Source organism: Mycolicibacterium wolinskyi (genome assembly GCF_002101965.1).
GTDB lineage: Bacteria > Actinomycetota > Actinomycetes > Mycobacteriales > Mycobacteriaceae > Mycobacterium > Mycobacterium wolinskyi.
On the sequence record NZ_LQQA01000030.1, the window covers coordinates 399,102 to 455,156 of the forward strand.

Here is a 56,055-nt window from a genome sequence, read left to right on the forward strand (position 1 = left end):
GCCGAGCGGCTATCGTCCGACGCATGCCCATCAATCCGAATGCCATCGGTGAAAAGACTGATCCACAACGCTTCGAATGGACCGACCGCGACACCCTGCTGTACGCGCTCGGCGTCGGTGCCGGCACCGACGACCTGGCGTTCACCACGGAGAACAGTCACGAGATCGAGCAGCAGGTACTGCCGACGTATGCGGTGATCGCGTGCTCCCCGTTCGCCGCGGCGCTCAAGATAGGCACCTTCAACTTCGGCATGCTGCTGCACGGTTCGCAGGAGATCCGGCTGTTCAAACCGCTTCCGCCGGCCGGGAAGATGACCGTGGTGTCCGAGGTCGCCGACATCCAGGACAAGGGCGAGGGCAAGAACGCCGTGGTGATGCTCAAAGGCGTCGGCACCGACACCGACAGCGGAGATGTCTTCGCCGAAACCCTCACAACGGTGGTGATCCGCGGCGAGGGCGGGTTCGGTGGACAGCCCGGCCAGCGGCCTGCCGCCCCCGAGATTCCCGACCGGGAGCCCGACGCCCGGGTGGCGCTACCCACTCGCGAGGATCAGGCGCTGATCTACCGGCTGTCCGGCGACCGCAACCCGCTGCACAGCGACCCGTGGTTCGCCAAGAATCTCGCGGGCTTCCCGAAACCGATCCTGCACGGACTGTGCACCTACGGAGTGGCGGGGCGGGCACTCGTGGCCGAGCTCGGCGGCGGGGATGCGACGAAGGTCCACGCGGTGGCGGCGCGGTTCACCTCGCCGGTGTTCCCGGGTGAGACGCTGACGACGTCGATCTGGCGCACCGAACCCGGCCGCGCGGTGTTCCGGACCGAGGCAGCAAATCCGGATGGGTCGGGTGCCCGGCTGGTGCTGGAGGACGGCGCCGCCGAATTTCACTGAAGCGCTGCTAAGCAGGACCGTAGGTTGACAGGATCGTTTTCACTGGGTCGCACGGCTCCGTGCGGGATTGGTGGGTGACACGTGGCAAAGCTGAAGTTGGTCGTCGGGTATCTCGCCACCCCGGGTGGTGCGGACGCGTTGGCCCTGGCCGTCCGGTTCGCGAGAACTCTGGATGCCGAGGTCGAGATCTGCATTGTGCTGCCGCCCGACACCCGGCTGCCGGGTCTGGTGCCGAAGGGCGGCTACGAGGATGTGCTGGCGGATCAGGCCAAAGGCTGGCTGAATGAGGCGCTGGCCAAAGTGCCTGATGATGTTGTGGCACACGGTCATCTGAGCTTCGACGAGTCATTCACCGATGGCCTCATTCGCGAGGCGGTGCGGCTGGAGGCGCTTGCCATCGTGGTCGGTGGATCCGGCGGTGGTCTGGTCGGCAGCTACTCATTGGGGTCGGTCGTCAACGAGCTGTTGCACTCGTCGCCGCTGCCGGTCGCGGTGGCGCCGCGCGGAACCCGGGATTCCAAGGTCGAGCGCGTCAGGGAAGTCACCTGTGCGATCGGCCAGCGCAAGGGTTCGGATCTCTTGCTGGACACGGCCGTCCGAGCGAGCCGGGCAGCGGGCACACCGCTGCGGCTGGTGTCGCTCGTCGCGCTCGATCCCACCTTCGGATCCCTGCGCTCCGATGATGACGCGGTCCGCGAACATGCGCTCGCCCATGCCCGGGAAACTCTGGAGACCGCTAAAAGCGAGCTGCCGGAGGGGTTCCCAGTGACCTCGACTATCGTGAACGGTCCCACCGTCGAGGCTGCGGTGAACAAGCTGGAATGGCACGACGGTGACGTCATCATGGTCGGGTCGAGTCGGCTGAGCGCGCCTCGCCGGATCTTCCTCGGATCCACCGCGGCGAAGATGTTGCGGGTGTTGGATGTGCCGATGGTTGTTGTGCCCAGGGATGAGTTGAAGGATGGCGAGGAGCGGCAATGACGGAATCCGCCTCAGAGTCTGCGTCGCATCGCGAACTGGAGACCGCGGAGCAGTCTGCCGGGCTGGTCTCCAAAGGACTGGCATCGGGTAAGGTCGGCACGTTTTCGGGTGCCATCCTTGGCATCTCGTCGGTCGCGCCGGGCTACACCCTCACCGCCAGCATCGGCCTGATCGTCGCGGCCGTCGGCCTGAAGATGCCCGCGATTCTCATCGCGGGCTTCATCCCGATGTTTTTGACGGCGTACGCCTACCGCGAGCTGAATTCCCGTGCCCCGGACTGCGGTGCGTCATTCACGTGGTCCACCAAGGCATTCGGACCCTACGTCGGGTGGATGTGCGGCTGGGGCATGGTGATGGCAACCATCATCGTCCTGTCCAACCTGGCCGCGATAGCCGTCGAGTTTTTCTATCTGTTCATCGCCCGGGTGGCCAACAACCCGTCGATCGCCGACCTCGCCGGCAACAAGGCCATCAACATCATCACCACTCTCGTGTTCCTGGCGATCGCCACCGCGATCGCGAGCCGGGGCATCACCACCAGCGAGCGCGTGCAGTATGTGCTGGTCGGATTCCAGATGGTGGTGCTGTTGGCGTTCGCGATCATGGCGTTCGTTCATGTCGGCCGCGGCGACGCGCCCGCGGGCCTGTCGTTCGACCTGGACTGGTTCAACCCGTTCACCGGACTTGCCTTGAGTGCCTTCGCGATCGGCGTGACTGGATCGATCTTCGCGTTCTGGGGCTGGGACACGTGCCTGACCCTGGGGGAGGAGTCGAAAGACCCGACGAAGGTTCCCGGCCGCGCCGGCCTCTTGTGCGTGTTGTCCATCCTGGCGACCTATCTGCTCATCGCGGTCGCGGTGATGATGTACGCCGGGGTGGGTGAAGCCGACCTCGGGCTCGGCAATCCCGACAACGCCGACAATGTGTTCGCCGCGCTCGCCGATCCGGTGCTGGGCACCCTGGCCGGGCCACTGTTGTTCCTGGCGATCCTGGCCTCCTCGGTGGCCAGCCTGCAGACCACGTTCCTGCCTGCCGCACGGGCGATGCTGGCGATGGGCGCCTACAAGGCCTTCCCGGCACGCTTCGCCGAAGTCAGCCCGCGCTACCTGGTGCCAAGCTTCGCGACGATCACTGCCGGTGTGGTGACAGGCGTGTTCTACACCGTGGTGAGCGTGCTCTCCGAAAGTGCACTGCTGGATACCATTGCCGCCCTTGGCATCATGATCTGCTGGTATTACGGCATCACCGCATTCGCGTGTGTCTGGTATTTCCGCCGCGAGCTGTTCGCCAGCGCCCACAATGTGGTGTTCAAGCTCGTGTTCCCGTTGCTCGGCGGCATCATGCTGGCCGTGGTGTTCGTGATCGCCATCGGCGAGAGCATGAACCCGGAGAACGGCAGCGGTGCCGCGATCGGCGGTATCGGCCTGGTGTTCTTCATGGGCTTCGGCATCCTGCTGCTCGGCGCCGTGCTCATGTTGATCTGGCGCTCACGCAGCCCGGAGTTCTTCCGCGGCGAGACGCTGCGGCATGACACCCCGTCGCTCGTGGAGTAGGTGCGGCGACGCCGAGTCCGACGAAATGGCTGTTCCCGCAGAGAGTTTCCAGCCATCCCGTCGGTCTCGCGCGAAGTATTTCTCCTATTGGTGGTCTTCTGACGCACTGTGGCGAACGTGCAGGCTTCTGCGACCGAGAGCCGTCATCGCCACGAAACGTTGCACGCTCGTCACAGCGTCCGCCACTCCATCTACGGCGTCAGCGGAGCCTGGTTGTGCGCAAAGGGCGCTCAGCTGCCGGCGGCGTTACCGATGCCGGACTCGCCCTTGACGTGGGCAAGCTCGAATGGATCGAGAATGTCCCACACCGTCGCGACTGCCTGATCCTTGAGAACGGCGGCCGGATCTTCCAGGTTCAGCAGGTCGGCGGCGATGTCGTAGCCGTAGTACGCGAACGATCCGATCGGCGTCGTCTTGATCAGCTCGTTGATGATGAGCTGGCGGGCACGGTCACCTTCCGGTCCACTGCCCAGGCCGGGCGCCAGGGCGGGCAGGATCTTGCTGATCGGAATGACGGCGTTGACCCACGGCACGATCTGGCTGCCGCGGTAGATCTGCTCGGTCGCTTCGCGAATGAACGGATCGAATGCGTCGAGCGCTTCGGGCGTGAGGTTCATCAACGCGTTTCGAAGCTCCATGATCTCGTCCGGGATATCGGTCGGCTCCGGATCATCCGGCCGGAACGGGTTGGGGCTCCACGGCGTATCGGCGGCGGTGTCGGCCTGTGTCTCGACGGCAGCGGCCACCTTCGGCGAGCTGACCACCGTCGAACTCGTCGGTTCGGCAACCGGTTCGGTCTCAACTGAGGTGTCCGGCTTGGGAGCGGCGGCCTGCTTGGGTGTGAACAGGTTCTTGAGCTTCGCGACCTGCTCGGCCTCGAATTCCTCGGCGCTCGGCTTGGCGGCAGGCTTGGTTGCGGGCTTGGTCGCCGGTTTCGCCAGTGAGTCGGAGATCGTCTTCGACACCGTGCTGACGGTCTTGGTGACCTGCTCGTTGAGCTTCTCGCCGGCCTTCTCGAGGTTGTCGTTGAGCTTCGACAGCGGCTTGGGGCGGTCGGGCTTCGAATCGGACTTCGAATCCGATTCCGAATCAGACTTTGAATCAGTCTTGGCACCCGCGTTGGCGGCCGGCTTCTTGGGCCCTGTGTTGGGTTTGGAGCTGCTGCTGGAGGTGGTGTCCTTCGAGCCGCTGTCGGTGGACTCCGCATGCGCGGTGCCCTGCCCCGCCGCGGCGATGGCCGCCCCGACACCCACCGCTACCGCAACACCGCCGACGTAGCCGATGTACTTCGTTGACGTCATCGCCGTCCTTTCACAGCCGATCCCCAGCCCAGAGGCATCGTAGGGGGTAGGCGAGGATCCGGCAGCGCGAGGGCGTCACACCCAGGTGCCGCCGTCGACGCGCAGCGTCACCCCGGTGACGTACGAGGCCCGGTCACTCAGCAGCCATGCCGCGGCCTCGGCGACCTCGTCGGGCCGGGCAGCACGGCCCAGCGGGGTTTCTGCGACGATCCGCTCGATGACGCCGGGGCTCACGTCTTCCCACTGCTGGATCATCTCGGTGAGGGTGGGCCCTGGCGCGATGGCGTTGACCCGGATGCCCTCGGATCCGTATGTCGCGGCGGCGGATTCGGTGAGGCTGTTGACGGCCCTCTTCATCGCTCCGTACGCCGGCAGTTCGGGGTTGCTGTGCAAACTGCCGACGCTTGAAGTGTTGACGATCGCACCGGTCTTGGCGGTGGCGCGGATCGCGGCGATCTCGGCGGCCATGGCCTGCCACACGCCTTTGAGGTTGACTGCGTAGACGTGATCGAAGTCGGCCTCGGCCACCTCGTCGAGCGGTCCCGGTGGCTGGATCGTCGCACCGTTGTTGAAGGCGATGTCGAGCCGGCCCCACAACTCGACGGTGCGCTGGACCGCGCCCCGCACGCTGGCCCCGTCGGCCAGGTCGCACACCACGTAGTCCGCCGTGCCGCCGGCCTCGCGAATCTCGTCGGTGACCGTCTTGAGCTCACGCTCGGTCCGGGCGGCGAGCAGCACGGTCGCACCCTCACGCGCGAACAGGCGGGCCGCCGCCGCGCCGATGCCTCGTCCCGCGCCGGAGACGAACGCGATCTTGCCGGTGAGCATGCCGATATGTGTCGTTTGAGTCATGGAATCGAGCGTGCGGGCGGTCGCGCAGCGGATCCAGGTATTACCGATACCTGGCTACCGCCGCGGCGCCCCGGACAATGGAAGGCGTGGACAAGCGTGAATTCGGGGCGTTTCTGCGCAGCAGGCGCGAGCGGATCAGTCCCACCGATGTCGGGTTGCCGGTCGGTGCTCGGCGTCGCACCCCGGGTCTGCGCCGCGACGAGGTCGCGCACCTCGCGTTCATCTCCACCGAGTACTACACGCGCCTGGAGCAGGCCCGTGCCCCGCATCCATCGCGGGAAGTGCTCGCAGGACTGACGCGCGCGCTCAGATTGTCCGATGCCGAACGTGCTCACCTCTATGTGCTGGCCGGTGTCGAGCCCGAGGCGCCGCTTGGTCCACCGCGCGCCGTCCGGCAGAGCATCCTCGACCTGTTGCAGCGTCTGCCGCAGGCCGCGGCGATCGTGCTGTCCGCCACCTATGAGGTGATCGCCTGGAACGACCTCGCGTGTGCGCTCATGGAGGACTTCTCGGCACTGTCGCGCCGCGATCGCAATCTCGTGCGACGCGCGTTTCTCGGACCGCGGCCGCCGGGCGGGCGGCGGCTGTACGGCGTATCCGACGCCGACGAGTTCGGCCGAACGTGCACCCAGCACCTGCGGGCCACTGCGGCCCGCTATCCGGACGACCCCGAGACTGCTGAGCTCATCGCCGAATTGCGGGCGGGCAGCGAGGAATTCAGGCAGCTGTGGGACGCCCACGACGTGATCGCCCAGCCCGCTCTGTGTAAGACGTTCGCACATCCCGTGGTCGGCCCGGTGGCGGTCAACTGCGATGTGCTCGACATCGCCGATCGGGACCAGAGAGTCGTGATCTATACCCCGGAGCCGGGCTCGCCGTCCGAGGAAGCCATGCGGCTGTTGGCAGTTCTCGGCACCCAACGCATGGACGTGCCCGGCTGAGCCGACTCGAGCCAGTCGGCGAACTGTCGTCCTTCATCGATCGCCCAACGCTGCGGCGACGACACATCGAGGTAGGACTCCAGCAGCTTTTCGGCGTCGGCCATGCCGTGTGTTGTGATGAGCGCCCGCAGCAGGTCCGGGCAGGCCAGCGTGAGCTGTCCGAGCCGGGCCCGGTCGGCCAAACTCCGCAACAGTCGCATACCGGGATCATCGGTGGGCGGGTCGGCCGCGGCGCGGGCCGTGTAGGCCGCCAGGCGCCGCTCCCAATCCCGGGTTGCGGCGAGGCCGTGGGTATCGCGGAATCCATTGTGAGCATACGGCTGTCGGACACGTCGGTACGGCGGTGACTCGACGGTGCCCGCGCAGGCGCGGTGCAGCGCTTCGAGGACAGCTCTCAGGCCGGCGGCGCCGAGCATGACCATCGAGGAGGGGACCGCCTCGAACACCACTGCCCGCAGCTGCGGCAGTTGCCCGACAACGTGGCTGAGTATCGTCAGCAATTCGAGATCGGGGCCGCCGATGTGAGCGTCGAGGTAGTAGCCGTCGAGTTCGACGCCGCCGGCGACGTGGATCTCCAGCACGCGATCGAGCGGCAGGGCGGCGAGCACCTCGTCGACGGTTTGGCGGCCGTTGCGCTGGTTGGTCAGCAGGTTGTGCAGGTCGAGCAGGATGCCGCAGTCGGCGCGTTCCGCGATCTGGGCGATGAACACCCCGTCGGGTATCTCACCGGGCCGCGGGCGTAGATAGTTCACCCCGGTCTCGATGAGAAATGGTCGTTCTGAACAGCTTTGGTAGCCGCGGATGTGCTCGACCGCAGCGTCGATCCCGGCCGAGGTTTGGGCCGGCGGCAGCAGAAAGCCGGCGTCGAGATCGCGGCCGGCGTGCCGGACGCGGTTGAACGACAGGTGCTCGCTCCAGTGCGGGGCGCCGAGACGTTTCGCGCACGCGGCGGTCAGCGCGAGACCCTGCGGATCGGGTGCTTCGCAGCCGCCGACGGGAAAACCCACGCCGTGCACGAGCGTGGGGCGGCCCCGGCTTTCGACCCATTTGAAGGCGGGTTCATTGACGTCCCAGCCGTTTCCGTCACGTGGGTGCCACATGGTCTGCGGCTCGACCTCGACCACGTCGATCAGGTGGGCGATGTCGTCCCACACCAGATCAAGCCCGGTGGTGGCGATGACGCCGACGCCGAGGCCGGGCCGGGACATGGCAGCGTCATCCCATGTTGGGCGCGGCGAAGCCTTCTTCGTCGACGACGAAGTCGGCGAACGTCTGCCACTGCAGGTCCAGCCCGGAGTGACAGCCGGGGCAGCCGGCCTTGCCGAGCACCTCGGCCTGCGCTTTCTGGAACTTCTTGAGATCGAACAGCACCGAGTCGGGGGCGCTGATCCGGATCCGGTCGCGCGGCGGCAGGGGCTGGGGATTCAATTCGGCCATGATGATGTCCTTTCTCGCTGGTCACCGGGCAATCCGGATAGGCTGACGGTAGGAAGTCCGATGCTCAAGATCGCGCGTAGTCGACTACTTGAATTCCGCGTCAATGGCCGTGTCGAACATGTGTTCGATACACTGGTGTGGTGGGTTGGCACAACGGGCCGCCGAGCTGGACCGAGATGGAGCGCGTGCTTACCGGCAAGCCGCGTCGCTCCGGCCTGCCGCTGGAAGACCAAGCCGGTGACGGCGGAGACAGCCCGGCCTGGTCGCGTAAACGGGGTGCCTATGAGCCGCCCGAGCGGTTTCGTCCGCCGGCATCGGCGATCCCTTACGCCGAACTGCACGCGCATTCGGCCTACAGCTTCCTCGACGGGGCCAGCACGCCGGAGGAGCTCGTCGAGGAGGCGGCCCGGCTCAACCTGCGGGCCATTGCACTGACCGATCATGACGGGCTCTACGGCGTGGTGCGGTTCGCCGAGGCGGCCAGGGAACTCGACGTGGCCACGGTGTTCGGCGCCGAGCTGTCGCTGGGCAATGTCGCGCGCACCGAACATCCCGATCCGCCCGGGCCGCACCTGCTGGTGCTGGCCCGCGGTCCGGAAGGGTACCGTCGGCTGTCGCGCGAAATCGCCAAGGCGCATCTGGCCGGGGGTGAAAAAGGCAAGCCCCGCTACGATTTCGACGCGTTGACCGAGGCCGCCGGCGGGCACTGGCACATCCTCACCGGATGCCGCAAAGGGCATGTCCGTCAAGCGCTTTCGCAAGGTGGACCGGAAGCGGCGAGCAAGGCACTGGCCGATCTGGTCGACCGGTTCGGAGCGGACCGGGTCAGCATCGAACTCACCCACCACGGCCAGCCCTGTGACGACGAACGCAACGCCGCGCTGGCCGAACTCGCGCCCCGCTTCGGCCTCGATGTCGTCGCCACCACCGGCGCGCACTTCGCGGCCCCCGATCGGGGCCGGCTGGCCATGGCCATGGCCGCGATCCGGGCCAGGAATTCGATGGATTCCGCGGCGGGCTGGCTGGCGCCGCTCGGTGGCGCACACCTGCGGTCGGGGGAGGAGATGGCCCAGCTGTTCGGCCCCGACATCGTCTCGGCCGCTGCCGATCTCGGCGAGCAGTGCGCGTTCGGGCTCGCCCTCATCGCTCCACAGCTGCCGCCGTTCGACGTGCCCGCCGGACACACCGAGGACAGCTGGCTGCGCCATCTCGTCATGACCGGGGCGGCTGATCGCTATGGGTCGCCCGAGCAGGCCCCCAAGGCGTACGCGCAGATCGAGCACGAGCTGCGGATCATCGAACAACTGGAATTTCCCGGCTACTTCCTGGTGGTGCACGACATCACGCGGTTCTGCCGGGACAACCACATCCTGTGCCAGGGCAGAGGATCGGCCGCCAACTCGGCGGTCTGTTACGCACTCAAGGTCACCAACGTCGATCCGATCGCCAACGAGCTGTTGTTCGAGCGGTTCTTGTCCCCGGCTCGCGACGGGCCGCCCGACATCGACATCGACATCGAATCGGACTTGCGCGAGAACGTCATCCAGTACGTCTACGAGCGTTACGGCCGGGACTACGCGGCCCAGGTGGCCAACGTCATCACCTATCGCGGCCGCAGCGCGGTCCGCGACATGGCCCGCGCGCTGGGATTCTCCCAGGGGCAGCAGGACGCCTGGAGCAAACAGCTCAGCCGGTGGAACGGGCTTCCCGATTCGCCGGACGTGGCCGAGATCCCCGAGCCGGTGATCGACCTCGCCACCCAGATCGCCAACCTGCCCCGCCACATGGGCATCCACTCGGGCGGCATGGTGATCTGTGACCGCCCCATCGCCGACGTGTGCCCGGTGGAGTGGGCGCGGATGGAAAACCGCAGTGTGCTGCAGTGGGACAAAGATGACTGTGCGGCAATCGGTTTGGTGAAGTTCGACCTGCTGGGGCTCGGCATGCTCTCGGCGCTGCACTACGCCATCGACCTGCTCGACGAACACAAGGGCATCAAAGTCGACCTGGCCAAACTGGACCTGTCCGAAGCAGCGGTCTACGAGATGCTGCAGAAGGCCGACTCGGTCGGGGTGTTCCAGGTGGAGTCCCGCGCGCAGATGGCCACCCTGCCGAGGCTCAAACCCCGCGAGTTCTACGACCTGGTGGTCGAGGTGGCGCTCATCCGGCCAGGGCCAATCCAGGGTGGTTCGGTGCACCCCTACATCAAGCGCCGCAATGGTTTGGAGCGCGTCACCTACGAGCATCCGTCGATGGAGCCCGCACTGAAGAAGACGCTCGGCGTGCCGCTGTTCCAGGAGCAGCTCATGCAGCTGGCCGTCGACTGCGCGGGCTTCACCGCGGCCGAAGCCGATCAGCTGCGCCGGGCGATGGGCTCCAAACGCTCGACCCAGAAGATGCGCCGGTTGCGCGGCCGGTTCTACGACGGCATGCGCGACCGGCACGGCATCACCGGTGAGGTGGCCGACCGGATCTATGAGAAGCTGGAAGCCTTCGCCAATTTCGGTTTCCCGGAAAGCCATTCGCTGAGCTTCGCGTCACTGGTGTTCTACTCGTCGTGGTTCAAGCTGCACCACCCCGCGGCATTCTGTGCCGCGCTGCTGCGCGCCCAGCCGATGGGGTTCTACTCGCCGCAGTCACTGGTCGCCGACGCGCGCCGGCACGGCGTGACGGTGCACGGACCCGACGTCAACGCCAGCCTGGCCTATGCCACCCTGGAGAACCGCGGCATGGACGTGCGGCTCGGGCTCGGCAGTGTCCGCCACATCGGCGACGACCTCGCGCAGCGCATGGTCGACGAACGAAATGCCAACGGGCCGTTCGCAACCCTGCTCGATCTGACCGGCCGGGTGCAGCTGTCCGTCCCGCAGACCGAGGCGCTGGCCACCGCGGGTGCGCTGGGGTGTTTCGGGATCACCCGCCGGGAGGCACTGTGGGCGGCGGGTGCGGCCGCCACCCAACGGCCGGACCGGCTGCCGGGAGTTGGGTCGTCATCGCACATCCCGTCGTTGCCCGGCATGAGTGCGCTGGAACTGGCCGCATCCGACGTGTGGGCCACCGGCATCTCCCCGGACAGCTATCCCACCGAGTTCCTGCGCGCCGACCTCGACGCGTTGGGCGTGATACCCGCAGACAAGTTGCTGGAGGTTGCAGACGGCACCCGAATCCTGATCGCCGGGGCGGTAACTCACCGGCAGCGGCCTGCGACCGCGCAGGGCGTGACGTTCGTGAACCTGGAAGACGAGACCGGCATGGTCAACGTCCTGTGTGCGCCGGGCGTGTGGGCCCGGCACCGCAAGCTGGCCCAGACGGCATCAGCCCTGCTGGTCCGCGGCATCGTGCAGAACGCCACCGGTGCGGTCACCGTCGTCGCCGACCGGATGGAACCACTGAAGTTGCGGGTGGGTTCGCGGTCTCGTGACTTCCGGTGACGTCGGGGAGTGAAGTGTTCACAAATCTGGGCGCCATCGTGCTCGGCGCGGTGTAGTGGCGGCGGCTGTCACAACTGGGCAAGGACAATCGCCGCGATGAGGACCGCCGCGCCCATCAACTGAAGTGGCTGCAGCGATTCGCCCAGGAACACGTAACCCAGCACCGTTGCACACAGTGGAGAAATCAAGGACAGCAGCGAGACCACGAAGGCGGGCAAGCGGGATATTCCGCGAAACCACAACGCGTAGGCGACGACAGCGCCAATGACACTCAGGTAGAGGAACGCGACTGTGTTCCCCCAGGTCAGTTCGGGAAGGGTTTCGCTCACCAATGTGATTGGCAGCAGCACGATCCCGCCGAAAACGAGCTGCCAGCCGGTGAACGACAACAACGTGACATCGGACGGCCGGCCCCAACGCTTGGTCAGCACGATGCCGACGGCCATACACATGGCCCCGATAACGCCGGCCAATACACCGATGGTGTCCAGGGCGGCGCTCGGACCGAGCACGAGAAGCGCCACGCCGACGACTCCGAGCACGCACGTGGCGATGTGCACCGGTCGGATCCTGTCCTTGAGTACAACTGCGCCGAGCATCAACACGAACATCGGTTGCGTCGACATCACCAGCGCGGCCATCCCGCCTGGCAGGTGATACGCCGCAAGGAACAGCAAGTAGAAGAATGCGCCAATGTTGAGAACGCCGAGAACCATTGCCCGCCACCACCAAATGCCGCGGGGGAGGGTTCGGCCGATCGCAAGCAGAACAATCCCCGCGGGCAGGGCCCGCACCGTGGCCGCCAGCAACGGCCGATCGGGTGGCAGAAACTCGGTGGTGACAAGATAGGTCGTTCCCCAGATCGCCGGTCCCAAGCCGGTAAGGGCGACCGTGGACACGGAACGTTCGCCGGTCACTTCTGCGCCCTCAACACACTCTTGCCGCATGACGGGGAGCCAGCTGGTCCGGCTTCGGGCTCAATGTCTGCCGGCAGATACGGATCACCAACGCCACCAGAACGCGGCTGACGGGCCTGGACGAAATGTGCTGACATCTCAACGACCTATCGTGAGTGGGCGCCGAGTAAAGGCGATTCGCAATGCCGGGATGCACAGCAAGTAGCTTGCGGCCCCGCCTATCCACACCCATCCGTCCCACCTCTGTGCGGTTGCCGCGTAGAGGGAAGTGAACAACAGCGGGCCCACAATTCCGGTCAAGCTGGTCAAGCTGGCCATGGCCCCCTGGAGCCGTCCCTGATGCCGATCATCGACCTGGTTTGTCAACAGTGTTTGCAACGCCGGCATGCCGACGCCGCCGAGCGCCAGCAGCAGAGAGATTGGCAGGATCATCCAACCCTGCCCTGCAGCCGACAGGGCGAGCAGGCCGATGGCGTCGAGTGAAATACCCACCACGACGGCGTGATTGCTACCGAGGCGAGTCGACAGCGGGCCGGCCAGCGATGCCTGAGCAAGCGCGTGAATGGCGCCGAACGCGGTTAGTGAAAGCCCGACGTGAGTGGGCGTCCAGTCGAATCGATGCTCGGTGAACACCGCCCACATCGTCGCTGGAGCCTGGCCGACGAACTGCATGATGAAATACACGAACAACAGCGAAGGCAAGACCGCTCCGCTGGGTGACCGCGGCATCCGCCATCCAGGTGCCGGTGTGCCGGCCGGGATCGCCAAATGTGCGTCCGTGGTTCGAGTTTCGCGGAGTGCGAAAACGGCGACGGTCAGGCCGAACGAGCTCAGCGCCGCCGCCATGTGAAAGGGTAGATGCGGCGACACCGAGCCGAGGACGCCGCCGATCGCCGGTCCGGCGATCATGCCACCGCCGTAGCATGCACCCATCAGGCCGTAGCGGCCCGCCCGCTGGTCACCTTCTGAGATGTCGGCCACCACCGAACCGACGACAGCAGTTGTTGCCGCGGTCAAACCTGCGATCGCCCGTCCGACGTAGAGCATCCACAGCGTGGGAACTGTGGCCATGGCGAGGTAGTCGATGCAGGCCCCTGCCAGGGAAGCCAGCAGGACCGGTCGACGTCCGAACCGATCGGACAACCAGCCGAGTATGGGTGCGAACACCAGCTGCATCGCGGCGTATATCGCGACCAGGACACCGATTTGGACCGCCACCGCCGACGGCGCGACGTGCAGGCGCAGTAATGCCGGCAGAACTGGCATCACCAGTCCAAGGCCTATCGCGTCCAGCGTCGCAACAACCATCACGACGGCCAGCGTGGCGTCGCGAACAAACCGGGGAGTCACTTTATCGACGATAAATTGATCGGTGATAAGCTGTCAAAGCGATATTGAGACTTGATGGGAGAGCCCGTGCGTCTGGATCGGCAACGGATCATTGATGCGGCGTTCGCGTTGATCAACGAGGTCGGTCTCGACGGCCTGAGCACGCACCGGCTCGCTGCCGTGCTTGACGTCAAACAGCCCGCGCTGTACTGGCATTTCCCAACCAAGAAGGCACTGCTTGAGGCCCTCGCCCAGGAGATGGTCGACCGCTATCACACTCGGCCGCTGCCGAAGGCAGGTGAGGGTTGGCGCGAGTTTCTGTTCAGCAATGCGCGAAGCTTTCGTCGCGCACTGCTGAGCGTGCGGGACGGCGCACGACTGCATGCCGGCACGCGCCCGACGGCCGCGGCAGTGGAGCATCCGGAGCGGCAGATCCAGTTTCTCACCGAGGCGGGGTTCTCGGCCGAGGCCGCGGCGTATTCGCTCATCGCGATAAGCCGCTATACCGTCGGTGCGGTCCTCGAGCAGCAAGCCGAGAGCGAGAAGCCGGGGGACATCGACGAGAGTGCTGAGGGGCTCCCGGGATTGCTCGCGCGGCTGGAAGCCGCCGGCCCGGACGTGGAATTCGAGTTCGGTCTCACCGCGCTGATCGACGGTATCGAAGGGCAACTCGCGACGGCCGTTTCGCAGCGCGACCGACGCCGCACGACCTGAGATCGTCGATCAGCGCGGTGGCGTTTCAGCTCACACCGGGTGGTTGCTGCGAAACACCCCACGAGGATCACGGACTCGTTTGACCTCTCGCAGCCGGGCGAGTGTGGCTTCGTCGAAGGCGTCGGCGGCGCCCTGTTCGGGGGTGAGGAAGTTGAACGGGACTTTGCCCGTGTTCACTCCTGTCAGCGTGTCGAGGTAGGCGCTGGTGCGCGTTGTCAGGGCCGCACCCATCTGTGGGTTTTGCTGGGCGCCAATGAAATTGACTATGTACGGCGCATCGATAGTCCCAGCAGGAACGGCGCGGGGGCGTTGCAAGGCGCCGCCCAGGTGGCGGATCTGAACGGTCATCAGTGGTTCGATCGAACCGGTGAGCAGCGTGTCGAGAAAGCGGTCGGGCAATTCGGTGACGAGGACGCCCTGTTGCCGCGACGGGGCGGGTTCTGTGGGTTCTTCGACGATGGTGCCGATATCGGTGACGGCCAACGCGCGCCGGGTGTCCGACAGGACTCCACCGATGCGATCGAGTGGGTCGAGCAGGGCGGCGCCCGCATCGGCCGGACCGAGGTAGGTCGTGTCGATGCGGACGAGGGCGGGCGCGCCGGGGAAGCGGGTGAGACTGCACCATGCGGTGAGCTCATCGGGCGCCGACGCGGTGATGTCACGAAACGCCGAGATCACCGCGGCGGCCTGGCTCGCGGGCCAGATCATGGTGCCCCCGTAGAGCGATGGTGCTGGTTTGAGGGCGAATTCGACCGATGTCACGAACGCGTAGTCGCCGCCACCGCCACGCAGTGCCCAGAACAGGTCGGGGTCTGCGTGGTCGGTGACGGTCGAACGGTTGCCGTCGGCGGTGATGACCTCGAAGGCGGTGACGCTGTCGGCTGCCCACCCGTATTTGCGGCTGAACCAGCTCAGACCGCCGCCGAGCGTGTAGCCGGTGACGCCGACGACGGGTGAGCTGCCTGCGATCCCGGTCAGACCGGCCGGGCCGGCAAGCGCCTGAACCTTGCCCCACGAGACACCGGGCCCCACACGGGCGATTCTGTTCGCGGTATCCACGTGGATCTCGTCGAGGGCTGCGGTCCGGACAAGGATCGTGCCGTCCAGAAAGTTGGAAGCACCGTGGCCGCTGGGTTGAACGGCGATGGGCACGCTCGCATCCCGCGCGAAGCGCACCAACGCGGCGGCATCGTCGGCGTCGACCACGTCGACCACGGCCCGCACCGACTGATCGACCGTCAGATTCCACGGTGTCCGGGCGGCGTCGAAGCCGGCGTCGCCGTCCAGCAGGACACGGCCACGCACAGCTGAACGGAGACCGGCCACGCTGTCCGCCCGCGCGTACGGCCGCCCGACCGTCAACGCCGCCGCCGCGAGCCCGCCGCCGATGAGGAAGTTCCGGCGGGAAAACGTCGTACCCATCATTTATCCGCGGGCTCCAAGGTCTGCGAAGACGCATGTGTGCGGGAAATACGCTGTCGCAGTGTCATTTCGTCAGTCTCAGCTCGTACTTCTCGTTGGGAGTCGCGACACCGGATACGGTGAGTTCACCTCGCGCATCGGCGTACTCGCCGGTCCCGCCGGTGATGGACATGGTGAACGGCGCGAGCGTATGAGGAGTCAGGCTCCGAGCGAAGATCTGTCCGTCATCGAGGTTGATGGTCAGTTCGCAGTAGGTCATCGGCTTGTCGGGTGTGACATTGGTGAAGAAGCAGGCCCCGCCGTCGTATCCGACCTGTTTGCCGTCCACCGAGAGAATGTCGGAAAAGATGTCCATGTCACCGACATCCATACCGGGCTTGCCGAAATCATGTTTCGCCACGTGATCGTTCTTCACGTCCAGCACCAGCGTGACCGGGTCGGAGGACGCCTGGGAATCTGGTGCGTCGATCGCAAGCCACACGCCCACGCCCACCACCGCCAGACCGATGGCCGTAAGACCCCCGATGGTTGCCGTTTTCGATAGTCCTGTCACAAGTACCTCCTAGATAAATGCGACGGATCATGTGTGGTCCCGCGCACGTGAACAACAATGCGGGAGAACACTTGTCGGCGTCCAACATCGAAACCTGCTGACTGTTATCACTCTCGGTGATGGAATGCGGCAGCCGAAGTGGTGAAGATGCCGAATGGGTGCGTGGCCGAACAACCGCGGCACTCGGGTCAATCGGTCGCGCGGGGATCCTCAGCGCGAAACTTGCTGTCCTCCAGCCCGGTCCGCAGCAACGACCACGCGAGGCGGCGGGCTTCCGTGGCCCGCTCGTGCAGCAGACGCTGAACGGCGGGAATCGGATTCGACTTCGGCTTGCGGCCGTCGACCACACTGGCGTGAACGTCCTCGGCGACCTGGATCGCCATGAGAACGGCTTCGTTGACCCGGTCCAGTGCGAGATGCAGGCGGTCGTCCTGGCTGAGCAGGTGAGCGTTGTCGAGCTCGACCGAGACATCGGTGACGACGTGACTGATCTGCTCGAAGATCACGTTCATCGCCTTCTCCCGCTCATCGCGGTCGTCGAGGTGCAGGCATCGCGCGCCCTCGCTCCACAGCGTGGCCAACATCCGCGTGTGGGCACCGATGCTGCGCGACACCTCGATCATCGCCTGCTTCTGCAGCTGCTCCAGCAGATGGCCGCGTTCGACGCGGGCCAGTTCCTGCTGCGCGGCCAACTCGGCGCGGTGCAGCTTCTGCTGAGATTCCATCTCGGCCCGGTGCCATTTCTGGGTCAGGGCGAGTTCGAGTGCGGATCGCTCGTCGGCAGCCGCGAGCTCGCGGCGCAGACGTTCGGCCGCGTCGGCGGCGTTCTGCCGGGCCTGGCGGGCGATGTTGAGGGTCTGCCACATCGTCACCATGACGACGACGAAGACGACGGCGCCGAAGAACCATTCCGACTTGCTGCCGAGTTCGCCAGGGCCCAGAAAAATGAACCACGCGATGGCAGCGCTGCCGACGACGCCGCAGACCAACCAACCGATACCGGGCAGGCCGTCGGCCGGACGGCGCGTGCTCGGGTGTTCGCGGTCGGGTGTCACCATCGGTATCGGTTCCGTTCGGTCACTCACGTCGTCGAGCTCCGAAGGTCCGGCGGCCCTTGTCGATTCAGTAACGCCGGTCATGTGACCTCCCATCGACCGAGCCTCCCACCGTGCAGCGTTCAGATTATGGCCACCCGCGTCGATCGGCACCAGGGGTCACCTCGCCCCTACCGATGACGAGACGCGCCCGACCCGCTAATGTCATCCCGTGCTCGGTGTGAGCGGCGCTACTTCGACCGCGTCCTCGCCTGAGACGTCAATGCATTTGACTGCCTGGAGAATTGAGGGCCCATGGGACAGAACGCCTCGCTGGAAGGTGATTCGTCAGTCATCGTCAGTCTCTCCGAGGCGGCGATGCACATGTACTCGGCCGCGATCGACGCACTGCCGTTCCCGGAGGACAAGAAGTTCCACAAGCGCGCCGACGTCGTGCTATCGGGCATGCGCAAGTTGCGTGCGGCGCTGACGGAAGCAGCGAGCAGCAATCGCCCTTCGCCCGCGGTCATCGTGGCGCTCAGCGGAGTTCGGCAACGCTACGACGCACTCATGGCGCACGCCGCCGCGGCGCCTGGCTCGTCTCTCGGGCAGCAGATCTACGTCACGCGCATCCACGCCAAGCTGTCGGCTCAGGAAGTTGCCAACGGCGCCGGCCTGCGGGATGGCCTGCTGGACGAACTCGAGGCCGGTGCCACGCCGACCGACGATGAGGCTGCGAAGATCCGCGACACCATCGCCGCCCTCGGTGGGTTGCCCGGTTCCGACCACGGCCCCGACGAGGTGGCTCCCGTGGTCGAGTTCGGGCAGCACGAGGACAACCACGTCAACGACTGGGATGACGCACTTCTCGCCGAGAACGCGAGCTGAGCGGCAAACCCTGCGCCGCAGCGGGTTTCGGGCCGGGCAGCAAACAGATCCGCGCTCAGGCTTCTGTCGGTGTCGTCCACACCTTGTCGATGCTGATCCGTAGGCGTGTGTTGTAAGCCGCCATCGCCTCGGTCAGGCCGAAGGTCTCGGCGTCGGCGGAGTACTTGGCCCAATAGGCCTCGTCTCCGCGTGGATCGGTGCCGGTGGCGTCGACGGACGCGGTGCCGCCGATCGCGATGATCCCGGCGCCGTTCCCGTCGGAGTCGAGGTTGAGACTCACGCGTGGTTGCGCGGTGATGTGCCTAACCTTGGCGGCTCCCGGCATCGTGTACACGACGATGTCGGTGCCGTCGAAGTAGAACCACACGAGTCGGGGAACCGGCTGTCCGGATTTGGCGACCGTCGTCAGCCAGCCGTAGTGGTCGGATGTCAGGCGTTGGGACACTTCCGGTGTCAGCTCGGTACTCATGTCGCGAAATGTAGTCTCGCGACATGACCCTCGACTTGACCGTTGACGAACTTCTCACCACCACCCGATCGGTGCGCAAACGACTCGACTTCGAAAAGCCGGTGTCGCGCGAGGTGCTCATGGAGTGTCTCGACCTGGCCCTACAGGCGCCGACCGGATCGAATGCGCAAGGCTGGCAATGGGTTTTCGTCGAGGACCCCGCAAAGAAGAAGGCGTTGGCCGACATCTACCGGACCAACGCCAACCCTTATCTCGACCTGCCCAAGCCCGAGCGGGGCGACATCCGCGACGAGCAGATCGATGCGGTCACGAGTTCGGCCAAGTATCTCAACGAGAACTTCGAGAAGGCGCCGGTGCTGTTGGTGCCGTGCCTGGAAGGCCGCCCGGACGGTGCCCCCGCCGGCATGAGTGCTTCGTATTGGGGTTCGCTGCTGCCCGCGGTGTGGAGCTTCATGCTCGCGTTGCGGTCACGCGGCCTCGGCTCGGCGTGGACGACGCTGCATCTGCTCGGCGACGGCGAGAAGCAGGCCGCCGAGGTGCTCGGCATCCCGTTCGACCAGTACGCGCAGGCGGGGTTGTTCCCCATCGCCTACACCAAGGGCACCGACTTCAAGAAGGCCAAGCGGCTGCCCGCCGAGCAGTTCGCGCACTGGGACACCTGGTGAGCTGACTCCTACACGGCGCCGGTGAACCCGTGCTGGCGCCATGCTTCGTACGCGGCGACGGCGGCGGCGTTGGACAGGTTCAACGACCGCCTGCCCGCCAGCATCGGGATCCGCACGCGCGCGGTGATGTGCGGATCGGCCAGCGTCTCGTCGTCGAGCCCGGTGGGTTCGGGTCCGAACATCAACACATCGCCCGGCTCGTAGGCGATGTCGGCGAACGACGCCGCCGCATGTGCGGTGAAGGCATACACCCGCGCCGGCATCAGTGCCCGCCAGGCCGCGGGTAGATCGTCATGGACGGTCACCGACGCGAGATCGTGATAGTCGAGGCCGGCCCGGCGCAGTTTCGGCTCGGACAGGTCGAAGCCGAGCGGCTGCACGAGGTGCAGTTCGCAGCCAGTGGCCGCCACCATGCGGATCGCATTGCCGGTGTTCGGCGCGATCCGGGGTGAGTAGAACATCAGCCTGAACAAGCGCCCTCCTGGTTCATCCGCGTGATCGGCAGATTACGGCCAGCGGCGCATCGGTCGGCATTCGCCATTCGCGGCATCGCCGATCCGGTCAACCACGTCGGGCGGACACGGAGATCAGTGTGCCTGCCGATTGTCGTTGTGAGTGAAGGGAAGCGAACCCGCCCGCGGTGAATGCCTATATACAACAGCGATCACGTCAATGTTTGCTCGATTACCACACAACTGCGCTACAGCTCGGTCACGAACTCTGTCTGTTCAGTAAGAATTGTGGAAACGCTCGCGGCTGGCTGTCATACTCGTGCAATTGCCAGGCGTTTGACGCCCGCCCGAGCGTGGGCGGAAACAGCAGGAAGCCTTATGAATCACGCCCCAGGACTGAAATGCGGCCGCGCCGCCGATAGCACGGTTGGGCGCCGATGACCGCCTTCACCCAGCTGAAACAGGCAGATGGCACGCTCGTCGAATTCACCCCGACACCAGCTGCGCCTGCCAAGCGTCCCGCCCGCTGGTCACCGGCGAATTGGCCGGTTCGACGCAAAGTTATCGCGATCGTTTTGGTGCCGCTCATTCTGGCGGCCACGTTCGGTGGATTGCGGATCTACTCCAGTGCGAGCGAGGCTTCCGACCTTCGGCTCGCCGCTGATCGCGCCGAATTGATCCCCGACATCAGTAACTACATGGCCGCGTTGGAGGACACACTCGTCGCGGCGACCGAGGGCGGCGACGGCCAGGACGCATTGGCCACGTTCAGCGCGCGCAAATCCGATCTTCAGCAACGAGTGGACTCGACCGAGGTCGTTGAGGACGTCAACCAAGCGGTCGACAACCTTCTCGGCAAGGGCCAGGAACTTGTCGACGCCGTGATGTCGAACTCCATCGACCTGCGTCAGCGCATCATCACTTACGCGCCGCTGCTGCTCACCGCGGAGGCCGCGGTGACCGGGTCGGCCCACAGCGACGACCAGCAGGTGCAAGCGCAGGTCGAGGCGTTGGCCCGGGCGATCGGCGCCCGCGGTCAGATGGCGATCCAGCAGATGATGGTCAACCGCGGCGCCGATGAACCCGAGCCGGTCCTGCGCACCTCGATGATCACGATGGCGGGCACGGAGCCGTCGACGGTCGCCGCCTTGACGAAGTTGCTGGGCGGTGCCTCCGAAGAGGCTGCGACGCTGCGCGCCGAGATGGTCAAGCGCATGGCCATGATGTCGAATCCGGGCATTCCGCTCGTCGGGAATCAGGAGCTGCTGGCGTCGCTGCAGACGACCAACGCGATCGCCGAGCAGATCATCGCCGACACGACGACGGCCATCCCGGCGGCCGTCGAAGCCGAGGCGGCCGACGCGCGCAACGACGCGATCCGCGACGCGGTTCTGGTTGCCGCGGCCGTCATCAGCGCATTGGTGATCGTGTTGCTGGTCGCGCGCTCGCTCGTGCGGCCGTTGCGCACCCTGCGCGACAGCGCGCTCAAGGTCGCGCACGAGGACCTGGCCAAGGAGATCGAACGCGTGCGCGCGGGCGGGGAACCCACGCCCATCACGCCGCTGCCGGTGCACACCACCGAGGAGGTCGGCCAGGTCGCCCATGCCGTCGACGAGCTACACGAGCAGGCCGTGTTCCTCGCCGGTGAGCAGGCTCAGCTGCAGCTGCAGGTCTCCGACATGTTCGAGACGCTGTCACGGCGCAGCCGGTCCCTGGTCGATCAGCAGCTGAACCTCATCGACCAACTGGAACGCAACGAGGACGACCCCGACCGCCTGGAGAGTCTGTTCCGGCTGGACCACCTCGCTGCGCGGATGCGACGAAACGGCGCGAACCTGCTGGTGCTGTCGGGTTCCAAAGTGGCGCGCGAACACACCGAGCCGGTGGCGATCGACACGATCATCAATGCCGCGGCGTCCGAGGTCGAGGACTACACGCGCGTCGTGACCGCGACCGTCGTCGACGCCGAGCTCGTCGGGTCGGTGGCCGGCGACCTCATCCACCTGCTCGCCGAGCTGCTCGACAACGCGCTGCGCTATTCGCCGCCGATCTCGCAGGTCCGGGTGTCGGCAGTGTTCGCGGGCAACGGCGCGCTCGTCATCGAGGTCAGCGATGTCGGCCTCGGTATGACCGATTCCGATCTGCGGGTCGCCAACATCCGTCTGCAGTCCGGTGGCGAGGTGAACCCGTACACCGCGCGGCACATGGGCCTGTTCGTGGTCGGCCGCCTGGCGACCCAGCACGGTCTGGTGGTGCGCCTGCGCAGCACGATCGCCGAGGAGCCGAGTTCGGGCACCACCGCAGGCGTGTACGTGCCCGCCGAGCTGCTGGTGCGCGACGGCGTGACAGGCGGGGCTCCGGCGGAGATGCCCTACGGCACCCCGGTCGACGCGCATGCCGGGATCGCGGCGGCCCTCTCACTCGACGCCGAGCCGAGCGGCACGGCCGAGCAGTCCGAACACCACCTCAACGGGCACGCCGCCGACGTCCCGTTCGGCCTCCTGCCGCAACGCAGCCCGGGAGCCAGCGGAATCTCGGAGATGCCTGGCAGCCTCGCGCCCGCCGAACCCGCGGCGGCAGCGGATACGCCCGCGGCCGCAGACGAACCGGCCGGTGAATGGCCGCAGCAATGGCCCGCCGACCCGAACGAAGCCGATCGCCCGGCACCTCCCAACGCGGTGCCCACGAACACGGCGTCGTTCTTCGCCTCACGCACTGCGGCCACCAACGGCGCGCATCCGCCGGCCGAGCCGGTCGAGACGTACGAACCCGAGCAGCCCGCCGAAGAAGCCGCGTCGACTTCCGGCGACGGCGACGCGATCTACCAGTCGATGCTGTCGGAGTTCGCGATCGATCCGGCCACCCATGTGCGCAGCTCGGATCTGGACTGGAAGACGGTGTGGGAGAAGGGCTGGTCGGTCGCCGCAGCGGCCCAGGACGCACCGGTCGAGCAGCACACCGAAGAGGGGCTGCCGATGCGTACGCCGGGTGCGCGTTTGGTACCCGGTGGCGTGGCCGCAGTTACTGGTGTTTCAGATGAGCCGAACGGCCGGCACCGCAACGGTGGTGCTCACCGAAACGACAACGGTGCTGAGGCGGTAGCATCGGCGGACGAACCTGACAGCGGCATTTTTGCGGTGTTTCAGCCGCGCGATCCCGAGGCTGTCCGTGCGAGCATGAGCAACCATTTCAGCGGGGTGCACGCCGGCCGGTTGCATGCCCGAGAGACCAGAGGAACCGATAACGAATGACCCGTCCGACGCAGCGCGATTCCCTGGACTGGCTGGTGTCCAAGTTCGCCCGCGAGGTCTCCGGGGTGTCCCACGCGGTACTGGTTTCGGCCGACGGCCTGCTGATGGCGGCCAGCGAGCACATGCCGATCGAGCGCGCCGATCAGCTCGCCGCGGTGGCATCGGGACTTGCCAGCCTGGCCACCGGTGCCGCCCAACTGTTCGACGGCGGCTACGTGATGCAGTCAGTGGTCGAGATGGAGAACGGCTATCTGCTCTTGATGCGGGTGGGTGACGGCTCGAACCTCGCGACGCTGGCCAGCCGCTCGTGCGACATCGGCCAGATCGGCTACGAGATGGCAATCCTGGTGGAACGTGTGGGCGCCGTGGTGCAGTCGTCACGGCGTACACCCCAACCTTCGTGAGCGGCCAGTGGACGAACTCGAACCCGCCGATCGACCGAGCTTGGTTCGGCCTTACACGCTGACGGCCGGTCGCACCGACACGCGCGTCCATCTGCCGTTGGAAGCGCCGGTGGAAACGCTCGACACGCCAAACGATCCGCGTTGGCCTGGGCGCGATGTGCGCGGTCAGATCGTAGAGTTATGCACCGACAGCCCGTCGGTGGCAGAAATCGCAGCACATTTGTCCCTACCGCTCGGCGTGGCGCGCGTGCTGATCGGGGACTTGGTGACGCAGGGTTATCTACGGGTGCACACCACCCTCGACGATTCGGCGACCTTCGACGAACGCCGCGAACTGATAGGAAGGACCCTGCGTGGCCTACGAGCACTCTGATAGGCGCTCATCCTCCCCAGGGTCTTCGCGCAAGCGCTCATCCTCGACGAAAATCGTCATCTCCGGCGGGTTCGGCGCGGGCAAGACGACATTCGTAGGCGCGGTGTCGGAAATCATGCCGCTGCGCACGGAAGCGTTGGTCACCAACGTGTCCGAAGGTGTCGACGCGCTCGACGGCACTCCCGACAAGCGCACCACCACGGTCGCGATGGACTTCGGCCGCATCACCCTCGACGAGGATCTGGTGCTGTATCTGTTCGGCACGCCCGGGCAGCGCCGGTTCTGGTTCATGTGGGACGACCTCGTGCGCGGGGCGATCGGCGCGATCATCCTCGTCGACGTGCGCCGCCTGCAGGACAGCTTCGCCGCGGTCGACTTCTTCGAAGCCCGCAAGCTGCCGTTCATCGTCGCGGTCAACGAGTTCGACGGCGCGCCAAGGCATCCCACGCAAGCGGTGCGTAAGGCGCTGGCGGTGCCCGACCACATTCCGGTGATCACCGTCGACGCGCGCGACCGCAATTCGGCAAAAGCCGCGCTGATCGCGGTCACGGAGTACTCGCTCAACACGCTCACCGCGCTTCCCGGCTGAGGCGTGGCCACAGCCGAACAGGTCTGGGTGGACCGTGAGTTCATCGGCCAGGATTTCCGCGATGACGATCTCAGCCGGTTGCGCACCGAGCGTGTCGTGTTCACCGACTGCGACTTCCGAGGCGTCGACATGTCCGAGTCCGAGCACTCCGGATCGGCGTTCCGCAACTGCACATTCCGCCGGGCCACCCTGTGGCACAGCACGTTCACGAACTGCAGCCTGCTCGGGTCGGTGTTCACCGAATGCCGGCTGCGGCCGATCACACTCGTCGAGTCCGACCTGACCCTCGCCGTGCTCGGCGGCTGCGATCTGCGCAATGTCGACCTGTCGGATTGCCGACTGCGGGAGGCCAGCCTCGTCGGCGCGGATCTGCGCAAGGCGGTCCTGCGTCAGGCGGATCTGACCGGAGCGCGGGTGCAGGACGCCAAGTTGGACGAGGCTGATCTCCGTGGCGCCCGCGTCGACCCGACGTTCTGGACCACCGCAAAACTCCGTGGCGCCAAAATCGATATCAGCCAGGCGCTGGCGTATTCCGCCGCGCACGGTCTGGACGTGCACGGCGGGTGATCGGGGTGGCCGCACCGCATCGGAGGTCGTGATGGACCCCGCGCTGTCCGGTCTCGACCTTCCGCAGCTGTATGCGCTACACGCGTTGCTCACCGAGCGCAGCGTGAGCGGTGCGGCGACGCGGCTGGGCCGTAGCCAACCCACGCTGTCGAGTTCACTTGCCCGCCTGCGCAGGCATTTTGGCGATGCGCTCTTGACGAGGTCGGGCAATCGCTACGTCTTGACGCACTTCGCCGAGCAGCTGGTGCCGTTGACGAGCGTGGCGATCGCCGCCGTCGAGCGGGTGTTCGGTGCCGAGGCCGAGTTCGATCCGGCGCAGACGCGGCGCGAGTTCACGATCGTGTCGTCCGACCACGGGATGAGCGTGGCCGGCGGGCCGCTGGTGGCCCGGCTGTCGCGGGAAGCGCCAGGTGCACGAATCCGATTCACTCCGGTGACAGCATCGGCGATCAGTCGGGACGACGAGTTCTACCGCACCGTCGACGGGGTGTTCATGCCGCACGGGTATCTCGACCTTCCGCGCCGCCTCGACCTGTACACCGACGAATGGGTGTGCGTGTTGTCGGCCGACAACACCCGCGTCGGTGAGCAGTTGACGATGCAGGATCTGCAGGAGCTGCCGTGGGTGACCACGTTCGTCGATCCGCTCGGCCGGGCAGCGGCGTGGCGCCAGATGGAACTGCTCGGGGTAGTCCCACGGGTCTGCGCGGTCGCCGAGTCGTTCCTGGCGCTTCCGCAGTTGCTGCGCGGATCGGACGCGATCGCGCTGGTGCAGGCGAGGGTCGCCGCGCTCAGCGTAGCCGGGTCCGAATTCCGTGTGCTGCCATGCCCGTTCGATGCGCTCCCACTCGTCGAGGCGTTCTGGTGGCATCCGATGCACGATGCCGATCCGGCGCATGCCTGGCTGCGCCAGTGCCTTTCCGAACTCACACTCTGATATAGACCGCATCTATAACGGGCATAGCCAAAATTGGCTTCCTTTCTCATGCTGTCGCTTTGAGAATCGATGACAGCACGGTTTTCGTTCGTCAAACCCCAACTGGCCGGGAGGTCAATCGATGGCAGCGCCGACGCTGGATGTCCACGCCCACGTGTGGCTTGACGACGTCGAGGAGATTGCCCGCGCGCACCGTGGATACCAGGAGTCGGCTGAGCTCGAAAAGCGTCGCCTGGGCCCCCGATCAGCGGCGGTCAACGTCGAACAGTCGGCCCACCTGCGTGAGCTGCTGACCGATGTGACCGCACGGCTGACGGCCATGGACGCGGCCGGCGTCGATGCGCAGCTGGTGTCGGTGGTGCCGACGCAGTACCACGGATGGGCGGACAGAAACCTAGCCCCACAGCTCGCCGAGGCGACCAACGCCGGGGTAGCCGCGCACTGCGCGCTGGCACCGGACCGGCTCACGGGTCTTGGCGTGGTGCCGTTGCAGCATCCCGACCTCGCGGTTGCCGCACTGGAGAACGCGGTGCTCGACCACGGTCTCAAAGGGATCGAGATGAGCTCCCATGCAGTCGATCCCGGCGGTGGCACGGTTGAGCTCTCGGATCCGCGGCTGGAGCCGCTCTGGCGCAGCGCTTGTGACCTTGGCGCGGTGGTGTTGCTGCACCCCTGGGGTTGCACGCTCGATGAGCGGCTCGACCGCTGGTACCTCGCCAACTCCGTCGGCCAGCCCGTCGAACACGCAGTCGCCCTGTCGCACTTGATCTTCGGTGGTGTGCTCGACCGGTACCCGGGCTTGCGGTTCATCGCCGCGCACGGCGGGGGATACCTTCCCGCGTTCGCGGCACGCGCCGATCACGCCTGGCACAACCGGCGTGACGCCCGGGAGTGCCTCGCGCCACCGAGCGCCTATCTGCGCCGGATGTGGTTCGACTCGCTCGTGCACACCCCCGAAGCCCTGCGCCGTCTCGTGCAGGTCGCCGGAGCCGATCGCATCCTGCTCGGTTCGGATTACCCGTTCGACATGGGGGAGCGAGACCCGCTGGGAGCTGTGCGGGCCGGGGACCTGGACCCGGCCGACGTGGCCGCCATCGCGGGTGGTAACGCGGCCGATCTGCACCTGATGCCCGTCGACCGGATGCACCTCGTCCGTAAGGAAGGATCATGACAACAGCCGAATTGAGCCGCGTCCGTTGGTCATCGGACGACCCCGCCCATCGGTTCGCCGTCGAAAACCCGGCGACCGGAACAACAGTGGCGACGATCCAGGGATGCGGAGCCGGCGAGGTCGACGCCGCCGTCCGCGCCGCGTTCGATGCCCACCACAGCTGGAAGGCCCGCAGCCCCCGCGAACGCGGCGCGTGGTTGCGCCGGATCGCCGACGCGGTACGCGAGCACGCCGACGAGATCGCCCGGCTCGAATCCACCGACAACGGAAAGCCGTTCACGCAGGCCAGGCAATTCGACCTCGAGGCGGCCATCGCGATCTTCGAGTTGTTCGGTGCGTTGTGCGAGAGCCTGCCCGGTGCCGTACGCGATGCCGGGCCCACGATCGACATCACCATGCTCGAGCCGTTCGGTGTCGTCGCGGCGATCGTGCCGTTCAACTGGCCGCCGCTGCACACCGCGGGCAAATTGGCACCCGCACTGGCCGTCGGCAACGCGGTCGTCCTCAAACCGCCGGAGCAGGCGCCGCTTTCGGTGCTTCGAATGATCGAGATCGCCCAGTCGATCCTGCCCGACGACGTCGTGCACGTCGTGCCGGGCGGAGGCGAGACCGGTGCGGCGCTGGCCGGGCATCCGCTGGTTGGCAAGATCTCGTTCACCGGTGCGCCCTCGACCGGGTCCGCGGTACTCAAGACCGCCGCGGACAATCTCACCCCGACACTGATGGAGTTGGGTGGCAAAAATCCGTTCGTGGTGTTCGGCGACGCCGACCTCGGCTCGGCCATCCCGTGGGCGGTCGAAGCGGCGTACTTCAACCAGGGCGAGGCATGCACCGCGGCATCACGCATCCTGGTACACAACGGTATTTACGACGAGGTCGCCGATCGCCTGGCCGCGGCGGTGACCCGGCTGCGGGTCGGAGACGGTGCCGACCCGGACACCCACGTGGGCCCGCTCGTCACCGCACAGCAGCGGCGCCGCGTCGAGGAGTACATCGCCATCGGACGCGCCGAGGGCGCCACACTGCGCGCCCAGGCCGCCCTGCCCAGCGACCCGCGACTGGCCGAAGGCCATTTCGTGGCGCCCACGCTGTTCACCGGGGTGCGCCACGACATGCGGATCGCGACCGAGGAGATCTTCGGCCCGGTGACGTGCCTGATCCCGTTCGAGACCGAGGACGAGGCCGTCGAGATCGCCAACGGAACCGAATTCGGCTTGGTCGCCGGGGTGTTCACCGCCGACGCCGAGCGCGCGATGCGGGTGTCGCGCGCCATCCGGGCCGGCATGGTGTTCGTCAACCACTACCATCGCGCTTTCACCGGAACACCCTTCGGGGGTGTCGGCCACAGTGGCTACGGGCGCGAACACGCCCTGGAGACATTGCACGAATTCGGTTACAGCAAAAGCCTTCGCATGCCGTCCGGAGCTACCCCGATCCCGCGCTGGGCGCCTTCGGTCGCCGTGTGCGAATCCTGATATCACCCCACCCATCCTTCAACGAGGAAGGACGCTCCATGCCAACATCCGTCGCGGTATCGCCGACACTGCGCCGCGCCGCCGTCGCTAGCTCTGTCGGCAGCGCCGTCGAGTTCTATGAGTTCACGATCTACGGATTCCTCGCCGTGGTCTTCGCGCCGCAGTTCTTTCCGGCCGACGATCCCGCGGCGTCGACATTGGCCGCATTGGCGGTGTTCGGCGGTGGGTACCTCGCCCGGCCTGCCGGGGGAATCCTCTTCGGCGCCTTGGGCGATCGGCTCGGCCGGCGCAGTGTGCTGATGGCGACCATCTTTCTGATGGGCGTGGCCTCGACGTTGATCGGCGTCCTGCCGACCTACACGAGCGTCGGGCTCGCGGCGCCGGTGCTGCTGTTGGTCTTGCGGCTGCTGCAGGGCGTATCGGCGGGCGGCGAATTCACCGGCGCCCAGACCTACATCGTCGAGATGGCGCCACCGCACCGGCGCGGCCTGTTCGGCTCCCTTCCCGCGCTCGGCATCGGGCTCGGGTTCGCCTCCGCGGCATTGGTCGTGGCCGCAACCACTGCGACACTCGACCAGCAACAGATGGTTGACTGGGGTTGGCGGTTGCCGTTCCTGTTGTGCCTGCCGATGACGATCGGCTGCCTGTTTCTGCGGCTGCGCTTGGAGGACAGCCCGGAGTTCGTCGCGATCGTCGAGAACGCCGAAGTCAGCCGCACACCGGTGCGGGATGTATTGAGCCGCCATCTCGGTGACGTGCTGCGGGTGGCCGCGCTGACCATCGCCGTGCTGGGCCCCGGTTTCCTGGTCAAGCTCTACCTCGGCATCCATCTGGTGCAAGCGCAGGGTTTCGACCCGGTGGCGGTGTACTCGATGCTCGGCATCGTGCTCGTGATCAGTGCCGGGCTGTTTCCGCTCATGGGTCATGTGAGCGATCGTCGGGGCCGCAAGCCCATCGCGGCCATCGGATTCGCGGCGTCGGCGGCGTTGTCGCTGCCGCTGTTCTTGGTGGTCGACCACGCGAGCGGCCTGTGGGTGCTCGTGCCAATCGTGTTGCTGTTCAGCGCGATCGAACCGTTCGTCTCCGCCGCGGTCTACACGACGTTCGCCGAGTTGTTCCCAGGGCGCAATCGCTACACCGGGACGTCCATCGGTTTCAACCTCGGCACCATCGTCGCGGCCGGCTTCGGCCCCTACCTGTGTGGCCAGCTGATCGCCGCGACCGGGTGGCACGCCGCCCCCGGCCTCTGGGGAACGGCGTGCGCCGTGCTGGGCCTGCTCGTGCTGGTGCGCACCAGCGAAACCAGCGGCGGCCGGCTCGCCCGGTGAGAAGAGACGTCATGCGCACACTCATCGACATCTCGGTACCCCTGCAAGCCGGCATCGCATCCGATCCGCCGGGGCTGCTGCCCGAGATCGACTACTACACCCACAGCGACACCGCGGGTGACATCCTGTCGTTTTTCCCGGGCGCCACCCTCGATGACCTTCCCGACGGTGAAGGGTGGGCCATCGAACATGTTCGGATAACCACCCACAACGGGACACATCTCGATGCGCCATACCACTATTCGTCGGTGATGGACGGCGGTGCCCGCGCCATCACCATCGACGAGGTGCCGTTGGAGTGGTGCCTGCAACCGGCCGTGAAACTGGACTTCCGCCATCTCCCGGACGGTTACGTCGCGACCGCCGACGACGTGGCCCGCGAGCTCGACAGGATCGGCCACGAGCTGCAGCCGCTGGAGATCGTCGTCGTCAACACCGCTGCCGGAACACGGTACGGCGCCGAAGATTACGTGTCATCGGGGTGCGGGATGGGTGCCGAGGCCACGCTGTATCTGCTTGAGCGAGGGGTGCGGCTGACCGGAACCGACGCCTGGAGCTGGGACGCGCCCTTCGTGTACACAGCCGAGCGATATGTCCGCGACCACGACGCCTCCGTCATCTGGGAAGGGCACCGGGCGGGGCGGCGGATCGGCTACTGCCACATCGAGAAGTTGCACAACCTGGAGAGCCTGCCGGCCACCGGCTTCGAGATCGCCTGCTTCCCAGTGAAAATCCATGCCGCGTCGGCGGGCTGGACCCGTGCCGTCGCCATCGTTCCCGAAGGATCGGAGTCATCATGAGCGTCGTCATCACCGTTGCCCCAACGGGTCCGATCGCGACCAAGGCCGACAACCCACATTTGCCGACCCAGCCCGAGGAGATCGCCGACGCGGTCGCGCAGGCCTACGGCGCGGGCGCCGCCGTCGCACACATCCACGTGCGCGATGCACACGACCGGCCCACCGCGGAGCTGACAATCGCCCGCCACACCATGGATCTCATCGCCGAGCGGTGCCCGATCCTCATCCAACTGTCCACCGGCGTCGGACTCGGCGTGCCGTTCGAGCAACGTGCCGCACTCGTCGAGCTCCGGCCGCGGATGGCGACCCTCAACCCGTGCAGCATGAGCTTCGGCTCCGGGGAGTTCCGCAATCCGCCGGACGAAGTGCGCCGGCTGGCCGCGCGTATGCAGGAACTCGACGTCAAACCCGAACTGGAGATCTATGACACCGGACATCTCGACGCGTGTCTGCGGCTGCGCGATATCGGCGTGCTCGGTGATGCGCCGCTGCAGTTTTCGATCGTGCTCGGCGTCGCAGGCGGGATGGCCGCGACCGCTGCCAATTTGGTGACGATGGTCAGCCGGTTGCCCGACGACGCGATCTGGCAGGTGATCGCCATCGGCAGAACCAACCTGCAACTGACGGCCATGGGACTCGCACTCGGTGGCAATGCCCGCGCCGGCCTGGAGGACACCTTGCATCTTCGCAAGGGCGAGTTGAGCCCGGGCAATCTGCCATTGGTCGAGCGCGCTGTGCAACTCGCCCGCGATCTCGACCGGCCCGTCGCATCGGTCGAGGAAACCGAGGCGCTGCTCAACCTGCCGAAGCTGTCGAGGGCCTGAGCCCGGCTCAATCCTCGCCACACCCCCGAATGTCACGCTGGCGTGGCTCTCGAGTCCGAGAGCCACGCCAGCGTGACAAAGGAAAGGCTCAGCCGCCCTTGAGGCGGATCTTCCAGCGCACGAAGCCCACGTAGAACACCGACAACGCGGCCAGCATGGCCATGTCGAACAGCCAGGTGCTCGAGGTGTGTTCCCAGTGTGAGTCTTTCGGCGTGAGCGGCCCCGGGACGAGCCGGATCAGGTCCACCGTCGATGCCGACGCCGCGAAGCCCCAGCGGGCCGGCGTGATCCACGACAGCTGATCGAGCCCGACGCGGCCGGTCACCGGGATCATGCCGCCGGAGAACACGAGCTGGCTCATGATCGCGACCACGAGCAAGGGCATGATCTGCTCGCTGGTCTTGGCCAGGGCCGAGAGCGCGAGGCCGACCATCGCCGCGGTCACGGTGGTGGCGGCCATGCTGAGGAACAGTTCCAGCGACCGGTTTCCGATGAAGACGCCGCGCTCGACGGCGCCTTCGCCCCAGCCCTTGCCTGCGATGGTGATGGTCGTGACGATCGCCGACTGGATGATCGCGAATATCGAGTACACGCAGACCTTGGCCAGCAGGTACGCCGATGTCGACAACCCGACCGCCTGCTCGCGCAGGAAGATCGCGCGCTCGCCGATGAGATCGCGGATCGTCAGGGCAGTGCCCATGAAGATCGCGCCGACGTTGAGCAGCACCAGGATCTGGCCCGGTTCGTTGGGTGCGTCGCCCATCGGGTTGGGTACGCCGAAGCCGACGGTGCCCGGCACCGACAGCGACAGCGTGCCCATGATGAACGGCAACAGCGCCAGGAAGATGAAGTACCCGCGATCGGACACGATGAGCCGCATCTGTCTTCGCGCGATCGTCGAGAACTGGCGTTTGAGACTGGTTTTCGCGGGTTTGCCGAGATCGGCCGGTTTCGACGACGCCGGGGCGGGCGGTGCCGGAGGCGTACGCGCGAGGTAGCGGCGGTTGGCCTCGGCCGGGTCACCCGCGACCGTGCTGAAGATGTCGGCCCAGTTGGTGGTGCCGAGTTCCGGGCCGATCTGACTCGGCGGCCCGCAGAACGCGGTCTTGCCGCCCGGAGCCAGCAGCAGCACCTGATCGCACACGTCGAGATAGGTCAACGAGTGCGTGACGACGAGCACCACACGGCCCGCGTCGGCGAGCTGGCGCAGCATCGTCATGACCTGGCGGTCGAGCGCCGGGTCCAGACCTGACGTCGGCTCGTCGAGGATGAGCAGCGACGGACCGGTCAGCAGTTCCAGCGCGACCGATGCGCGCTTGCGCTGTCCGCCCGACAGCTTGTCCACGCGGGTATCGAGATGCTTGGTCATCTCGAGTTCCTCAAGCACCTGCATGACGACCTGTTCGCGGTCGTCCTTCGTGGTGTCGGGCGGCAGCCGCAGCTCGGCGGCGTACATCAGGGCCTGCCGGACCGTCAGCTGTCCGTGCACGACGTCGTCCTGCGGGACCATGCCGATACGGGACCGCAGCGAGGCGTACTCGGCGTGCACGTCGTGGCCTTCGAACGTGATCGTGCCGCTCGTCGGATGCGTGTAGCCCGCGACCTGGCGCGCGAACGTCGACTTGCCCGCACCCGACGGGCCGATCACCGCGGTGAGGGTGCCCGGACGCGCGTCCAGCGAGATGTTGTCGAGCAGGGTCTTGTTGCCCTCGATCGTCCACGTCAGGCCGCGCACCTCAAGGCCGCCGGTGCGGGTGTCGGCCTCGGTTTCGGTGCCGCGGGCCAGCGTGCCACCGCTGAAGACGAGGTCGACGTTGCCGATCGTGACGACGTCGCCTTCGTGCAGCACGGCCGACTCCACCCGGGTGCCGTTGACGAAGGTTCCGTTGATGCTGCGTTCGTCGCGGATCTCGGTGCCGCCGGGCATCGGGATCAACGTCGCGTGGTGGCGCGAGGCCAGCACGTCGGGGATGACGATGTCGTTGTCGGTCGCGCGGCCGATCTTGATCGCACCCGCGGGCGCCGGCGCGGTCTTACCCGGCCGCAGGATCTTGAGCATGCTGGTCGCGAGGTTTCCGACCTGCTCATTGCCGCGCCCCGCGGACGGACTCATCGTGGTCGGCGCCTGCGATGAGCTGGGGGCCGGCGTACGCACCGGCTGCGACTGGTAGGACTGCGGCCCGCTGGGATAACCGGTCTGCGGCCCGCTCGGGTAGCCGGTCTGGGGACCGCTGGGATAGCCGGTCTGCGGCCCGCTCGGGTAGCCGGCCGGGGGACCGGCGGGATACCGCTGCGGGCCTGTTTGGTAGCCGGGCCGCGGCGGGCTCGGCGGCTGGGTGTAGGGCTGCTGCCAGCCGCCGCCGGTCGGCGCCTGGGTGGGCCACGACGTGCTGGGGCGGCTCGCGACGGGCACGGCGGCCGTCGGGGTGCGGCCGGCCGAACCCTGGTGGCGGCCCACCTCGAACGTCAACTGCGGACCGTCCGGATTACCGATGTTGACGACTTGCCCGTCCTGGATATCCACCGACGGCACCCGACGGCCGTTGACGTACATGCCATTGAGGCTGCCGTTGTCGATCGCGACCCATCGGCCCTGGTCGAACCGCAGCACGAGGTGTGCGCGCGAGATCAGCGGGTGGGCGATGCGGACATCGGCACGCAGGTCCCGGCCGATGACAACATCGTTGCCCGGGGCGAAGGTACGGGTCGACCCCTCGTACCGAACGGTCAGCGCAGGTGGGGATGGTCGGCTCATCGCGATCAACTCTATCGGTACTTGTCACGGGGACCGCTGCGCCGCGAAGGTGTCGCGTCGTGTGACGATGGCCGGCGTGGGTCGCGAAGAGATAGCCGAACGCGTCCGTACCGTGCTGCGTCCGGCGGCGATGGTGCTGGCGGGGCTGGCGGTGGTGTTGCTGGTGTGGGCTGCGGTACTCGCGACGTGGGCGCGACTGGCCGCGCCGCGCAGCGTGGCGGAGGGCGCCTGGTATCTGGTCAACGTGCACCGTTGGGGCGATGCGCTGCCGAACCGGATGGCCCTCTCGGTGACCGTGATCGCGTTGCTGTTGATCGCCGCGATGGCCTACAGCGTTTGGCGAGGGCGCACCGGCCGGGATCTGTCGGCCACCCCGGTCGGGGCGGCGGCGGTTGCGGCGCTGCTGTTCATCGCCTACGTCACGCAGGACATCCCGGAGTACTACCGGGCGGCGATGTCCGGCGCGCCGGTCACCGCGGCATTGCCCGCGGGGATGGCCTCATGGTGGTTGTGCCTGGGGGGCGCGGCGGCCGCCATGTTGGCGGCCAGGGCCTTTCCACGGTTGGAACGCGATGCCCTGCGATGGCTGGCGCTCGGTGCAGTGATCGCTGTGGTGGTTGCCTCGGTGGTCACGGTGGCGGCGCTGCGGACCGGCGATGACGGGCGCTACGTGGACGCCAGCACCGCGGCCTCGATCGATGCCCCCGCGGCGCCCACCGCGCTGGGGCAGCGTGCGTTCACCGTTCCGGTTGCCGACGCGTTCACCGACATGGATCTGCCGAGGTATGAAATCGATTCGGCCGGTGCAGGTTTCGTGGTGTATCACGATCACCGCATCACGGCCTATGGTGCCGACGGGAAGGAACGGTGGCACTATGCCCGCACCGGCCCGGGGGACATCTCAGTCGACCGGATGCGGGTGGTCGACAACGGGGCCACGGTGCTGGCGTTCATCGGCGGCGGACTGGTCGGCCTTGACACCATGACCGGGGAGCGGCTGTGGACCAGCGCGGACGAGGACCTCGTCGAGGCAGCGCGCGGTCGTTTCGAGCGGGCGTCCGGGCCGTACGTGGTGGGTTGGAACGATGAACAGGTCTGGACGCGATATGACAGCCGCACGGGCCGGTTGATGTGGCGGGTGACCGCACCGCATCCAGATTGCGGCATCGTCGAACCGGTGGTGAGTTCCTCGGGGGTGTTGTCGCTGGTGCAATGTGAGGACGGCAAAGTCTGGTTGACCGTGCTCGATCCCGAAACCGGCGAAACCGGCTGGGACACCATGGTTCTGGATGCTGCCGTGGACCCGGCAATGCCGCCGCAGGATCGCATTCTCAATCGCGTGGTGCTGCCCGCCAACGGTGTCGGCGTATTCCTCAACTTTTTCGGGCCTGCTGCGCCAGAGGGCCCGATGTATGCCAATGTCGCCGACCGGTCCATCACCCGGTTTTCGGCGCTCGATCGTCCCGCCGAATCACCCGGTCCCAGCGATGATTTCATCGTTTCGGAAAATCCGGCCAACCGGTTGGCCCTGTTCGGTGCGGATGGACACCGGCGGTGTCAGGTCGGTGCCGACGTCGACCCGGTCCGGACGAAGGTGCCCGGGCGAGCCCTGGACCGGCCGGCTTTCGTCACGCTGTCCGACAACTTCGTCGTCGCAGACCGCTCGGGCTCCCTTCGGACCTTCGACGGCACGACGTGTGCCCAGACCGCATCGGTGCCCGCCGAAGCCGTGGAGGGCTTGGTGCCGGTCCCCGGAGCGGTGCTGGTGCTGCGGCGCGACAGCCACACGCTGCAGATCGACGGCTACCGGGCGGATTAGTCGGCGTAGGCCAGGTTGGGCACCGCCTCGTCGGGATAGCGGTCTTGCGGTTCCCAGACATCCCAGGTCTGCACGGCCCAGAACACCGCGAACACCAGGATGAGGACGATCTCGACCACGAACACGCCGAAGTGGACGTCGCGGATGAGGAGCACGACGGCCACCACGACGGTGGCCAGCATGAGCGCTGCGATCGTCGCGTAGAACCGGGCAAGGCGCTGGCGCACAGCCGCTCTGGCGTAGCACGCGTGATAGACCGCTACGAGAGTGATGGCCAGGAACATCGCGACGGCGGCGATGACGTGTGCGTGGTCGGCGAACCAGTCCCACAACATCAGCACCGCGCCGGCGACGGTGATCACCACAAGTGCTGCGGGTAGCCACTTTTCGATCCGCAACAGCGCGGTTGCCACGTGCTTCCACAGCGTGGCGGCCTCGGCGCAGGCAGGTTGCGACGCGGTGGGCGGCGATTGCGACGGGCGCCAGCGGTCCAGCGCGAGGTACAGCGCCGCGCTGGCCGCGGTTGCCACGAACAGCGCCGCGACGTTGTTGGCGACGCCGCCGAACGGATCGGTCTCGGTCGGCAGCCACGGCTCACACACGTCGACTGCGCCGGTCGGGATCAACGCCACGAGAAAGGCCATGAACCCCGAGAAGTTCAACAGGGCCTCCTCGCCGGTGCGGCTGCCCTTGTAGGCGACGAGGCAGATACCGATCGCGCACACCGCGGCGAGGAACACCGCGTGAGTACGGGTGTAGTAGAACGCGCTGATGGACCCCTGCAGGCAGCTCTGCCCCCAGGTGAGCCCCACCGAGACCAGAAGGAAGACCACCAGCGCGACCAGGCTCACCCGGACGTAGCGATAGGTGACCATGATGTCGCTGGCGGCCATGCATTGGTTATCTCACGAGCGCGTCCGGGGCTCCAGTCACCACGCAGTGGGTATGGCTGTAGATCGTCGGCATGCACCGGTTGCAGTGTGTGCACAGCGATTTGATCGAGTGCGCCTCGCCGTCGGCCTTGATGCGGTTGATCAGATCGGGTTCGGCCAGCAGGGCGCGGCCCATCGCGACGAAGTCGAAACCCTCGGCCATCGCGAGGTCCATGGTGTCGCGGTTGGTGATGCCGCCCAGCAGGATCAGCGGCATCTTGAGCTCGGCGCGGAACAACTTGGCATCCCGCAGCAGGTAGGCCTCACGGTAGGGGTACTGGCGCAGGAAGTTCTTGCCCATCATCCGCACGCCCCACCGGATCGGCGGTTTGAACGCACCGGCGAATTCCTTCACCGGCGCGTCGCCGCGGAACAGATACATCGGGTTGACCAGCGAGCTGCCCGCGGTGAGTTCGATCGCATCGAGCGCGCCGTCCTCCTCGAGCCACTTGGCGGTCTGCAGCGATTCCTCGGTGGAGATCCCGCCGCGCACGCCGTCGCTCATGTTGAGTTTCGCAGTGACGGCGATCTGACCCGGCGCATATGCGTCGACGGCCTGACGGACCGCGCGCACCACGCCGCGGGCCACCTTGGCCCGGTTCTCCAGTGATCCGCCGAACTCGTCGGTGCGGCGATTGATCAGCGGGCTGAGAAACGAGCTGGCCAGATAGTTGTGACCCAGGTGAACCTCCACGGCGTCGAATCCGGCGTCGATGGCCAGCCGGGCGGCGTTGGCGTGCGCCTCCATCACGTCGCGGATGTCGTCGCGCGTGGCCTTCTTCGCGAACCGCATCGACAACGGGTTGAAGAACCGCACCGGGGCCAGGGCCTGCGCCTTGTTGGTCCGTGCGTTGGCGACCGGCCCGGCATGTCCGATCTGGGCGCTGATCGCCGCACCTTCGGCGTGGACGGCGTCGGTCAGCTTGAGCAGCCCGGGTATGGCCTCCGGGCGCATCCAGATCTGCCAGCCGTCGGTCCGGCCGCCCGGCGACACCGCGCAATAGGCGACCGTGGTCATGCCGACGCCACCCGCGGCGGGGAGGCGGTGATAGTTGATCAAATCGTCGGTGACCAGGGCATTGGGTGTGGACGCCTCGAACGTGGCGGCCTTGATGATGCGGTTGCGCAGGGTCACCGGGCCGAGCTTGGCCTCACTGAATACGTCAGTGAACACATTGGGCTGAGTGTTCATGGCAGCTGAGCCTGCCACAATGTCAGGCGTGGGTGCGATGACTCTGGACGGTAAGGCCACACGCGACGAGATCTTCGTCGATCTCAAGCAGCGCGTTGCGAAGTTGACCGAATCGGGCCGCACGCCCGGGCTCGGCACGGTGCTGGTCGGCGACGACCCGGGATCGCAGGCCTATGTGCGCGGTAAACACGCCGACTGCGCGAAGGTCGGCATCAACTCCATCCGCCGCGACCTGCCCGCCGACATCACCCAGGCCCAGCTCGACGACACCATCGACGAGCTCAACGCCAACCCGGACTGCACGGGCTACATCGTGCAGCTTCCGCTGCCCAAGCATCTCAACGAGAACGCCGCGCTCGAGCGCATCGACCCGGCCAAGGACGCCGACGGGCTGCACCCGACCAACCTCGGCCGGCTCGTGCTCGGCAAGGAGGCTCCACTGCCGTGCACACCGCGAGGCATCGTGCATCTGCTGCGCCGGTTCGACGTGCCGATCGCGGGCGCGCACGTGGTGGTGATCGGGCGCGGCGTGACGGTCGGTAGGCCCATGGGCCTGCTGCTGACCCGGCGCTCCGAGAACGCCACCGTGACCCTGTGCCACACCGGCACGCGCGATCTGCCCGCCCTCACCCGCCAAGCCGACATCATCATCGCCGCGGTCGGCGTGCCGCACATGGTGACCGCCGACATGGTCAAGCCGGGCGCGGCGGTCGTCGATGTCGGTGTCAGCCGCGTCGACGGCAAGCTGACCGGTGACGTCGCGCCCGACGTGTGGGACGTGGCCGGTCATGTGTCGCCCAACCCCGGCGGCGTCGGACCGCTGACCCGCGCGTTCCTGCTGACCAACGTCGTAGAGCTCGAAGAGTCGAAACTGGCGTGACCTTAAAGGAATTCGCCCGCAAGGTGTTCGCCGGCCAGTGGCCGATCCTCGTGGTCGGCCTGATCTTCATCGCGGCGTTCGCTCTTGTGGTGGCGGGTTACTGGCGCCGTGGCGCCCTCGTGATCGGTATCGGCGTCGGTGTCGCTGCCGCATTGCGGCTGGCACTGACCGACGACCGCGCTGGTCTGCTCGTGGTGCGCAGCAGGGGTATCGACTTCGTCACCACCGCGACCGTGAGCGCGGCCGTCCTCTACATCGCGTGGACCATCGATCCGCTGGGCACGAGCTAGCCGACCGCCGCGAACAACGCCGCCCACTGCGTCGCGGTCAAGTCCTTGGGCAGCGCAGCCGGGTTGATCCCGTTGTCGCGTAACCAGTGCCGGGGCACGCGGCGGCCGATGATCTGCGCGATACCCCGGCCGCGCCCGGTGAACACCTGGTGCACCAGCGCCTGATATCGCCGGCGATCGACAGCGTCGATCATCGGTTCCGCGCGACGGGTGATGGTCAGTAACCCGGCGTCCACGGTCGGGCGTGGCCGGAAGGCGTTCGCGGAAATCTTTCGCGCCAAACCGAATTCGAACCACGGCCACCACTGCGCCGTCATCATGGTGGCGCCGCCGACCCCGGCGCGGCGGCGCGCCACCTCCCATTGGACGAGCAGCACGGCATCGGTCCAGCCGGGCCCGTGCAGCAGGCGCCGCAGCATCGCGGTGGTGAGGTGGAAGGGCAGGTTGCCGACAATCACGTGCGGTGTGCGGGGCAGTCGAAAGCGCAGGAAATCGGTGGCCACCACCTTCGCCGAGGTATGGCCGGCGAGCCGCTCGGCGCGCCGGCTGTCGATCTCGATCGCGGTCAACGGCCGCCCGAGCCGCTGCAAAGGCACGGTCAGCGCGCCGTCGCCGGCCCCGACTTCGACGATGGGACCGGTTGTGCGCGAAATAATTTCGACGATGTCGGCGACCACGCGACGATCGCACAGAAAATTCTGGCCGAACTCATGCCGGCCGTGAGATGGGGAAGACACGGTTTCTCCGCAGACGCAGGGACAAAGCTGCTGCGGCGGATGTGTCGAGACAGAGCAGATCCGCCGCTAGGCGATGCGAATGCGGATGAAGAAGGTAGCTGCTGACATGGCAGCCACCGTAGAGGCGTGTGCGTGGGGGAGCAACCGATTTTCCGAGAGAGTTGCCCAATGTGCAATATTGCCCAGTGTGCAAGATATGGCTAGGGTGGTGGCCGTGGGACTACGCGAGCGCAAGAAACTCGACACCCGGCGGGCGCTGAGCGACGCCGCGATGACGCTCACCTTCGATCGCGGCCTGGAGAACGTGACACGCGAGGACATCGCCAAGCTGGCCGGCGTCTCGCTGCGGACGTTCAACAACTACTTCACCGGCAAGTACGAGGCGCTCGCGTACCGCCAGATCGAACGCCTCAGGCGCAGCATCGATCTGCTGCGGGAGCGTCCGGTCGGCGAACCGTTGTGGACGTCCATCGCCGAGTCGGTGATCGCGCCGCTGGACGACGAACTCGGTGACGTGGGCGGCGCCGACAGTGCGGTACCGACGCGCCAGCAGCTCGTCGAGATTCGAAAGTTGCTGATGATCCCGGAGATTCGCGATGCGACGTTTCGGGGCATGTTCGACGAATGGGTCGCCGCGATCGCCGAACGCGCCGGCACCGAACCGTCGGACATGTACCCACGCCTCGTCGCAGCCGTCGTGCGTGCGGTCGGCGATGTCGCGATGGACGAGTATGCGGCCGCTGATCCGCCGGTGCCGTTCGCATCGTTACTACGTGAGGGTTTCGCGGCCGTCGCCGCGGGACTGCCCGAACCCGGAAGGAAACCATGACCGAGAAAACCGACGTCGTCATCTCCGGAGCCGGGCCCAACGGCCTGCTGCTCGCCGGTGAACTGGCGCTGGCCGGCGTCCGGCCGGTCGTGCTGGAGCTGCTGCCCGAGCCCAGCCCCGAACTCAAGGCCAACGGTATTGTCGGGCAGGCGAACCGGGCTCTCGATCTGCGTGGCCTCTATCAGAAACTGAGCGGTTCGCCGCAGCCGCCGCAGCCCATGAACGGCTACATCTTCGCCGGCATGCAGGTGCCGTTCGCCGATCTGGCCGAAAACCCGATGTACGGCATGCTGATTCAGCAACCGCGTGTGGTGCGTGAGCTCGTGGACTGGGTGAGCGATCTGGGTGCCGAGATTCGGTGGGGCCACGAACTGACCGGCATCGTGCCTCGCGCCGACGGTGTGGCGGTGACCGTGGCGACGCCGCACGGACACTACGAGATCGACACCACCTACCTCGTCGGCGCCGACGGCGGGCGCAGCCCCGTGCGAAAGGCGGCCGGAATCGGCTTTCCCGGCCTCACGACCGACGTCGTCGCGCGTGTCGGCCATGTCGCCGTGCCCGATGAGTTCCGGGCTCGCGGCGGCGGCCTGCGCATCCCCGGAATCGGACGTCTACCGTTCGGCCACAACAGGTTCGATCGCGGCGTGCTGATCTACGCCGAGTTCGAGCCGGGACGTTCCATGGTCGGCACGGTCGAATACGGCACCCTGCTGCCCGACGATGCGCCGCCGCTGACCATCGCCGAACTGCGCGACAGTGCGGCCCGCGTGCTCGGTACTGACCTGCCGATGGAACCGCCGGCCGGGCCCGGGCCACACGCCTTGCGGCGCATCAACGGTCAGAACACCCGACAGGCCGACCGGTACCGCGCCGGCAACGTGTTCCTGGTCGGCGATGCCGCGCATGTGCATTCGGCGATGGGCGGGCCCGGTTTGAACCTGGGCATGCAGGACGCGATGAACCTGGGCTGGAAACTGGCCGCCACGGTGCAGGGGTGGGCGCCGCCCGGCCTGCTCGACAGCTATCACACCGAGCGGTATCCGGCCGGCGAGCGCGTGATGATGCACTCGATGGCTCAGGCCGCCCTGATGGCCGCCGGGCCCGAGGTGGCGGCACTGCGAACACTTTTCGGTGAGCTGCTGTCAACGCCGGACGGCGCCGCCCACATCGCGAACGTGCTCGCCGGGTCCGATGTGCGCTACGACGTGGGTGACGATCATCGGCTGTCCGGGCGGTTCATGCCGGATCTGGTGCTCGACGACGATCGGCGGGTGGCTGAACTCATGCGTTCGGGCCGGCCGCTGCTGCTCGACCTGAGCGGCGGCACGGTCGCCGATGCGACCGAGGGTTGGCGTGACCGCGTGGACGTCGTGGTGGCGACCAAACACCAGGCGCCTGCGGCCGCTCTGCTAATCCGCCCCGATGGCTACATCGCTTGGGCTGCCGACGTTTTCGGCGAGGCCGACCGGGATCGGCTGCACGCTGCGCTGCACCGCTGGTGCGGCAGGCCGGATCCGGTGGCCGACGAACTCAGCGCCTGAGCGCCCGGCGAACCGCGGCGGGGTGGCGGGCGATCTTCGGTCCGAGCAGGAGTGCGAAGACCGCGATCGCGAGCAACGGCCGTAGGTGGGGGCGTAGGCGCATGATCCGACCGGTGTCATCGAGTTCGAACACCAGCGCATCGGTGATGGTGATGCCGGCGATCCGGGCCTCGCTGACCGCCACCCGCGTTCGGCCGTCGCCGATCACCTCCTGCCACCTCAGATCGCGCAGGCCGCCGTACACCTCGGCGAGCAGCAGTCGCAGGTCTTCGCGGCCGCGGAACACCATGCGGCCCGACAGCGGCGACACCAGCTCCGCGTCTGGCGCGAGGGTGTCGACGAGCCGGTCGATGTCCTTGGCACGGGTGGCTTCGCAGAACGCGGCCACCGAATCAGTAGTTGTCTCGCTCACCGTTACCCCTTACTTGCTTTTTGCAAGTTACCTAATCAGAGTCAATGGTGAAAAGCAATGAACTACTGTTGGCCCATGCCTAAACAGTCCTTCAGCGACATCTCGTGTTCGATCGCGCGGGCCGTCGACGTCGTGGGTCAGCGGTGGACGCCGTTGATCCTGCGCGACCTGTTCGCTGGGCTTACGCGCTTCGAGGACATCCGGCGCGACCTCGGCATCGCATCGAATGTCCTGACGGCACGCCTCGACGAGCTCGAAAGCCATGGGATCGTCGAACGCCGCCAGTACCAGACCGCGCCGGTGCGCTACGAATACCTGCTCACCGAAAAGGGACGGGATCTGTACCCGGTCATCGCGACGCTGGTGGCTTGGGGGGACAAATGGCTGGCGGGAGCCGACGGGCCACCGGCGCTGTTGCGGCACAACGCCTGCGGCCGCGTCACCACGGCGAAAACGGTCTGTGCCGAGTGTGGCGAGGTGCTCGACGCGGATACGACCACGGCCACGCCCGGCCCCGGCGCGATGATCGGCCCGGGCACTGCCGTCATCGGCGAATTCATTGCGCGCTAAGCCAGCGTCGCGCGAATGCACACCGTGACGTACGGCAGTGCCAAGCCGGTCGTGTTGGCCAGCGCCGGGTGGGTGGCCAGCAGTTCGCGAACCTGGCCCAGCGTGCGGGTGCGGACCTGCTCGGGCGAGGTGATGCAGTAGCTGCGGGAGGCCACCAGGTCGATGAGGGCTTGCGGCGTCAGGTAACTCGTCCACTCCACCTGGTGCCGCTCGGTGTCGGCGAACGGCTCGGGCAGTGTCACCTGATGATTGAACGGATCGTCCTCGTGGCCGATGATGCGGCCCAGATCCTTGACCCAGCCGAGCCGCTCGTCGCGGGTGTTCCACACCAGGCCCAACCGGCCGCCGGGCCGCAGTACCCTGCTGACTTCCTTGACGGCGCGCTCGGGATCGAACCAGTGCCACGCCTGGGCCACCAGCACGGCGTCAACGCTGTTGTCCGGCAACGGGATTTCCTCTGCCGTTCCCAGCAGCGCCGGGGTGTCCGGCAGGGAGTTCGACAGCAGTTCCAGCATCTCGGCGATCGGGTCGACCGCTATCACGTCGAGTCCGCGTTCGACCAGTCGCGTGGTGAGTTTGCCGGTGCCCGCCCCCAGATCGAGCACATCGTGTGCGTCGGCCGGAAGCAGCCAGTCGATGGCTTCGGGCGGATACGACGGGCGGCCGCGTTCGTAGGCGGCGGCCTCCGAGCCGAATGACAGGGAACGTTGCTGCCGAGAACTGGTCACCTTTGTGCAAGCTCCAATGTTCGGCGGATCAACTTGCCGACCAGTTCGGTCTCGACCAGGAAGCCGTCGTGGCCGTAGGCCGAGTCGACCACGTCCAGGTCACTACACCCGGGCAGTAGGTCGGCGAGTTCCTCTTGCAGGCGGATGGGGTAGAGGCGGTCGGAGGTGATACCGCCGACCACGGTCGGCACGCGGCAGCTTCGCAGCGCGGCCCGCACCCCGCCGCGGCCGCGGCCGACATCGTGACTGGACAACGCGTCGCTCAGGACGACATAGGTGCCGGGATCGAACCGGGCGGCCAGCTTGCCGCCCTGGTACTCCAGATAGCTCTGCACCGCGTAGCGGCCGCCGGCGACCGGATCCTCGCCACCCTGGGCCTCGTTGCGGAACCGGGTGTCGAGCTCCTCTTCGCCGCGGTAGGTCAGGTGCGCGAACCGCCGGGCGATCTCCATCCCCGCCGTCGGTGCCCGGCCCGTTCCGTAGTAGTCACCGCCCTGCCAGTCGGGATCGGCCTTGATCGCGGCGACCTGGGTGGCCTGGGTGCCGATCTGGTCGGCGGTCGCGCGTGCCCCGACGGCCAGGACCAGTGCGGCCCGCACGTCGTCGGGATGTCCGACGATCCATTCCAGGGCACGGGCTCCGCCCATCGACCCACCGATCACCGCGGCGACCTCGGTGATGCCGAGCGCGGCGAGCGCGGCCCGATCGGCCGCCACCTGATCGCGGATGGTGATCTGGGGAAACCTTGAGCCCCAAGGCTTTCCGTCCGGCGCGAGGGAGCCGGGCCCGGTGGAGCCGCGGCAACCGCCGAGCACGTTCGTCGCGATCGCGCACCAGTGGTCGGTGTCGATCGGGGCGTCCGGCCCGGCCACGCCGTCCCACCAGCCCGGTGTCGGGTGGTCGTCGTCGGCGGGTCCGGTGACGTGGGAGTCGCCGGTCAGTGCGTGCAGCACCACCACCACGTTGTCGCGGTTGGGTGACAGCTCGCCCCACCGCTGCACGGCGATCGTGACGTCGGGCAGGACGGTGCCGTTCTCGAGGGTCAGCGCGCCGATGTTCACCAGGCCGATCTCGCCTTCTGCGGGCAAGGGCTGGGTCTGCACGGGAGGTTCTTCGGTGATCGTCACTGGGCTCGTCTCACGCAACTCACACCGTGGACGCCGTCTGCGAGGCACCACTGAACGGACGGGCGGCGGCGAATCCCTGCTCGAGGTCGGCCAGGATGTCGTCGATCCCCTCGAGGCCGACGGCCAGCCGGACCAGGCCGGGCGTGACACCCGTGGACAGCTGCTCCTCGGCGGTCAGCTGCTGGTGGGTCGTCGACGCGGGATGGATGACCAGCGAGCGGACATCGCCGATGTTGGCGACGTGGCTGTGCAGCGTGAGCGCGTTGACGAATGCCTTGCCTGCCTCGATACCGCCGGACAGTTCGAAGGCCAGGACCGCGCCCGTGCCCTTGGGCGCGATCTTGCGACCGAGCTCGTACCACGGCGAGGTGGGCAGACCGGCGTAGTTCACCGACGTCACGTCAGGGTGACCCGCCAGGTACTCCGCCACCCTCTGAGCGTTGGCCACGTGCCGTTCAACACGCAGTGACAGCGTCTCTAATCCCTGTGCGATCAAAAACGCGTTGAACGGTGCGGCCGCCGAACCCAGGTCGCGCAGCAGCTGCACGCGCGCCTTCAGTGCATACGCGGGCGCTCCGAGCTCGGCGAACACCACGCCGTGGTAGCTCGGGTCCGGCTCGGTGAATCCGGGGAACTTGCCGTTCGTCCAGTCGAACGTGCCGCCGTCGACGATCACGCCCGCGATCGCCGAACCGTGCCCGCCCAGATACTTCGTCGCCGAGTGCACGACGATGTCGGCGCCGTGGGCGAGCGGCTGGATCAGATAGGGCGTCGCGATGGTGTTGTCGACGATCAGCGGCACGCCGTTGTCGTGTGCGACGGCGGCGACCGACGGAATGTCGAGCACGTCGATCTGCGGGTTGGAGATCGTCTCGGCGAAGAAGGCCTTGGTGTTCGGCTGCACCGCCGCGCGCCAGGAGTCCAGATCATCGGGGTTTGCCACGAAGCTGACCTCGATGCCGAGCTTGGGCAACGTGTAGTGGAACAAGTTGTACGTGCCGCCGTAGAGCCGCGGACTCGACACGATGTGGTCGCCTGCGCCGGCGATGTTGAGGATGGCAAACGTCTCGGCGGCCTGTCCGGACGCCAGAAACAGCGCGGCGACGCCGCCTTCGAGCGCCGCGATGCGCTGCTCGACCACGTCGGTGGTCGGGTTCATGATGCGCGTGTAGATATTGCCCGGCTGTTCCAGGCCGAACAGCGCGGCGGCGTGCGCGGTGTCGTTGAACGTGTAGGACGTCGTCTGGTAGATCGGCAGCGCGCGGGCGTTGGTGGCGCTGTCGGGGGTCTGGCCGGCGTGGATCTGCTTGGTCTCGAACGACCACTCTGCGGCGTTGTCCGGGGTGCTCATGGGTGTGTTGTCTCCTGCGAGATGAAGGGGAAGTCGATTACCGGGCGTCCTGCCTGCGCATGGCAGCAGGCGGACACCAACAGGTCACGGACAACAGCACATGGATGGCCTCCATCAGGTTTCCCTGTCTCTCTGGGGGCCCGAACCTACGGACCCGCGCTTGCCTTACAGCCGCAACGGCTGCTCAACCTGGTCATCACCCGGGGCACCCCACCGCGGTTGGAGGGTTGCCGGCCAGCAAGCCGGGGCTTGACGCTGGCGCTCATGACCGGCCTGCAGCTTATCTCACGCGCCTCATCGGGTGCCAGTGGGATGGCTTCCGGGGCGTCGTGGCGCGCCCGTTCTGGTTACTGACGAGTAGCCAATGTTGGATGCTCGCGCGCCATTCGGCCCTTGTAGTGTTGCGTTCGCGAGCCAACGCTCGGCACTGCTTGACGTGCGCCCACAAGGCGCGCGAAGCGAAGTTCGGCAAGATCTGACCGAAAGTGACGTCGGGAGAACATCAATGAGCGCCCAGCAACCGACCATCATCTACACGCTGACCGACGAGGCGCCGCTGCTTGCGACGTACGCCTTCCTGCCGGTGGTCAGCACTTTCGCCGAAGCGGCCGGTATCGACGTGAAAACCAGCGACATCTCCGTCGCGGCGCGAATCCTGGCCGAGTTCAGCGACTACCTGACCGACGAGCAGAAGGTCCCGGACAACCTGGCCGAGCTGGGGGCGCTGACCCAGGACCCCGAGGCCAACATCATCAAGCTGCCCAACATCAGCGCCTCGGTGCCGCAGCTGCTCGCCGCGATCAAGGAACTGAAGGGCAAGGGCTACAACCTGCCCGACTACCCCGGCGAGCCGAAGAACGACGAAGAGAAGGCCATCAAGGATCGGTACGCCAAGGTCCTCGGCAGTGCGGTGAACCCGGTACTGCGCGAAGGGAACTCGGACCGGCGCGCCCCCAAGGCCGTCAAGGAGTACGCGCGCAAGCACCCGCACAGCATGGGCAAGTGGTCGCAGGCATCGCGCACGCACGTCGCGACCATGAAGAAGGGCGACTTCTACCACGGCGAGAAGTCGATGACGCTGGACCGTGACCGCAAGGTCCGCATGGAGCTGGTCACCAAGCGCGGCGAGACGATCGTGCTCAAGCCCGAGGTGAAGCTCGACGACGGCGACGTCATCGACAGCATGTTCATGAGCAAGAAGGCCCTGTGCGAGTTCTACGAGGCCGAGATGCAGGACGCCTACGAGACCGGCGTGATGTTCTCGCTGCACGTCAAGGCCACCATGATGAAGGTCAGCCACCCCATCGTGTTCGGCCACGCCGTCAAGGTCTTCTACAAGGACGCGTTCGCCAAGCATCAGAAGCTGTTCGACGAGCTCGGCGTCAACGTCAACAACGGCCTGTCCGATCTCTACAGCAAGATCGAGTCGCTGCCGGCGTCGCAGCACGAAGAGATCATCCGGGACCTGCACGCGTGCCACGAGCACCGGCCCGAGCTCGCGATGGTCGACTCGGCCAAGGGCATCTCGAACTTCCACTCACCCAGCGACGTGATCGTCGACGCGTCGATGCCCGCGATGATCCGGCTGGGCGGCAAGATGTACGGCGCCGACGGCCGCACCAAGGACACCAAGGCCGTCAACCCGGAGTCCACCTTCTCGAGGATCTACCAGGAGATCATCAACTTCTGTAAGACCCACGGCCAGTTCGACCCGACGACGATGGGCACCGTTCCCAACGTCGGTCTGATGGCGCAGAAGGCCGAGGAGTACGGCAGCCACGACAAGACCTTCGAGATCCCGGAGGACGGCGTGGCCAACATCGTCGACAACGACACCGGCGAGGTGCTGTTGACGCAGAACGTCGAAGAAGGCGACATCTGGCGCATGCCGGTCGTCAAGGACGCCCCCATCCGCGACTGGGTGAAGCTGGCCGTCACGCGGGCGCGGCTGTCGGGCATGCCGGTGGTGTTCTGGCTCGACACCGAGCGTCCGCACGAGGCCGAGCTGCGCAAGAAGGTCAAGACCTACCTCAAGGACCACGACACCGAGGGCCTGACCATCCAGATCATGCCGCAGGTGTGGGCCATGCGGTACACCATCGAGCGCGTGATCCGCGGCCAGGACACCATTGCCGCGACGGGCAACATCCTGCGCGACTACCTCACCGACCTGTTCCCGATCCTCGAATTGGGCACGAGCGCCAAGATGCTCTCGATCGTGCCGCTCATGGCCGGTGGCGGGCTGTACGAGACCGGTGCCGGCGGTTCGGCTCCCAAGCACGTCCATCAGCTCGTCGAGGAGAATCACCTGCGCTGGGATTCGCTCGGCGAATTCCTCGCACTGGGCGCGAGCCTCGAAGACCTGGGCAACAAGTCCGACAATCCGAAGGCCAAGCTCTTGGCCAAGACGCTCGACGCGGCGACCGGAAAGTTGTTGGACGAGAACAAGAGCCCGTCACGCAAGACCGGCGAACTCGACAACCGCGGCAGCCAGTTCTACCTCGCGCTCTACTGGGCGCAGGAGCTCGCGAACCAGACCGAGGACAAGGAACTGGCCGAGCACTTCGCACCGCTGGCCAAGTCGCTTGCCGAGAACGAGGAGACCATCGTCTCCGAACTCAACGAGGCACAGGGCAAGCCGGTCGACATCGGCGGCTACTACTACCCGGACCGCGAGAAGACCGCCGCGGTGATGCGGCCGAGCAAGACCTTCAACGAGGCGCTCGCGTCCGCGCAGGGCTGAGGTTTACGGTGCCCCGCCCCGGCAAGACAGGGGCGGGGTTTCCGATCTAACCGGTAGCCCGGGCCGGGTCGGTGTGAAGCTCGATGAAGTCGGTGATCAGGTTCGTGATCCGGTCCGGCGCCTCGAACATCGGGACATGTCCCACGCCGTCGAGCCGGGTTATCACCGATCCCTTCGGCAGGTGCTCGATGAAGTGCCGGGTGAACCGCGGCTCGGGCAGCACGCGGTCTTTCTCGCAGATCACCAGATGCGTGGGCGTGCAGGAGTTCGGCAGTTCCATCAGGCCCGCGGTGGTCAAGGCCTTGATCATCAGCTTGTAATAGGCCGGGCAGTGCGCCAGGTCCTCGATCAGGTCGGCCCGGTCGCTGTCGTTGAGCACGTCCGGCGTTGCGCTGACGGCCAGGTAGGAGATCTGGCGCGTGAGCGGCAACCGCTGGAGCCGCTGGCCAAGGAGGGTTGTCGCGAGCACGATCGGAAGCCCCGCCAGGAATTTTCCGATGATCTCGTACTTCGCCAGGGTGAAGCGGGTCCAGCCACCGGCGGGCGCGATGCCGGTGAGCGTGCGGGCCCGGCCGCGGCGCTCCAGTTCGAACGCGACCCAGCCGCCCAGTGAGTTCCCGACGATGTGGGCTGTTGTCCAGCCCAGTTCGTCGAGTTGCCGCTCGACATCGTCGGCCAGCGCCCTGACGTCGAGCAGGAACGGAGCGGGCGCACCGCCGTTGTGACCTGCCATGGTCGGGGCGAACACCTCGTAGCGGCCGGTGTTCGCGAGCTGCGGGGCGACGTACTTCCACACGCTCTGCGACAGGAGGAAGGGGTGCAGCAGCAGGATCGGTTCGCCCGATCCGAGATGGATGGGTGCGCGACGTTCGGCCATGACGCCCGAGATTAAGGTGATACCGCCGGTACCGCAAGTGGCCTGTCGGGGCGGATCGGTAGGGTCTGCGCCGTGGCTTCTCCGGGTTCGCTGACCGTCAGCACCATCAACGTCAACGGCATCCGCGCTGCGGTCAAGCAGCGCTCGACCGAAAACCTCGGCCTGCTGCCGTGGTTGAAGGAAACCGACGCCGACGTGGTGTGCCTGCAGGAGACCCGGGCCGACGACGAACAACTCGCCGATGCGTTGGCGCCTGCGCTGGCCGACGGCTGGAATCTCGCGTCGGCCGATCCGCATCTGAAGGGCCGCAACGGCGTCGCGGTGCTGTCACGCCATCCGATCGACGCCTCGCGATTGCTGGTATCCGACGAGTTCGAGGCACATGGCCGCTATCTCGAGGTCGACACCGCGGGCACCACGGTGGTGAGCGTGTACTTCCCGACGGGCGAGGCCGAGACCGACCGCCAGCTCGAGAAGGAGCGGTTCATGGGCACGGTCGCTGCGCGGATGGCGCTGCTCCTCGCCAATGATGCTGTGGTGTGCGGGGATTGGAACATCGCGCACACGGAGAACGACATCAAGAACTGGAAAGGCAACGTCAAGAAGGCCGGCTTCCTGCCCGCCGAGCGGGCATGGCTGACCGAGTTGTTGGCCACCGGCTGGGTCGACGTCGTACGCGTGCTGCATCCCGACGTCGCCGGGCCCTACAGCTGGTGGTCATGGCGCGGCAAGGCATTCGACAACGACGCCGGCTGGCGCATCGACTACCGCCTCGCGAGCCCCACCCTCGCGGCCCGGGCGACGGCCGCTCGCGTCGACCGGGCCGAGGCCTATGCGCTGCGCTGGTCGGACCATTCGCCGGTGACCGTCACTTACGGCTGACGACGCGCCCGTAATACATCGTCGTTCGTCTGGACGTAGGTTTGTCGGGCAGAATTTCGTGTGGAGGTGGCAGACCGTGCACGAAGTGGTCGAGTCGAAACGACACGAGATCGAGGAGCTGTGCCGCGAACTGTCGGTGCGGCGACTTGATGTCTTCGGCTCGGCGGCCGGTGATTCGTTCGACGCCGACTCCAGTGACGTAGATGTGCTTGTCGAGTTCGACCTGAGCGCTGACTTCGACTACTTCGATCATTACTTTTCGCTGAAGGAAGGTCTCGAGCGAATCCTCGGTCGATCGGTTGACGTCGTAACAGTGGGAAGCATCAAGAACCCGTACTTCAGGCGGCACGTCATGGCGACACGGCAAGTCGTCTATGCCGCGCGACCCAAAGAAGTACCTCTGGGATGCTCAGCACGCGGTGACACTCGTCCGTCAATTCAGTGCGGGAAAAACGTTCGAGGATTACACGGTTGATGCGTTACTCCGTTCTGCTGTCGAAAGGCAGCTGGAGATCGTTGGAGAGGCGCTCAACCAGTTATCAAGAATGGACGCGTCGCTCGCGGCCACGATCCCCGAGCTCCCGCGGATTGTGGCGTTTCGAAATATTTTGATCCACGGTTACGCCGAGGTTGATGACGCCCTGGTGTGGCAGATCGTCACCGACAAACTGCCCGATTTGATGACGGTGCTCAACGAGCTTCTCGGCGGCTGAGCAACATTGAGGTCTGCCTGACCGTCACCTACGGCTGACGCCAGTCCGGGCGCCGGCCGAGGTGGGCGAGGATCCGCTCGAAATCGGTTGTCGCGTGGGCGTTCACAGCGCGCCCGAAGGGTGCGCCCGCGGTTTCGCGGAAGTCGCCGTCCGGGATCGCCTCCACAAGCGGCAGGACCGCGGCGATGACGTCGTCGGGCAGGTCGTAGGGGACGCCCAACGCCGCCGCGACATCCCAGCCATGCACGACGTAGTCGACGAAATGGAATCCGAACGCGAGCGCGCCGGGAAACGTCGCATTGGGTCCGAATTCGGGTAGGGCGAACGTCGCCTCGGTGACGCCATCGGTGGCGAACGCGTCGAGGACGTCGTGCGCGGCCGCGGCGTATGCGCCTTTCGGGTCTGCGCGCACCGCGCCTGCGACGGTCTCAGGTCGCCAGACCGCTTCGTCCGAACCGTTGCCGCGCGCGGCCGCCGCGAACCCGCGGTGCTGGACGGTCATGTGGGCGAGCAGGTCGGCGAGATTCCAGTCCGCGCACGGAGTGGGTCGATCGAGGTCGGATGCGGCGACGGTGTCGACCAGGTCGATGGTGCGCAGGACGGCAATGCGGTGGTGGGGGCGGATGTCCGCGTCAATTGTGTGCATGCGCTTACGATAAGCTCAAGCACATAATTGTGCAATGCCTACCATGACGTGGTGCCACGACGTCCTGACCTGGCAGCCATGCTGGCCCCGCTGCTGCGCGAGCTCATCGATGCCGAGATGCCGGTGCTCGAGGCGCACGACGTGACGATGTGGGGCTACGTCGTGCTGTGCGCGCTGGACCGGTCGTCGATGCGCACGCAGGCCGCGCTCGCCGAGGCGATCGGCGCCGACAAGACGCGCATCATCCGCACGCTCGACGAACTGCAGCAACGCGGGCTCATCGACCGTCAACCCGACCCCGATGACCGCCGGGTCCGGCTGTTGGCGATCACCGCCGCCGGCCGTGACCTCAAGGATGCGGTGCAGGCCGAGATCCAGCGCGGCGAGGAGCGATGGCTCGGTGAACTGACCACCGACGACCGGAAGGCGTTCCTACGGGTGCTGGCACAGCTGACCCGCGAAGAAACCGGATGACACCAGTGCGAAAATCGAATACATCATGACTAGCGGAAGCAAACAGGTCGTCTTCTCGGGCGCCCAACCCACCTCGGACTCACTTCATCTCGGCAACGCATTGGGCGCGGTGACGCATTGGGCGCAGTTGCAGGACGGCTACGACGCGTTCTTCTGCGTCGTCGACCTGCACGCGATCACCATTCCGCAGGATCCCGAAACGTTGCGCCGGCGCACCCTGGTCACCGCCGCGCAGTATCTCGCGCTGGGCATCGATCCGGCCCGCAGCACCGTGTTCGTCCAGAGCCATGTGCCCGAACACACCCAACTCGCTTGGGTGCTGGGCTGTTTCACCGGCTTCGGCCAGGCGTCGCGCATGACGCAGTTCAAGGACAAGTCGCAGAAGCAGGGTGCGGACGCGACGACCGTCGGCCTGTTCACCTACCCGGTGCTCATGGCTGCCGACGTGTTGCTCTACGACACGGACGTCGTTCCGGTCGGCGAGGATCAGCGGCAACACCTCGAACTCGCCCGTGACGTTGCCCAGCGGATCAACGCCCGGTTCCCGGACACCTTCGTGGTGCCCGAGGCGATGATCCCCAAGGCAACCGCCAAGATCTACGACCTGCAGGACCCGACGGCGAAGATGAGCAAGTCCGCGGCAACGGACGCCGGCTTGATCAGCCTGCTCGACGATCCCAAGGCAACGGCGAAGAAGATCCGCTCCGCGGTGACCGACAGCGAACGGGAGATCAGGTTTGACCCGCAGGCCAAACCGGGTATTTCCAACTTGCTGACCATCCAGTCCGCAATCACCGGAACCGATATCGAGAAGCTCGTCGAGGGGTACGCCGGCCGCGGGTACGGCGATCTCAAGAAAGACACCGCTGAGGTGGTCGTCGAGTTCGTCACACCCATCAAGACACGGGTCGACGAACTGCTGGCTGACCGGGCCGAACTGGAATCGATTCTGGCTGCGGGAGCGGATCGCGCAAAACAGGTGTCGGGCAAGACTCTCGCACGCGTCTACGACAAGATAGGGTTTCTTCAGCAAACGTCGTAAGCGCCAGGGGAGGGTCGGCGGTGGACGAGCAGGAGAAACCGGGGATTCTCGATCGGCTGCGCGCCCGTTATCCGTGGTTCGACCACGTGATGCGTGCCCAGCAGCGATACACCGACTGCAACGGCAACTTCTACGCCGCCGGGATCACCTACTTCACGATCTTCGCGTTGTTCCCGTTGCTGATGGTCGGGTTCGCCGTCGCCGGTTTCCTGTTGTCCCGCCGGCCCGAACTGCTTTCTGAGATCGAGGACCGGATCCGCGGCGCGGTGTCCGGCGATCTGGGCCAGCAACTCGTGACGCTCATGAACTCGGCCATCGATTCGCGCGGCACCGTCGGCGTGATCGGCCTCGCGACGGCGGCCTGGGCCGGTCTGGGCTGGATGGCAAACCTACGTGAGGCACTCAGCCAGATGTGGGAGCAACACCATCAAGAGGGCGGGTTCGTCGGCAACAAGCTCTCGGACCTGCTGGCGCTCGTGAGTGCGTTCCTCGCCATGGTCGTCACGATCGCCCTCACCGCACTCGGCGATCCGGCTTTGATGCGCCGGGTGCTGGAGTGGGTCGGCCTCGGCAATCTCGCGGGCATCACCGGCGGGCTGCGGATCGTGTCACTCCTCGTGTCGATCGGGATCTCCTGGCTGCTCTTCACCTGGATCATCGCCCGGTTGCCACGCGAGTCCGTCCCGTTCCGCAGTTCGATCCGCGCGGGTCTGCTCGCGGCGGTGGGCTTCGAGATCTTCAAACAGGTGGCGTCGATCTACCTGCAGTCCGTCCTGAGCGGGCCCGCGGGCGCGACGTTCGGCCCGGTGCTCGGTCTCATGGTGTTCGCCTATATCACCGCACGGTTGATCCTGTTCGCCACCGCATGGGCCGCGACGTCCAGGGAAAGCCTGGAGGCCGCGCCGGTCGAGCCGCCGGACCCCGCCCTGATCACCACCCGCGTGCAGGTGCGCGAGGGCGTCGGTCTGCCCGGTGTCCTGGCCGCGGCCGCTGCGGGAGCGGTTGGAGCACTGGGCTTTTCACGGTTCATTCGGCGCTAGCGATTGCGATTTCCCGCCCATTGTCACGCCAGAGTGACGCCGGCGTTCGGCAGCCACTCCAACGTGACAATGGTGCGATCACGGCGCTAGTGGCTGACGACCTTGAGGCCGACGATGCAGCCGACCACGCCGAGCATGAGCAACACCTTGATCACTGACGCGGATTCACCGCCGGTCAACATCGCATAGGTGACGGTCAACACCGCACCGATACCGACCCAGACCGCGTAGCTCGTGCCCGGAGGCAGGCTTCGCATCGCGATGGCCAGGCCGATCATCGACAGGATCAGGGCAACGCCGAACACCACGGATGGTCCGAGCTTTGTGAAGCCCTCGGTCTTGCTGAGCGCAGTCGCCCAGACCGCTTCCAGAACGCCTGAGACGACGAGAATCAGCCAAGCCATGACGCACCTCCCAAGGCCCGTCTTGTCGCTGGCCGGGTACGGTGCCGCCTCGTCCGGTGCCATGTGCTGGCGACATTCATTGTAACAACGACGTAACATGCCTGGCTGTGACCTTGGCAACCACTTGGTCGACGGCCATGGGCCTCGACGTACCGATCGTCAACGCACCGATGGGCGGGGCCGCAGGAGGCCGGCTGGCCGCCGCGGTGTCGACCGCGGGCGGTCTCGGCATGGTCGGGATGGGCAGCGCCGCCACGCCTGACCAACTGCGACGCGAACTCGCGATCCTGCAAGGCCTCGACCGCCCCTTCGGCATCGGCCTCGTGCACTGGGTGATGGTGGACCGGCCGGAGCTGTTCGAGATCGCACTGGCCGCTCAGCCAACCCTGCTCAGCGTCAGCTTCGGCGATGACTGGGACTGGGTGCGTCGCGCCCACGATGCCGGAGTCAAAGTCGCCACGCAGGTGCCCACGGTCGACGCGGCGCGTCGTGCCGTCGATGCCGGTGTCGACGTCCTCGT

56 protein-coding genes and 2 riboswitches (1 of these 58 cut by a window edge) are annotated in these 56,055 nt (G+C 66.6%); of the genes, 33 read left to right on the forward strand and 23 right to left on the reverse strand.

All coding sequences use genetic code 11. The features are described from left to right. Nucleotides 1-23 precede the first annotated feature (23 nt). From AWC31_RS25610 to AWC31_RS25620, 3 genes are all read left to right on the forward strand, one after another. The gene (locus AWC31_RS25610) at nt 24-890 is read left to right on the forward strand and encodes a MaoC family dehydratase (RefSeq protein ID WP_085146744.1); all 867 of its coding nucleotides are present in this window, start codon (nt 24-26) and stop codon (nt 888-890) included. 90 nt (nt 891-980) lie between these two features. After that, nucleotides 981-1,871, forward strand: a complete 891-nt coding sequence (locus AWC31_RS25615) for a universal stress protein (RefSeq protein WP_085147309.1) — start codon at nt 981-983, stop codon at nt 1,869-1,871. Then, nucleotides 1,868-3,424, forward strand: coding sequence for an APC family permease (locus AWC31_RS25620; protein ID WP_085146746.1), 1,557 nt, complete (start codon nt 1,868-1,870; stop codon nt 3,422-3,424). The genes AWC31_RS25615 and AWC31_RS25620 overlap by 4 nt, the downstream gene beginning before the upstream one ends. Before the next feature lie 230 nt (nt 3,425-3,654). Here the strand turns inward: AWC31_RS25620 and AWC31_RS25625 are convergent, their stop codons facing one another. Together AWC31_RS25625 and AWC31_RS25630 are read right to left on the reverse strand one after the other, a co-directional pair. Next, nucleotides 3,655-4,725 carry a hypothetical protein gene (locus AWC31_RS25625; protein WP_085146748.1) on the reverse strand — a complete coding sequence of 357 codons (1,071 nt, stop codon included), beginning with the start codon at nt 4,723-4,725 and terminating at the stop codon, nt 3,655-3,657. 75 nt (nt 4,726-4,800) lie between these two features. Then, the gene (locus tag AWC31_RS25630; protein ID WP_085146750.1) at nt 4,801-5,577 is read right to left on the reverse strand and encodes an SDR family NAD(P)-dependent oxidoreductase; all 777 of its coding nucleotides are present in this window, start codon (nt 5,575-5,577) and stop codon (nt 4,801-4,803) included. Between the two features lie 77 nt (nt 5,578-5,654). Here AWC31_RS25630 and AWC31_RS25635 point away from each other — a divergent pair, with 77 nt between their 5' ends. Further along, on the forward strand, nt 5,655-6,518 hold the full coding sequence (locus AWC31_RS25635; protein ID WP_234790676.1) for a helix-turn-helix transcriptional regulator: 864 nt from the start codon (nt 5,655-5,657) through the stop codon (nt 6,516-6,518). On the opposite strand, the gene AWC31_RS25640 is transcribed toward AWC31_RS25635, so the two are convergent. Both AWC31_RS25640 and AWC31_RS25645 read right to left on the reverse strand, forming a co-directional pair. Continuing rightward, nucleotides 6,431-7,726: an MbnB/TglH/ChrH family RiPP precursor modification enzyme gene (locus AWC31_RS25640; protein ID WP_085146752.1), complete on the reverse strand. Its 1,296-nt coding sequence runs from the start codon at nt 7,724-7,726 to the stop codon at nt 6,431-6,433. The genes AWC31_RS25635 and AWC31_RS25640 overlap by 88 nt on opposite strands. 7 nt (nt 7,727-7,733) lie before the next feature. Next, the gene (locus AWC31_RS25645; RefSeq protein ID WP_067842796.1) at nt 7,734-7,955 is read right to left on the reverse strand and encodes a hypothetical protein; all 222 of its coding nucleotides are present in this window, start codon (nt 7,953-7,955) and stop codon (nt 7,734-7,736) included. A gap of 140 nt (nt 7,956-8,095) precedes the next feature. On the opposite strand from AWC31_RS25645, the gene AWC31_RS25650 reads away from it, so the two are divergent. Continuing rightward, nucleotides 8,096-11,386, forward strand: a complete 3,291-nt coding sequence (locus AWC31_RS25650) for an error-prone DNA polymerase (protein ID WP_085146753.1) — start codon at nt 8,096-8,098, stop codon at nt 11,384-11,386. A gap of 68 nt (nt 11,387-11,454) precedes the next feature. Here AWC31_RS25650 and AWC31_RS25655 read toward each other — a convergent pair whose 3' ends face one another. Together AWC31_RS25655 and tet are read right to left on the reverse strand one after the other, a co-directional pair. Further along, nucleotides 11,455-12,303, reverse strand: a complete 849-nt coding sequence (locus AWC31_RS25655) for an EamA family transporter (protein ID WP_085146755.1) — start codon at nt 12,301-12,303, stop codon at nt 11,455-11,457. Between the two features lie 138 nt (nt 12,304-12,441). Beyond that, entirely contained in the window at nt 12,442-13,614 is a 1,173-nt protein-coding gene (gene tet, locus AWC31_RS25660; protein WP_264051912.1) for a Tet(A)/Tet(B)/Tet(C) family tetracycline efflux MFS transporter, read from the reverse strand. Between the two features lie 93 nt (nt 13,615-13,707). On the opposite strand from tet, the gene AWC31_RS25665 reads away from it, so the two are divergent. After that, nucleotides 13,708-14,346, forward strand: a complete 639-nt coding sequence (locus AWC31_RS25665; RefSeq protein ID WP_085146757.1) for a TetR/AcrR family transcriptional regulator C-terminal domain-containing protein — start codon at nt 13,708-13,710, stop codon at nt 14,344-14,346. Between the two features lie 30 nt (nt 14,347-14,376). On the opposite strand, the gene AWC31_RS25670 is transcribed toward AWC31_RS25665, so the two are convergent. From AWC31_RS25670 to AWC31_RS25680, 3 genes are all read right to left on the reverse strand, one after another. Continuing rightward, nucleotides 14,377-15,768: an FAD-binding oxidoreductase gene (locus AWC31_RS25670; protein ID WP_085147311.1), complete on the reverse strand. Its 1,392-nt coding sequence runs from the start codon at nt 15,766-15,768 to the stop codon at nt 14,377-14,379. Between the two features lie 64 nt (nt 15,769-15,832). Continuing rightward, the gene (locus AWC31_RS25675; protein ID WP_133060225.1) at nt 15,833-16,321 is read right to left on the reverse strand and encodes an allene oxide cyclase barrel-like domain-containing protein; all 489 of its coding nucleotides are present in this window, start codon (nt 16,319-16,321) and stop codon (nt 15,833-15,835) included. Between the two features lie 188 nt (nt 16,322-16,509). After that, nucleotides 16,510-17,406 carry a hypothetical protein gene (locus AWC31_RS25680; RefSeq protein ID WP_234816993.1) on the reverse strand — a complete coding sequence of 299 codons (897 nt, stop codon included), beginning with the start codon at nt 17,404-17,406 and terminating at the stop codon, nt 16,510-16,512. Between the two features lie 264 nt (nt 17,407-17,670). Here AWC31_RS25680 and AWC31_RS25685 point away from each other — a divergent pair, with 264 nt between their 5' ends. Beyond that, the gene (locus AWC31_RS25685) at nt 17,671-18,243 is read left to right on the forward strand and encodes a forkhead-associated protein (protein WP_067842899.1); all 573 of its coding nucleotides are present in this window, start codon (nt 17,671-17,673) and stop codon (nt 18,241-18,243) included. A 55-nt stretch (nt 18,244-18,298) separates the two neighbouring features. Here AWC31_RS25685 and AWC31_RS25690 read toward each other — a convergent pair whose 3' ends face one another. Next, entirely contained in the window at nt 18,299-18,712 is a 414-nt protein-coding gene (locus AWC31_RS25690; protein WP_085146763.1) for a TIGR03667 family PPOX class F420-dependent oxidoreductase, read from the reverse strand. 23 nt (nt 18,713-18,735) lie between these two features. Between AWC31_RS25690 and AWC31_RS25695 the strand changes: the two genes are divergently transcribed. After that, nucleotides 18,736-19,377, forward strand: a complete 642-nt coding sequence (locus AWC31_RS25695; protein WP_067842902.1) for a nitroreductase family protein — start codon at nt 18,736-18,738, stop codon at nt 19,375-19,377. 8 nt (nt 19,378-19,385) lie between these two features. On the opposite strand, the gene AWC31_RS25700 is transcribed toward AWC31_RS25695, so the two are convergent. Continuing rightward, nucleotides 19,386-19,850, reverse strand: coding sequence for a tRNA (cytidine(34)-2'-O)-methyltransferase (locus AWC31_RS25700; RefSeq protein WP_085146765.1), 465 nt, complete (start codon nt 19,848-19,850; stop codon nt 19,386-19,388). 416 nt (nt 19,851-20,266) lie between these two features. Between AWC31_RS25700 and AWC31_RS25705 the strand changes: the two genes are divergently transcribed. From AWC31_RS25705 to AWC31_RS25755, 11 genes are all read left to right on the forward strand, one after another. Beyond that, complete coding sequence (locus AWC31_RS25705; RefSeq protein WP_085146768.1) at nt 20,267-23,080, forward strand: sensor histidine kinase; 2,814 nt, start codon at nt 20,267-20,269, stop codon at nt 23,078-23,080. Then, on the forward strand, nt 23,077-23,484 hold the full coding sequence (locus tag AWC31_RS25710) for a roadblock/LC7 domain-containing protein (protein WP_085146770.1): 408 nt from the start codon (nt 23,077-23,079) through the stop codon (nt 23,482-23,484). The genes AWC31_RS25705 and AWC31_RS25710 overlap by 4 nt, the downstream gene beginning before the upstream one ends. A gap of 7 nt (nt 23,485-23,491) precedes the next feature. Then, a complete protein-coding gene (locus tag AWC31_RS25715) occupies nt 23,492-23,857 on the forward strand; it encodes a DUF742 domain-containing protein (RefSeq protein ID WP_067842911.1) in 366 nt (121 codons plus the stop codon). Next, nucleotides 23,838-24,446: a GTP-binding protein gene (locus AWC31_RS25720; RefSeq protein ID WP_085146772.1), complete on the forward strand. Its 609-nt coding sequence runs from the start codon at nt 23,838-23,840 to the stop codon at nt 24,444-24,446. Before AWC31_RS25715 ends, AWC31_RS25720 begins: the two co-directional genes overlap by 20 nt. Nucleotides 24,447-24,449: 3 nt before the next feature. Then, entirely contained in the window at nt 24,450-25,013 is a 564-nt protein-coding gene (locus AWC31_RS25725; RefSeq protein WP_085146774.1) for a pentapeptide repeat-containing protein, read from the forward strand. Between the two features lie 31 nt (nt 25,014-25,044). After that, nucleotides 25,045-25,950, forward strand: a complete 906-nt coding sequence (locus tag AWC31_RS25730) for a LysR family transcriptional regulator (RefSeq protein ID WP_085146776.1) — start codon at nt 25,045-25,047, stop codon at nt 25,948-25,950. A 121-nt stretch (nt 25,951-26,071) separates the two neighbouring features. Beyond that, nucleotides 26,072-27,121, forward strand: coding sequence for an amidohydrolase family protein (locus tag AWC31_RS25735; protein ID WP_085146778.1), 1,050 nt, complete (start codon nt 26,072-26,074; stop codon nt 27,119-27,121). Next, nucleotides 27,118-28,596 (forward strand): aldehyde dehydrogenase family protein, encoded by a 1,479-nt coding sequence (locus AWC31_RS25740; RefSeq protein ID WP_085146780.1) that lies wholly within the window; start codon nt 27,118-27,120, stop codon nt 28,594-28,596. The genes AWC31_RS25735 and AWC31_RS25740 overlap by 4 nt, the downstream gene beginning before the upstream one ends. A gap of 38 nt (nt 28,597-28,634) precedes the next feature. After that, complete coding sequence (locus AWC31_RS25745; RefSeq protein WP_085146782.1) at nt 28,635-29,924, forward strand: MFS transporter; 1,290 nt, start codon at nt 28,635-28,637, stop codon at nt 29,922-29,924. Nucleotides 29,925-29,935: 11 nt separating this feature from the next. Beyond that, entirely contained in the window at nt 29,936-30,724 is a 789-nt protein-coding gene (locus AWC31_RS25750; protein ID WP_085146784.1) for a cyclase family protein, read from the forward strand. Continuing rightward, complete coding sequence (locus AWC31_RS25755) at nt 30,721-31,548, forward strand: beta-keto acid cleavage family enzyme (protein ID WP_085146786.1); 828 nt, start codon at nt 30,721-30,723, stop codon at nt 31,546-31,548. Before AWC31_RS25750 ends, AWC31_RS25755 begins: the two co-directional genes overlap by 4 nt. Before the next feature lie 88 nt (nt 31,549-31,636). Here the strand turns inward: AWC31_RS25755 and AWC31_RS25760 are convergent, their stop codons facing one another. After that, entirely contained in the window at nt 31,637-34,303 is a 2,667-nt protein-coding gene (locus AWC31_RS25760) for an FHA domain-containing protein (protein ID WP_085146788.1), read from the reverse strand. Nucleotides 34,304-34,370: 67 nt separating this feature from the next. On the opposite strand from AWC31_RS25760, the gene AWC31_RS25765 reads away from it, so the two are divergent. Then, nucleotides 34,371-36,122, forward strand: coding sequence for a BamB-related PQQ repeat family beta-propellar protein (locus tag AWC31_RS25765; protein ID WP_234817013.1), 1,752 nt, complete (start codon nt 34,371-34,373; stop codon nt 36,120-36,122). Here AWC31_RS25765 and AWC31_RS25770 read toward each other — a convergent pair. Together AWC31_RS25770 and AWC31_RS25775 are read right to left on the reverse strand one after the other, a co-directional pair. Next, nucleotides 36,119-37,015, reverse strand: coding sequence for a diphosphate--fructose-6-phosphate 1-phosphotransferase (locus AWC31_RS25770; RefSeq protein ID WP_085146790.1), 897 nt, complete (start codon nt 37,013-37,015; stop codon nt 36,119-36,121). The genes AWC31_RS25765 and AWC31_RS25770 overlap by 4 nt on opposite strands. Before the next feature lie 7 nt (nt 37,016-37,022). Beyond that, nucleotides 37,023-38,246, reverse strand: a complete 1,224-nt coding sequence (locus AWC31_RS25775; protein WP_085146792.1) for an NADH:flavin oxidoreductase — start codon at nt 38,244-38,246, stop codon at nt 37,023-37,025. 28 nt (nt 38,247-38,274) lie between these two features. On the opposite strand from AWC31_RS25775, the gene AWC31_RS25780 reads away from it, so the two are divergent. After that, nucleotides 38,275-39,126, forward strand: a complete 852-nt coding sequence (locus AWC31_RS25780; protein WP_067842928.1) for a bifunctional methylenetetrahydrofolate dehydrogenase/methenyltetrahydrofolate cyclohydrolase — start codon at nt 38,275-38,277, stop codon at nt 39,124-39,126. Next, the gene (locus AWC31_RS25785; protein ID WP_085146794.1) at nt 39,123-39,416 is read left to right on the forward strand and encodes a DUF3017 domain-containing protein; all 294 of its coding nucleotides are present in this window, start codon (nt 39,123-39,125) and stop codon (nt 39,414-39,416) included. The genes AWC31_RS25780 and AWC31_RS25785 overlap by 4 nt, the downstream gene beginning before the upstream one ends. On the opposite strand, the gene erm is transcribed toward AWC31_RS25785, so the two are convergent. Next, entirely contained in the window at nt 39,413-40,153 is a 741-nt protein-coding gene (gene erm / locus AWC31_RS25790) for a 23S ribosomal RNA methyltransferase Erm (protein ID WP_085146796.1), read from the reverse strand. The genes AWC31_RS25785 and erm overlap by 4 nt on opposite strands. 196 nt (nt 40,154-40,349) lie before the next feature. Between erm and AWC31_RS25795 the strand changes: the two genes are divergently transcribed. Both AWC31_RS25795 and AWC31_RS25800 read left to right on the forward strand, forming a co-directional pair. Beyond that, nucleotides 40,350-40,982 carry an acyl-CoA-like ligand-binding transcription factor gene (locus AWC31_RS25795; RefSeq protein WP_165766056.1) on the forward strand — a complete coding sequence of 211 codons (633 nt, stop codon included), beginning with the start codon at nt 40,350-40,352 and terminating at the stop codon, nt 40,980-40,982. Then, nucleotides 40,979-42,526, forward strand: coding sequence for an FAD-dependent monooxygenase (locus AWC31_RS25800; RefSeq protein ID WP_085146798.1), 1,548 nt, complete (start codon nt 40,979-40,981; stop codon nt 42,524-42,526). The genes AWC31_RS25795 and AWC31_RS25800 overlap by 4 nt, the downstream gene beginning before the upstream one ends. Here AWC31_RS25800 and AWC31_RS25805 read toward each other — a convergent pair. Further along, complete coding sequence (locus tag AWC31_RS25805) at nt 42,516-42,938, reverse strand: nuclear transport factor 2 family protein (RefSeq protein ID WP_110775255.1); 423 nt, start codon at nt 42,936-42,938, stop codon at nt 42,516-42,518. The two genes, AWC31_RS25800 and AWC31_RS25805, sit on opposite strands and share 11 nt — an antisense overlap. A 75-nt stretch (nt 42,939-43,013) precedes the next feature. Here AWC31_RS25805 and AWC31_RS25810 point away from each other — a divergent pair, with 75 nt between their 5' ends. Further along, entirely contained in the window at nt 43,014-43,508 is a 495-nt protein-coding gene (locus tag AWC31_RS25810; RefSeq protein WP_085146802.1) for a winged helix-turn-helix transcriptional regulator, read from the forward strand. On the opposite strand, the gene AWC31_RS25815 is transcribed toward AWC31_RS25810, so the two are convergent. From AWC31_RS25815 to AWC31_RS25825, 3 genes are read right to left on the reverse strand one after another with little or no spacing between them, the layout of a single operon-like run. Then, nucleotides 43,505-44,236, reverse strand: a complete 732-nt coding sequence (locus AWC31_RS25815) for a class I SAM-dependent methyltransferase (RefSeq protein WP_085146804.1) — start codon at nt 44,234-44,236, stop codon at nt 43,505-43,507. The genes AWC31_RS25810 and AWC31_RS25815 overlap by 4 nt on opposite strands. Then, nucleotides 44,233-45,363 carry a homoserine O-acetyltransferase MetX gene (gene metX / locus AWC31_RS25820; RefSeq protein WP_085146806.1) on the reverse strand — a complete coding sequence of 377 codons (1,131 nt, stop codon included), beginning with the start codon at nt 45,361-45,363 and terminating at the stop codon, nt 44,233-44,235. Before metX ends, AWC31_RS25815 begins: the two co-directional genes overlap by 4 nt. Before the next feature lie 19 nt (nt 45,364-45,382). Continuing rightward, a complete protein-coding gene (locus tag AWC31_RS25825) occupies nt 45,383-46,714 on the reverse strand; it encodes a bifunctional o-acetylhomoserine/o-acetylserine sulfhydrylase (RefSeq protein WP_085146808.1) in 1,332 nt (443 codons plus the stop codon). Nucleotides 46,715-46,865: 151 nt separating this feature from the next. After that, a riboswitch (SAM riboswitch) is annotated at nt 46,866-46,984 on the reverse strand. Between the two features lie 235 nt (nt 46,985-47,219). Between AWC31_RS25825 and AWC31_RS25830 the strand changes: the two genes are divergently transcribed. Then, the gene (locus AWC31_RS25830) at nt 47,220-49,457 is read left to right on the forward strand and encodes an NADP-dependent isocitrate dehydrogenase (protein WP_085146810.1); all 2,238 of its coding nucleotides are present in this window, start codon (nt 47,220-47,222) and stop codon (nt 49,455-49,457) included. 46 nt (nt 49,458-49,503) lie between these two features. On the opposite strand, the gene AWC31_RS25835 is transcribed toward AWC31_RS25830, so the two are convergent. After that, nucleotides 49,504-50,334: an epoxide hydrolase EphH gene (locus AWC31_RS25835; RefSeq protein ID WP_085146812.1), complete on the reverse strand. Its 831-nt coding sequence runs from the start codon at nt 50,332-50,334 to the stop codon at nt 49,504-49,506. Nucleotides 50,335-50,424: 90 nt separating this feature from the next. Between AWC31_RS25835 and AWC31_RS25840 the strand changes: the two genes are divergently transcribed. After that, on the forward strand, nt 50,425-51,216 hold the full coding sequence (locus tag AWC31_RS25840) for an exodeoxyribonuclease III (protein WP_085147317.1): 792 nt from the start codon (nt 50,425-50,427) through the stop codon (nt 51,214-51,216). Here the strand turns inward: AWC31_RS25840 and AWC31_RS37985 are convergent. Next, nucleotides 51,203-51,469: a hypothetical protein gene (locus tag AWC31_RS37985; protein WP_234817017.1), complete on the reverse strand. Its 267-nt coding sequence runs from the start codon at nt 51,467-51,469 to the stop codon at nt 51,203-51,205. The genes AWC31_RS25840 and AWC31_RS37985 overlap by 14 nt on opposite strands. Between AWC31_RS37985 and AWC31_RS25845 the strand changes: the two genes are divergently transcribed. Further along, on the forward strand, nt 51,353-51,691 hold the full coding sequence (locus AWC31_RS25845; RefSeq protein ID WP_234817014.1) for a nucleotidyltransferase family protein: 339 nt from the start codon (nt 51,353-51,355) through the stop codon (nt 51,689-51,691). The genes AWC31_RS37985 and AWC31_RS25845 overlap by 117 nt on opposite strands. Next, complete coding sequence (locus tag AWC31_RS25850) at nt 51,591-51,929, forward strand: HepT-like ribonuclease domain-containing protein (RefSeq protein WP_085146816.1); 339 nt, start codon at nt 51,591-51,593, stop codon at nt 51,927-51,929. The genes AWC31_RS25845 and AWC31_RS25850 overlap by 101 nt, the downstream gene beginning before the upstream one ends. A gap of 28 nt (nt 51,930-51,957) precedes the next feature. Here AWC31_RS25850 and AWC31_RS25855 read toward each other — a convergent pair whose 3' ends face one another. Further along, complete coding sequence (locus tag AWC31_RS25855) at nt 51,958-52,575, reverse strand: TIGR03086 family metal-binding protein (RefSeq protein ID WP_085146818.1); 618 nt, start codon at nt 52,573-52,575, stop codon at nt 51,958-51,960. A gap of 78 nt (nt 52,576-52,653) precedes the next feature. Here AWC31_RS25855 and AWC31_RS25860 point away from each other — a divergent pair, with 78 nt between their 5' ends. From AWC31_RS25860 to yhjD, 3 genes are read left to right on the forward strand one after another with little or no spacing between them, the layout of a single operon-like run. Further along, nucleotides 52,654-53,049 carry a MarR family winged helix-turn-helix transcriptional regulator gene (locus tag AWC31_RS25860; protein ID WP_085146821.1) on the forward strand — a complete coding sequence of 132 codons (396 nt, stop codon included), beginning with the start codon at nt 52,654-52,656 and terminating at the stop codon, nt 53,047-53,049. Nucleotides 53,050-53,074: 25 nt separating this feature from the next. Further along, a complete protein-coding gene (gene trpS / locus AWC31_RS25865) occupies nt 53,075-54,091 on the forward strand; it encodes a tryptophan--tRNA ligase (protein ID WP_067842970.1) in 1,017 nt (338 codons plus the stop codon). 20 nt (nt 54,092-54,111) lie between these two features. Then, on the forward strand, nt 54,112-55,131 hold the full coding sequence (gene yhjD / locus AWC31_RS25870; RefSeq protein ID WP_085146823.1) for an inner membrane protein YhjD: 1,020 nt from the start codon (nt 54,112-54,114) through the stop codon (nt 55,129-55,131). Between the two features lie 86 nt (nt 55,132-55,217). On the opposite strand, the gene AWC31_RS25875 is transcribed toward yhjD, so the two are convergent. Then, on the reverse strand, nt 55,218-55,535 hold the full coding sequence (locus AWC31_RS25875; protein ID WP_085147319.1) for a DMT family transporter: 318 nt from the start codon (nt 55,533-55,535) through the stop codon (nt 55,218-55,220). Between the two features lie 12 nt (nt 55,536-55,547). Beyond that, a riboswitch (guanidine-III (ykkC-III) riboswitch) is annotated at nt 55,548-55,611 on the reverse strand. Nucleotides 55,612-55,672: 61 nt separating this feature from the next. On the opposite strand from AWC31_RS25875, the gene AWC31_RS25880 reads away from it, so the two are divergent. Further along, on the forward strand, nt 55,673-56,055 hold the 5' portion of the coding sequence (locus AWC31_RS25880) for a nitronate monooxygenase (protein WP_085146826.1). Its footprint extends 436 nt past the window's final position; the window shows 383 of its 819 coding nt (coding positions 1-383); its start codon is at nt 55,673-55,675; the stop codon falls past the right edge of the window.

Coding starts and splice junctions, on each gene's coding strand:
- AWC31_RS25830 (WP_085146810.1), top strand. CDS start 47,220: ATGAGCGCCCAGCAACCGACCATCATCTACACGCTGACCGACGAGGCG.
- AWC31_RS25745 (WP_085146782.1), top strand. CDS start 28,635: ATGCCAACATCCGTCGCGGTATCGCCGACACTGCGCCGCGCCGCCGTC.
- AWC31_RS25635 (WP_234790676.1), top strand. CDS start 5,655: ATGGAAGGCGTGGACAAGCGTGAATTCGGGGCGTTTCTGCGCAGCAGG.
- AWC31_RS25695 (WP_067842902.1), top strand. CDS start 18,736: ATGACCCTCGACTTGACCGTTGACGAACTTCTCACCACCACCCGATCG.
- AWC31_RS25750 (WP_085146784.1), top strand. CDS start 29,936: ATGCGCACACTCATCGACATCTCGGTACCCCTGCAAGCCGGCATCGCA.
- AWC31_RS25690 (WP_085146763.1), bottom strand. CDS start 18,712: ATGAGTACCGAGCTGACACCGGAAGTGTCCCAACGCCTGACATCCGAC.
- AWC31_RS25800 (WP_085146798.1), top strand. CDS start 40,979: ATGACCGAGAAAACCGACGTCGTCATCTCCGGAGCCGGGCCCAACGGC.
- AWC31_RS25810 (WP_085146802.1), top strand. CDS start 43,014: ATGCCTAAACAGTCCTTCAGCGACATCTCGTGTTCGATCGCGCGGGCC.
- AWC31_RS25875 (WP_085147319.1), bottom strand. CDS start 55,535: ATGGCTTGGCTGATTCTCGTCGTCTCAGGCGTTCTGGAAGCGGTCTGG.
- AWC31_RS25850 (WP_085146816.1), top strand. CDS start 51,591: ATGCCGCGCGACCCAAAGAAGTACCTCTGGGATGCTCAGCACGCGGTG.
- AWC31_RS25765 (WP_234817013.1), top strand. CDS start 34,371: ATGGCCGGCGTGGGTCGCGAAGAGATAGCCGAACGCGTCCGTACCGTG.
- AWC31_RS37985 (WP_234817017.1), bottom strand. CDS start 51,469: ATGATCGAAGTAGTCGAAGTCAGCGCTCAGGTCGAACTCGACAAGCAC.
- AWC31_RS25835 (WP_085146812.1), bottom strand. CDS start 50,334: ATGGCCGAACGTCGCGCACCCATCCATCTCGGATCGGGCGAACCGATC.
- AWC31_RS25610 (WP_085146744.1), top strand. CDS start 24: ATGCCCATCAATCCGAATGCCATCGGTGAAAAGACTGATCCACAACGC.
- AWC31_RS25760 (WP_085146788.1), bottom strand. CDS start 34,303: ATGAGCCGACCATCCCCACCTGCGCTGACCGTTCGGTACGAGGGGTCG.
- AWC31_RS25860 (WP_085146821.1), top strand. CDS start 52,654: ATGCTGGCCCCGCTGCTGCGCGAGCTCATCGATGCCGAGATGCCGGTG.
- AWC31_RS25740 (WP_085146780.1), top strand. CDS start 27,118: ATGACAACAGCCGAATTGAGCCGCGTCCGTTGGTCATCGGACGACCCC.
- trpS (WP_067842970.1), top strand. CDS start 53,075: ATGACTAGCGGAAGCAAACAGGTCGTCTTCTCGGGCGCCCAACCCACC.
- AWC31_RS25645 (WP_067842796.1), bottom strand. CDS start 7,955: ATGGCCGAATTGAATCCCCAGCCCCTGCCGCCGCGCGACCGGATCCGG.
- AWC31_RS25755 (WP_085146786.1), top strand. CDS start 30,721: ATGAGCGTCGTCATCACCGTTGCCCCAACGGGTCCGATCGCGACCAAG.
- AWC31_RS25665 (WP_085146757.1), top strand. CDS start 13,708: ATGGGAGAGCCCGTGCGTCTGGATCGGCAACGGATCATTGATGCGGCG.
- AWC31_RS25705 (WP_085146768.1), top strand. CDS start 20,267: ATGACCGCCTTCACCCAGCTGAAACAGGCAGATGGCACGCTCGTCGAA.
- AWC31_RS25630 (WP_085146750.1), bottom strand. CDS start 5,577: ATGACTCAAACGACACATATCGGCATGCTCACCGGCAAGATCGCGTTC.
- AWC31_RS25795 (WP_165766056.1), top strand. CDS start 40,350: ATGGCTAGGGTGGTGGCCGTGGGACTACGCGAGCGCAAGAAACTCGAC.
- AWC31_RS25730 (WP_085146776.1), top strand. CDS start 25,045: ATGGACCCCGCGCTGTCCGGTCTCGACCTTCCGCAGCTGTATGCGCTA.
- AWC31_RS25640 (WP_085146752.1), bottom strand. CDS start 7,726: ATGTCCCGGCCCGGCCTCGGCGTCGGCGTCATCGCCACCACCGGGCTT.
- AWC31_RS25670 (WP_085147311.1), bottom strand. CDS start 15,768: ATGGGTACGACGTTTTCCCGCCGGAACTTCCTCATCGGCGGCGGGCTC.
- AWC31_RS25735 (WP_085146778.1), top strand. CDS start 26,072: ATGGCAGCGCCGACGCTGGATGTCCACGCCCACGTGTGGCTTGACGAC.
- AWC31_RS25620 (WP_085146746.1), top strand. CDS start 1,868: ATGACGGAATCCGCCTCAGAGTCTGCGTCGCATCGCGAACTGGAGACC.
- AWC31_RS25710 (WP_085146770.1), top strand. CDS start 23,077: ATGACCCGTCCGACGCAGCGCGATTCCCTGGACTGGCTGGTGTCCAAG.
- AWC31_RS25775 (WP_085146792.1), bottom strand. CDS start 38,246: ATGAACACTCAGCCCAATGTGTTCACTGACGTATTCAGTGAGGCCAAG.
- AWC31_RS25825 (WP_085146808.1), bottom strand. CDS start 46,714: ATGAGCACCCCGGACAACGCCGCAGAGTGGTCGTTCGAGACCAAGCAG.
- AWC31_RS25855 (WP_085146818.1), bottom strand. CDS start 52,575: ATGCACACAATTGACGCGGACATCCGCCCCCACCACCGCATTGCCGTC.
- AWC31_RS25685 (WP_067842899.1), top strand. CDS start 17,671: ATGGGACAGAACGCCTCGCTGGAAGGTGATTCGTCAGTCATCGTCAGT.
- AWC31_RS25625 (WP_085146748.1), bottom strand. CDS start 4,725: ATGACGTCAACGAAGTACATCGGCTACGTCGGCGGTGTTGCGGTAGCG.
- AWC31_RS25770 (WP_085146790.1), bottom strand. CDS start 37,015: ATGGCCGCCAGCGACATCATGGTCACCTATCGCTACGTCCGGGTGAGC.